The following is a 44,889-nucleotide window of genomic DNA, read 5'->3' as shown; positions in this document are numbered from 1 at the left end:
TAACTTGAGGCGGATGTTCAGCCTGAAACAAGTGAATGAAGAGCAGTGGTTGGAACTGGTCTTGTTGGCGACTTATCTGTGGCACTATTGGGCTGATCTGAGGCCAAGAGTGAGAAAAATCATAAGGACAAGTTGAAAATGTAATGCGCCGGAGAGGGTTTTATAAGTTCTCTCCGGAATAGTCAGAGTCTGAAATTACTTGAACTGCGTTTATGGGTTCAAGTCCGACAGGCTGCTAGAGCCAGTAATACAATGATGGCACCCACCCAGGGAGTGTTCATCACATTCGAGTGGGCTACTATTTGGCCACCACCCCAGGAACCAAAAGCGATCCCAATGTTAAAGGCTGCAATGTTTAGTCCTGAAGCAACATCAACGGAATCGGGAGTGCATTTTTCTGCCAGAGTAACTACATAGACCTGTAATCCAGGAACATTTCCGAATGCGAATGCTCCCCATACGAGAATAGTAATGACGGCTGCCACAGGGTGGTGAGCTGTCAGATTGAAGACGAACAGAATAGCTGCAAGTCCTGTGAAAATAATCTTTAGTGCATTGACTGGACCCATGCGGTCGGCCATTTTCCCTCCCCATATATTGCCAATAGCAACAGATACTCCGTACACCAATAGAATCAGGCTGATCCAGTGAGCGCTGAAGCCTGTGACATTTTCTAAAATAGGAGCCAGATAGGTGAAAGCTGTGAATGTGCCGCCGTATCCCAGGGCTGTAATGGCATAAACCAGAATTAAACGAGGTTGGGTCAGAACCTTGAACTGAGCACTTAAACGGGTTTCTGGTGGTTGTTTCAGGTTACCTGGTACCCAGATGGCGCTGCCTATCAACGCTATCATTCCCAGCAAGGCTACGACCAGAAAGGTTGATTGCCATCCCATTGTCTGGCCAATGTACGTCCCAAGGGGGACTCCGGTTACCAGAGCAACGGTGAGTCCGGTAAACATAATGGCAATGGCGCTAGCCGCCTTCTCTTTAGTTACTAGCCCGGTTGCTATGGTTGATCCTATTGAGAAAAAGACCCCGTGAGCCAGGCCGGTAATGATACGAGCAATGATCAGGCTATTGTAATTGGGGGCTTGCCAGGCCAGAAGATTGCCTGCTACGAACAGTGTCATTACAGCGAGCAGAACCTGCTTTCGTTGCCACTTTCCAGTGAGTGCTGTCAGTAACGGTGCGCCAATGGCGACTCCTGCAGCATAGAGACTTACTAGCAGGCCTGCAGAAGGCAGGGTCACATTCAAGTCACTGGCCATGGTGGGTATCAGGCCAACAATAACGAACTCAGTGGTTCCTATGGCAAAAGCGCTCAGTGTAAGCGCCAGAAGAGCAATAGGCATGTATTTTGTCCTCAATTTTCAAGCATGAATCATGACCGGATCGTTCGAGTCATGATTTGATGGCAAGCATTCTGGAGAACAAATTCGTTGTGAAAAACAGTGTAAATCGCAAATGATTTTTCTATATTCTGCAATAATTCAGTGTTAGTGCAGGGCTTAATATGCGAACTCGGTCAGATGATTTGGAGATACTGTTGGCGGTGGTGGATACCGGAGGTTTTTCTGCAGCAGCAAAAACTTTGGATGTGCAGGTAGCAAAAGTTTCCAGGGCTGTTTCAAGGGTAGAAACTCAACTAGGCGTTTCTTTGCTGAATCGAACTACCAGGCAAGTTTCAATCACACAGGAAGGTCAGGTTTTCATTGATGCAGTACGATCCGGGCTGTACACAGTGGAAAAGGCTGAGGAAGAGATTGTAGAGCAGGGGGCTAGACCAAAAGGAACCTTGCGGGTAGATGCTGTCAGCCCTTTTGTATTGCATCAGCTGATACCTCTGGTTCAGCCTTTTAAGCGGGCATACCCTGATATTAAGTTAGAGATGACTTCCAATGAGGGGTTTGTTGATCTTCTGGAGAAGCGAACAGATGTGGCCATCAGGATTGGCCAGCTAAACGACTCAACCCTTCATGCACGACATCTTGGCAGAAGCTCACTTCATATTGTGGCGTCACCAGAGTATCTGGAGATTAGTGGTAGACCAGAGTCTGTAAATGATCTGAGTCAGCATTGTTTAATCGGCTTTACCGGTGCCAAGGTATTAAATGAATGGCCATTGAAAGGAATGGAGAGCATTTCACCTGATCTCTCTTCCAGTAACGGCGAGGCTGTCCGGCAGCTGGCATTGGCGGGTAATGGAATAGCCTGTCTGTCGGGCTTTATGGTCAATGGTGATATTGAGAGTGGACGACTGGTGTCACTTTTGGAATCTGATTTGCTGGCAAATACCGCTCGTGAACAGGTGAATGCTGTTTATTATAAATCGTCAGCTGTTTCCGGTAGGGTTTCTGCTTTTCTGAATTTCATCCAGCCAAAGCTGAAACTTTGAATTCAGTGGTCAATCATTCCGCCAATGGCGATCCCAGTTTTTATAGACTCTCTCTGGATACCAGGTTTTACCCAGGCTGCCGTTGTAACGAGCTAAAGCTCGGGTCAGGTTGCCTTTTTCTTTTTCCAGGTAGTAGCTGAGGATATGGCTGCCATACTTCAGGTTGGTTTCAATGTCAGTGAGGTTGTCCTGTGGGCGGCCAATGACGTCTTTCCAGAAGGGCATGATCTGCATCAGGCCTTGTGCGCCGGCAGAAGACACTGCAAAGCGGTCAAAGGATGATTCTGTCTGAATCAGAGCAAGTACTAATTCGGGAGAAAGCTTGGCGTCAGTCGCTTTTTTATGGATGTTTTTGAGCAGCTCGAGACGTTGTCGCTGAGTTTGATGCTTCATAAATGGCTTCAGTCGGCTGGACATGTCGACCAGCCAGACTTCCGCTTCGAAACGGTCTGAGAAGCTCTCGGTGGTACTGAGGGCTTCTTCCAGATAGATCCTGAGTCCTTCATCCACTTTCTGCTGACTCCAGCTGGGTGCTGGAGAAAGCAGAAGGGTAAAGGCCAAACCTTTGATCAGGTTGTTTTTGTTATAAAACGACGGCCGTTTGCTATTTACTTCAGGCCAGACGTTCCTTAAGAAAGTCCGAAATTTCACTGAGTGCCACGTCTTCGCGATCTGCTGCCTTGCGGTATTTGTATTCTACCTGACCGTTAGCCAGTCCTCTATCGCTCAGCACGACCCGGTGTGGGATACCGATCAGTTCCATATCGGCAAACTTTACACCCGGGCTGGCTTTGCGATCGTCCAGAAGGACATCGTAACCGGCTTCAGTCAGCTCGTTATAGAGTTTTTCGGCGGCTTCGCGTACAGCTTCAGACTTCTCAATCTTCAGGCCGACAATGGCTACCTGGAAAGGCGCAATGCTTTCTGGCCAGATGATGCCACGGTCGTCGTGATTTTGCTCAATCGCAGCTGCAACAACGCGAGAAACACCCAGTCCATAGCACCCCATAGCCATGGTAACTGACTTGCCGTTCTCATCAAGAACAGAGGCATTCATAGACTCGGCATAGACCGTACCCAGCTGGAAGATATGACCGACTTCAATGCCGCGTTTGATTTCCAGAGTGCCATTGCCGCATGGGCTTGGGTCACCTTCTACGATATTTCTCAGATCTTCTGCTCGTTCGAAGGAGGCGTCACGCTCCCAGTTGATGCCGAAGTGATGCTTGCCATCAATATTAGCGCCAGCACCAAAGTCAGACATGACAGCAACAGTGTGGTCAACGATGCAGGGAATCTTGATGCCTACAGGGCCGAGGGAGCCTGGACCTGCTCCCATAATGGCTTTGATCTCATCTTCTGTGGCAAAGCGCAGAGGAACAGCAACTTCGGGCAGTTTTTCTGCTTTGATTTCGTTCAGCTCGTGATCGCCACGGACCATCAGGGCAACAAAGTCGGCTTCTGATTCTTCGTCAGCGGCAACAATCAGGGTTTTAACAGTTTTCTCAACAGGAAGGTCAAACTGTTCTACCAGTGCAGCAATGGTTTTTGCATCTGGAGTATCTACAACACGCATTTCTTCAGCAGGCGCAGCACGATCATTTGCAGGTGCCAAGGCTTCTGCTTTCTCAATGTTGGCTGCGTATTCACTCTGGTCACTGAAGACGATAGCGTCTTCACCAGAATCCGCCAGAACATGAATTTCATGGGAGGCACTGCCACCAATAGAGCCTGTATCTGCTTCTACGGCTCTGAAATTCAGACCCAGGCGGGTGAAGATGCGGTTATAGGTGTCGTGCATATTCTGGTATTCACGACTCAGGCACTCGTCGCTGGAGTGGAATGAGTAGGCGTCCTTCATGATGAACTCACGACCACGCATCAAGCCAAAGCGAGGGCGGATTTCGTCACGGAACTTGGTCTGGATCTGATACAGGTTCATGGGCAGCTGCTTGTAGCTGTTCACGGTGTCACGAACCATGTCGGTGATGACTTCTTCATGGGTTGGCCCAAGAACAAAGTCGCGCTGGTGACGATCCTTGAATCTGAGCAGCTCCGGACCGAACTTATCCCAGCGGCCGGTCTCCTGCCAGAGTTCCGCAGGTTGCACAGCCGGCAGCAGAACTTCCTGTGCGCCGGAGCGGTTCATCTCTTGACGAACAATGTTCTCTACTTTCTGGAGAACACGCAGACCCATGGGCATCCAGCTGTAGAGACCGGAAGCCAGTTTTCGGATCATGCCTGCTCGCAGCATCAGCTGATGGCTGACGACTACGGCGTCGGAGGGTGTTTCCTTGAGGGTTGAGATCAAGGATTGACTAGTACGCATGTGCTCAGTTATCCGGTTATCAAAACGCAAAAGCGGCATTTTACTACGGTTGTGCAGAGACGTCATGGCTACTGAGCGAATCGCGGTCGAATTTCGTCAGCAGGTTAGATATAGTGCTGGCAATTATTACTGGCAACTCGGCTAAATCGGAGTAAATTATGGGCGAATTTCAGCTGGATGACAGACTGGAGACGGACTGCTTTGTGATGGGGGATCTTCCTCTATGCCGTGTTTTGCTGATGAATGACTCTCAGTATCCCTGGTTTATTCTGGTCCCCAGAGTGGCGGGTGTGCATGAGGTGTTTCACCTGGATGAAGAGCAGCAACTCCAGTTGGCCTGTGAGTCGTCATTGACCGCGGCCATTCTTAATGATGTTTTTGAAGCGGACAAAATGAATGTGGCGGCTCTTGGGAATGTTGTTAAACAGCTGCATATCCATCATATTGTGCGCTATGAAAATGATGTTGCCTGGCCAAATCCGGTTTGGGGGCAGCAGCCAGCCAAGCCTTATGACAAGGCTCAGGTAAGTGAGATCAAGAAAAAGCTGGAAACACTGTTCAGCTGTTTTGAATGATTGGGGTACTTGCGATGAATGAAGAACTGATTGAGCTACAAACCCAGGTCAGCTTTCAGGAAGATACAGTGGCCCAGCTCAATGAGGTGGTGACTCGCCAGCAGCAGGAAATGGATCATCTGAAGCAGGAAATGGCTCAGTTGAAGAAGCAGCTAATGGCTATGGCCAGCTCACAGCTGGAAGAACAGGAAGAGAGTGCGCCACCTCATTACTGAGTGTGAGGAGCTGGCTGTGAAGTAGAACGGGGCTAAGCCCCGTTCATATATGCGGAAGTTAGCGGCCCCTTGGCGCTGCAATGACGTCTTCTGCTTGAAGACCTTTGTCTTTTTCTACCACTATAAACTCTACACGCTGACCTTCAGAAAGGGTGCGGTGACCTTCTCCGCGGATAGCGCGATAGTGAACAAACACATCCTCACCAATATCTCTGGTGATAAAGCCAAACCCTTTTGAAACATTGAACCATTTTACTGTTCCGGTCTCTCTGTCGGAGTCAATGATTTCTACAGGTCCAGTGCTGCCAGGATTCAGTGCTTTCAGGTTAATGGCTACATGAAGCAATACACCCGCTACAAGCAGCAGAGAAGAAAGCTGTCCGGGCTCAAAGCCAATAGCAGGAACCTGATGTGTGAAGAGCACCCAGCCACTTAATACCGTAGCGGCTATCAGCATCACAGAAGCCAGAGTCTGCACATAGGACTTTTTGCAGTGATAGACAGTCAGGTAGCAGCCAAGGCAGAGGTGGATCAATGCCGCTGTCAATAACAGCATGGTGGCTGAGGCAATAGCCAAAGCACCGCCCAGCAGCACATTGAGGATGGACCCTTCCACAATTAATGCTGCCAGTGAAAGGATGCCTAGGATCATGTGGATAAATTTCAGATGTTTCAAGTACTGAGTCCTTTTGGTTGTTATGAGTGTGACTGAAAAATACGTGGGTATCCGGCCTGACGGCTCAAACGAATGCCTTAACCCTGGTAAAACATCAATAAAGCTTTTTATGGTCGGCTCTTAAAGAAAAGACTGCCTCCCGAAATAATGGGAATGCTGTTAAATCTGTACTGCAGTCATTTCAGTGTGGGTAAAACCGGGCCATAAAAAGCCACAGCGTAACACTGCTGTAAGAGTTAATGTAACGCCATTGAGCTTCTATCTCAAACTCTTTCTATACACCGAATATAAAGGGCTGCAGCAATGAAAAAAGGTGAAAAAAAAGACTACCACTGGAAAAAATCACTTGTTATAGTGATTTCAGATGTTTCAAAAGTCTTGTTTTACAGGCTTTGTGAGGTCAGGGAAGTTTAATGTCCGATTTTTTCGGGCTCGCCTCATGAGACATTGAATCAGCCTGGTGAAGTGGCAGATCACAATCCGCAGGTGCGGAAGGTAATTTACAGGGAAAACCATCAGGAGAGTAAAAGTATGGCAGCGAAGAAAGCCGCAGCTATCAAGGATAAGTACAGTAAAACCCAGATTCTTGCTGATATTTCAGAAAATACCGGTTTGAGTCGAAAAGAAGTGGGCGCTGTACTGGAAGAATTGGGAATACTGGTTGAGCGTCATATTAAAAAGCGGGGTTGTGGCGAGTTCACTCTTCCGGGACTGCTCAAGATTGTAACCAGAAAGAAACCGGCTCAAAAAGCCAAAAAAGGTGTGCCTAATCCGTTCAAGCCTGGCGAGTTAATGGATGTGCCTGCCAAGCCTGCCAGTATTCAGGTTAAGGTTCGTCCGTTGAAAAAGCTTAAGGAATATGCCACCACCTGATGAGGTTGGCCGTTTATTTCTAGCGTTTTCGAAGTCCATCAGGGGAGGCATTCAGCCTCCCTTTTTAGTGTTTGGGTGTTTTTTAATGGTTGATAAAGTGCTTTTTTCTAAAGCATAAAAAAAGCCCCTGCATTGGCAGAGGCTTTTACACATCAAGTCGCTGGTTTCAAAATTAGAATACAGCGATGTTGTACTTAAGGATGATGCGGGTGTCAGTTGTTACTGTATCATCGCCGCTGCCTGATGGGTCTACAGTATTTTTAGCGTATCTCAGGCGAGCGGTCAGACCTTCAACCTGCGGGATTGCATAGTTTACGTCGATGTTGTATTCGGTTTCGTCCGCAGTCTTTGTGTCACCTATGACGTAAATACCTTCAACAGTCAGACCGTCAACAAATTCTGCAAAATCGTAACCGGCTGTGAATCCCCAGGCTTTTTGACCACTGGTGTTGAAGTCAGAAATCTGGATGGAGTTATAGCCAAAGTAGCTGTCATCCGCAGCCATGTCCTTAGGGGTTGTTCCGGCTTGCCAACCTGCAATAAAGTTCTCTGTGGCATCAGAGCTTTCAACTTTGGTATAAGCAATACCAAAATTTGCTTGTGCAATGCCCGCTGTCACTTTCAGACCGTATGCGTATTGGCTGGTATCTTGAGCTGGATCAGCTTTAAGGGCATCTTGCAAATACCCCTGAGAGCTGAATTTTGCATATTGACCTGCAACGCCCAAGTCGACACCTTGCAGCTCGGTGGAGTAGCTGATTTCAGTGAGATACTTTTTCGCAAAGTCGGTCTGGGTGCCATAGTCGGCGCTGAGTTGTAAGCCGTTACCGAAATCATAACTGCCGCCTATAATCTTAACGGCTTGCTTGTCACCATCGGCTTCAAAGTCATCAAACCCTGATTCAGCTCTTTTGTTGATTTCTTGAATCCAGGCGGTGTGTGCACTCAGTCCTGCAACAGAAATGTCGGCATAAAACCCTTCACTCAGGCCTGGTAATACCCGGCTTGAGGAGTTGCCATATAAAGGTGTGCTGATAAACATACGTCCGTATTTCGCTTCACCCATATCCGCCAGGTTGAACTTGATTGCGTAAGCTGTTTTACCGTAGCTGTGCGACTCACCATCGCTATCTACTTTCAGCAGTCCAGGGTTGCCGAAGTCAGCGTGAGAAGCGCCCAGTTTCAAAGAATAGTAAGCACTGAAATCCAGGCCTACGATATTTTCGAAATAACCAGAAGAGAAGTCTGCCTTGATACCCTGAGCCCACTGAGAGGTGGAGTATTTCTTACTTGTATCTTCGGTTTTGGTCTGGGAGTAATTAACTAGTTCCAGGTTCAGGCTTGAGTCGTCCAGGAAGGCGTTAGCCTGAGCAGAGGTGGCCATAAAGATGGCAGCGCTCAGTGCACTGATCTGTGCGAGTTTCATTATTTTCAGCTCCTTGCTGTATTTAGATATGTGTTCTTGCCCTGGTTTCATCATCCATGTACTGCTTGGACGGAATGCACTGCGAAACCTCCCCATAGGGCTAAAGGTGATTTTTATACAAACGTGAACAGGATGCAACAGGGTTTACAGAAATATGACATCTTTTGGTGCAAGAAACTGGGGGCGGGGCATCCATGCCCGTAGGAACTTCTGGCAAGAAGCGCTTTAAAAGACGCTGACAGTATAATCAACATAGAGGCGAAGGTCGGTCATACCTTCATATTCATAGCCATCTTTGTCCTGATTCTTGATTTCGCTGAGCTCTTTATCCCCTTTGTGCTGGGCATAAAGCAGGGTAACACTTAAGCCTTTTAACTCTTTTTGCTGGAAGGAGTAACCCAAGGCTACGTTATGCTCGGTTTCCTTATACTTATCACGGAATCTTGCCATGTTAGTGGCCTCAATGTCTGATCCCTGCGTATAGGTGTAACCCATGGTCAACCCGGGTAGGCCAAGTTGGTCAAAGCTGTATTGAACACCAGCCTGCCAGACCCGCTCGCCATTGTAATTGAAATCTGAGAGCTGACGTTTTGTGGAGTAACCCAAATCGTCATAATCATGACCGGATTCATAGGCCAGGTGGTAGTCAAAATAACCCAGGCTATCGTTTTTCTCTGCCTTGATCTGGCTGTAGGAAGCACTCAATGACAACATGTCATAGGTTAGCTTGGCATTCAGGTTGTAAAGGTTGGCGTCCTTATCGAAACCACCGAAAGTGGTGTTGCCAGACGTCCATTTATCTCCGTTTTCCTTGCCATGATAAACCTGGCCTTCGAGAAACAGGGAGGTTTCTTCAGCCAGCAGGAAAGTGTAATTCAGGTTGGCATGGTAGAGCTTCAGGTAAGAATCACTTTCGGCGTAAGCCAGGTCAGCGCCAAAACCAGATTCATGGTCATAGGAGCCACCCACGGTATAGATATAATCGATCTTGGTTCGATTCTTATAGCGCCCGTCTTTACCAGGCTTGTTGCTGGTAAATTCTTCCATTTTGTCATGATTATAAAGGGAAACCTTGTTGGTCCAGGCACCATAAAGATCAAAATCACCCAGCTTGGCATCAGCTTTTGCACCCTGGAAGTTAGTAGGGGTCAGGCGGTGGTAAGTCTTCAATAATGGCTTTTCAATAGATATCCATCCAGCATGTGCATGGATATTGGTATGGTTGTCACCCGCAAAACCTTTGATATTGGCCAGACCCACTTTTCCGTAGCTGCTTTGATCGGCAAGGTATTCACGCTTGGCTGGATCGTATTCAGGTGTATCCTGCTTCAATATTGTGGTGCCGTAGCGATCTTTATCACCCAGGAGTTTCAGGCCACCGTATAAAGAAAAGTCAAACCCAATGCCTGCTTCAGGTGATCCCAGATAAGCAGATTCAAAATTAACTTCCAGGCCTTGTCCCCATGCCTGTTGTTTGTCATGGTTCTTGACCTTTCGCTGAGTACCGTCTGGGAGTGTTTCTATATAGTACGACTGTTTAAAGTCTTTGAGCTGGCGATCCTGGTAATAATTGCGAAGTTTCAGAGACAGACTATTGTCACTGGGGTGCTCTGACTGTTCAAGCTGATCTGCCAGAGTGGCAGTCGAGACGGAAGCAATCAATACAGCGGTACTTGTCGCAGTTAAAACGGCAAGTTTCATTGAGTGGACTCCTGTGCGTCCGGGTGTGTTGTCAGTTTCTTACCAATAGAAGCATGCTTTATTGAGCTCACCAGAAGTGGTTGAAACTTTGTACTAATAAACCCGGTTTATTTAATTGAATGTTTAGGTTGCATGAGTCTTTGAGTAAAACAGTGATCTGTTATTTTGCAAATTACCTTAATGAATAAGTAATCAAGTTATTAATTCACTTTTATTAGGCAGTCGAGACTAATGATTGAATGGCAGAAAAAAAACAGTGTTTATAATTAATTGAGATCAATTGATTATTCAGGGATGAACTATGAGCAGCTTGCAGCCGGATGCTGAAGCAGGAAAAGATCTTTGGCTCGCCTACCTCAATAAAGGTGGGACCATTCGGGAGCTCAGAGGGTTGGATCAGGATCAGATGGAAGCGATCTACCAGCTAGGATTTAGCCATTACAGCATTGGCCATTATTCAGATGCTCTGAAAGTTTTTCGTTATCTGGCACTTCTGGATCATCATAACCCACGCTATTACCTGGGTATTGCTCTGGCGCTTCATCATTTGAATCACGACGCCGCTGCCATTCCAGCTCTTAATTATGCCGAGAAGCTCAATAAAAATGATCCCCGACCTGCAATCTGCATGACCGAGTGCTTTATACGATTAAAGAATCGCAAGCTGGCTGTTAAAGCGCTGGGTAATGCCGCAAAGATCCTTAAATCCAGCAAGGGCTGGGAAGAAGAGAAAAAACAGGCTAGACAGCTCAAACATTATCTGATTGATTCTACAGGGAGGAAGTAACCATGGATTCAGTCGATCCCAATTCCGGTGTATCCCAGACACCTGCCCAGCAAAGTGGTTCTGTCAGCCAGACAGAGTCCCAGGATCAGGTCAGTCAGGGGTTCAGTAGCAGCAATTCTGTCTCCAGTTCTGGCGTCAGTGAAGAAGGGCAGGGAGTTACCGTAAGCCCGGATCAGCCCGGCACGACTAATGCGGATAGTCGAGATTTTCTCCAGAGAGCCTTTGATGCCAAGCTTGACGGCTTCAGAGCTGCAGTGCATGAATTTAACCGCCGTTTTAATGCTCAGGATATTGATATCAATGATACCCAGTCCCTCATTCTGATTGTTAAGGGGATGATCAGTGACACCCAGGCGCTGGTCAGTGCTGCATCTATCGATCAGACCTTCAGTAACCGGGCCTATGAGCAGAGCAGGAGGCAGGATAGTGCTTCTGAAGCCCGAACCCTGAGGGGAGACATTCGAAACAGAACTCAGGATATATCTACGAAAACAACAGAGCGGGATAATCGTGCTGGCGATCTGGCCAATAAGAACCTGTCCAAGACTCTAAAGGAGCATGAACTGGCCAATGCTCGGGACAGCCATTCCACAGATAACGATAACAGCGAAGAGATTACCCGTCTTACCACAGAGATTCAGTTGTTGGAGCATGAAATTGCAGGTATCACCACTGAAATAAGCAATCTGAGCCAGCAGATTCAGGCATTGGAGGCGTCAAATGCCACAGATACTGCATCTTTGCGTAAGGCTAACAGGCAATTAAATTCAGTCACTGAAGAGTTTGTACGGGTTAATGGTCTGCTGGGTAAAATCAGGCAAAGGTATGATGCTGCGGCTCTGGAATCGGGTGAAGAAGGTGTTCAGACGGTAAAAGAGCTTGAGCAAATGGTGCAGAAGGAACAAGTCAGAGAGTCCCGGAAAAGGGTTCAGAACAAAGACGAAATGAAATCCCTGGATAAGGAACATCGATCTGATGAACTTCAGATAGAGGACGAACGTATTGATCGTCTGGAGGGCATTGATCAGTACCTGACCGCAGATGAGCTTGAAACATTACGCCTTGTCTTTTCTCCTTCAGATCCTGCTGAGCTCAGAGGGGCAACACAGCGGCTTGATGCCAGACCTGAAGCTGAAAACTTTCCTGCAGCTGAAGAAGGCTTTGCTATTGCCCTCAACAGTTCTCCTTCAGAAAAGGCTCTGGAAGATGCAGCCAACCCGGCTGCAGAAACTCATCGGGGCGATAACCTCAGTTTTGAAGGTGCCAGCAGTCCCCAGGTGTTTGCCCGTCTCTGGATAGAAGCCAAGCTCAAAGAAGGTGAAGAAACCCAGGGCGTAAAAGAAGATCATCTCGATGAAGTGGCTGAAAATACCGAAACCCAACGAAAAAGTGTGGCTGAGAATCTTCAGGATTTTGAGTCCATTCCCCTGGAGGTTGCTGAATCATTGGAGAAGCAGCAGGAGGCAGCGGTTCAGATCAGCAAGAATAGCAGGGTTTAATACACCAGCAGCCTGTCGGATTTATGCTCAAAAGCATAAGTCCGACAGGCCTCTGGGGAGGGTTATCCTCCCTTCTCCTTCGGTTAGTCTTCCATTGCTATTGCAATTATCCCTCATAATCTTTCCACTTCCTTCATATAGGTCTTGACACTATCTGGTGAAAATCAAGGGTTCAGGTATAATGCCCCAGTTCTGACAATGGCAAACGAAGGATAGACAGATTCAATGCCGATCTACGAATATCAGTGCGGAAGTTGCGGTGATGTGCAGGAAGTGATTCAGAAGTTCAGTGATGCGCCTCTGACCGACTGTGGTGCCTGCGGTGAACCTGAGTTGAAAAAACTGTTAAGTGCCCCTGCCTTCAGATTGAAAGGCGGTGGCTGGTACGAAACAGACTTCAAGAGTGGCAATAAGAAGAATCTGTCCTCCAATGATAATCAGGGCCCTGCCAAGGGCGCGAATAATACCAGCGGCTCTGCAGCCGCCAGTGAATAATTCGGTCATTTGAGCACGGGGGTTTTTAACCTGAAGTGTCTCAAAGCCATGAATTCAGGCATAAAATTTCAGATGATTTTATGCTGAACCTGAATAGCCCCCCCAGTTTCGAGGTATGTTATGCGCAGCCATTATTGCGGCGAACTGAATCTCTCCCATGACGGGCAGGAGGTTACCCTGTGTGGATGGGTACACCGCCGTCGCGACCATGGTGGTGTGATCTTCCTGGATATGCGTGACCGTGAAGGCATTGCCCAGGTAGTTATCGATCCTGACACCGAAGAGGCCTTTGCCCTGGCCGACAAAGCACGCAGTGAATACGTGCTGAAAATTACCGGTTTTGTTCGTCCCCGTCCGGAAGGGACTGTGAACGCCAACATGGGCACCGGTGAAATCGAAGTGCTGGGCAAGCAGGTAGAAATCCTGAACGAAGCCCAGACACCGCCTTTCCAGATTGAAGGTTACACGGATGTAGGCGAAGAAGTTCGCCTGAAAAACCGTGTCATTGACCTGCGTCGTCCGGAAATGCAGGAAAAAATGATTGTGCGCAGCAAGCTGACCAGTGCTGTTCGCAGTTTCATGGACGCTCAGGGCTATCTGGATGTTGAAACGCCCGTTCTGACCCGTGCCACTCCTGAAGGTGCTCGTGACTACCTGGTGCCTAGCCGTACTCACGAAGGCAAGTTCTTTGCTCTGCCTCAGTCTCCACAGCTGTTCAAGCAAATGCTGATGGTGGCGGGCTTTGACCGTTACTACCAGGTTGTTAAGTGTTTCCGTGACGAAGACCTGCGAGCTGATCGTCAGCCAGAATTCACCCAGATCGATATTGAGACCTCCTTTATGGATGAGTCACAGATCATGGGCATGGCGGAAGATCTGGTTAAGACCACTTTCCAGAAAGTGGGTGGTATTGAACTGGGTGAGTTCCCACACATGACCTTTGCCGAAGCCATGAACCGCTTCGGATCGGACAAGCCGGACCTGCGTATCCCGTTGGAACTGGTTGACGTTGCTGATCTGATGGCCGGTGTTGAGTTCAAGGTCTTCAAGGGACCGGCTGAAGATCCAAAAGGTCGTGTAGCAGCTCTGAAAGTGCCTGGTGGTGCTGAGCTGTCTCGTAAGCAGATTGACGACTACACCAAGTTTGTCAGCATCTACGGTGCCAAAGGTCTGGCCTGGATCAAGGTCAACGAAATTGAGAACGGTGCTAACGGCCTGCAGTCGCCCATCATCAAGTTCCTGGGTGATGACGTGACCATGAAGATCATGGAACGTCTGGATGCCAAGAACGGCGATATCGTCTTCTTCGGTGCAGATAAAGAGAAAGTAGTTAACGAAGCTCTGGGTGCATTGCGCTGCAAGATCGGCTCCGACCTGAACCTGTACACCACTGATTGGGCGCCAATGTGGGTAGTAGACTTCCCGATGTTTGAAGAAACAGACGACGGTAAGCTGACTGCACTGCATCACCCATTCACAGCACCTACCTGCTCACCAGAAGAGCTGGAAGCTAATCCAGCTGAAGCACTGTCCCGTGCTTATGACATGGTCATCAACGGTTATGAAGTGGGTGGTGGTTCTGTTCGTATTCACCGTGAAGCGATGCAGCAGACGGTATTCCGTATTCTGGATATCCAGGAAGAAGAGCAGCAGGAGAAGTTTGGCTTCCTGCTGGACGCCCTGAAGTACGGTGCACCTCCTCATGGTGGTCTGGCATTTGGTCTGGATCGTCTGGTGATGCTGTTGTGTGGCACTGATAACATCCGTGACGTTATCGCATTCCCGAAAACCCAGTCTGCAGCCTGTCTGCTGACTCAGGCACCGGGTGAAGTGGATGGAACCCAGCTGCGCGATCTGAATATTCGCATTCGTCGTGATCCAGCGTCTGCAACCAGTCACTAAACGTCAGAGGTTAGTTAACAGCTCATTGTTAACAGCCTCCAGAAACAATTTTTCTTAACTCAGGTGAGGAAAGATTGTTCAAGATAAACTCCAGGAGGTCGGTTTCAGAGCTGGCCTCCTGATGAAGAAAAGATAAAGGGTATTTTCTATGGCAGGTCATAGTAAATGGGCCAATATCAAGCACCGTAAGGCGGCTCAGGATGCCAAGCGGGGCAAGATCTTCACCAAGATCATTCGTGAACTGGTGGTGGCTGCCAAACAGGGTGGTGGTAACGTTGAGGACAACCCCAAGCTTCGTGCCGTAGTGGACAAAGCGTTGGGTGCCAACATGACCCGTGACACTATCAATCGTGCCATTGCACGTGGTGCCGGTGGTGATGATGATTCCAATATGGAAGAAGTCACTTACGAAGGTTACGGTGCTGGCGGTATTGCGGTTCTGGTTGAATGTCTGACCGACAACCGTAATCGTACTGTTGCTGAAGTGCGTCATGCTTTCTCCAAGCACGGCGGTAACCTCGGTACAGACGGTTCTGTAGCTTATCTGTTTGAGCGTAAAGGCCAGATTTTCTTTGAGCCGGGTCTTGATGAAGATACGGTGATGGAAGCCGCTCTGGAAGCCGGTGCGGAAGACGTAGTCACTAACGACGATGGCTCAATCGAAGTGGTGACAGAGTGGACTGAGTTCCTGGCTGTAAAAGAAGCCATTGAAGCGGCAGGTCTGACGCCAGCGGGTGGTGAAGTAGCAATGATTGCTTCTACCCAGACTGAACTGGACAAAGACGGCGCTGAGAAAATCATGAAGCTGGTGGATCGTCTGGAAGATCTGGATGACGTTCAGAATGTCTACTCCAATGCAGATATCCCTGCCGAAGTGATGGAACAGCTGGATTAAGTTGTTCCTTCCTTCAAAGTGGCCCTGATCACGAAAGTGTCGGGGCTTTTTTTATTCTGATTTTTCCTGCTTACTTAAGTATCTAACCGCTCCCTGAAAATTCTATACAGACAAAGCGGAACTCACCGAGAAATAAACATAAAAGTAACTTCAAAATAATCTAGAGCGGCTGAGCGTTAAACCCCATACCGTTCGCACTGAGCCTGTCGAAGTGCACTACCCGCATCCTTCGACAAGCTCAGGATGAACGGAGTATGTATTGGCATTAATGCTTGGCTGCACTAGTGCAAAGATAACAAACTGTCAGCTTTAGATCGTCTAGAATTCAACGTCCCGTCAGAGCTACGAAGGCTATCACGTGACAGTTGTTCATACTGGAGCAGTCATATTTACGTCTCTGTTGTTGAGCTTGTCTGCTATAGCTCAAGGCCCAAAGCAGAGCAGGGATCAAGCGACTCCAGTTCACAGTGAAGTGACGGTTACAGATCAACTGACGAACACATACACCTTTAATATCGAGAGAGTGCCTTCTTTGTGGGGCTGTCCTGTATTGATGGCATCGGGGACTACAACGCTGGAGAGAACAGAGGGCCATACAGTCAATAAAGAGGAACAATACGTTAAAATCACCCTGCAACATGATTTGAACAGTATTGTGTCTGGTTTAATGTCTGTAATGCCTGAAGGCTTTAAGTTACTGGTAAGCAAGGGGAGAGAGGAATACACCACTTATTATCCGTCTTATATCTACTCTAATGGGGTGGTGAAGGTATCAGCCAGCTATCTGGATAAGTCAGAAAGAAAGTATGCTCAAAGCCCTGTGACTCTGAGTAACACTTATCTTCCTTTCTGGCTATGGATTGGTACTCAGTCAGAAGCTTTCATGATGAGCCAGATTCGACAACCTCACTTTCTTTTTGACTTTTATACTCAACATCGCAGCAGGGTAAGGTTAACCAGCTTCAGGCGTTGTTCTTTGCCCGAACAACTTCAAATTTCAGAATCTGATCACTACGCATGCCACACTATCCGACCTGACTATGGATGGTTATATAGAATATTTGGTATGGCGTACTCATTTAACTGGAAGGTGGTTGTCAGACGAGAAGTGACTGGTTCGGGCACCTGGAGAGTCGTTCGGGGGATTGTATTGTATTTCAATGGTTATAGGGTTACCTGGTGGCCGGTAACCAGCGAGTCTGCCATATCCAGCTCCAGTATTCTTGCTGACTGTCAGGTAAATCCCCTGGTGTTGCCGGCTCCTCAGCCTGCTGTCGTGGTGACCGGTCCTGTTGTCCAGGTTCCCTGTCATGGGCTACCAGAGTCTGAAATGTTCGACTCTGATGAGGAGTTTCCCGATACTGAATCATCAGGTAATTCCAGAGAAGTACAAGTAGGCGATGATATTCCTACCCGAAGGGAGCAGGGGTTTGGTTCCGGTTTTCTGGGTCTCCTATGAGTGGTTAAGCTCAGTTCTTATAGGCTGAAATAAGAATCAGCGAATAGTTGAATCCGTAACTCCATCCTTTTAGTTTGAAATACTCGGTCAGACAGTAGCCTGTGACTACCTGGCTGACGCCTTGTTTCTTTAACGCAATCGCCATGCAGTACACCCAGTATTCCTTGATGTTGGGGGCAAACTGTTGAGCTACCTGCAAGAAAATCTTTTGATAAACCAGCTTCTGGAAATCAATCAGTGACATTTGTCCGCTGTTTGCAATCAGTGTGGATTGATTCAGGTTCTGAATGTATTGTGCCACTGAGTCCGGTGTGAATAGTGAAAGTGAAGTTGCAATCGGAACATAGCTTGACCATTGGCTTGCTTGATTTGAAGCACTCATAACAGCTTGTAATACCTGCCAATCGATATAGCCCACCTTCTTCAATGCCTGAGCCAACTTTTCCTGGTCAGTAGTTTGGTTCAGGTTTAGATCGAATTGTTGTTTTGCCTTGGTAATGGCAACAGGCAATGTGATCTGTTGGTTGAACTGTTGTTGAAGGAACTCCTCAAGGCTGGCTTCGGGTTTAATGCCATACAGGTTCTGAATGATTTTGGTGTCTGATGTGTCAGACCAACTGTCGCCTATGGATTGATAAAAGGTTTTCAATGCAGACAGGGCATTTTCGAATTCATAACCTGCAAACTTTACGGCTTCACCCAGTTGGGTCACATTCTCGGCAGATAATGTACTGAGTTTGAAGCGGTTTGCGCATTGAGTTATTTGTTGGCCCTGGCTCACTCCCTGATCAATAAGCTGTTTAATAAACTGGCCAGCCGTTGGAATAACATTGAGATAGAGCTGCTCAGTCACCACTGTTTTCCCCTCTTTACTGCCTTTGAGAGTAATAGTTGTGTTTTCATAAGGTTCTACTTCATGACTGCCAGTCAACGCAATGGATTGATCCTTACTGCTCAATGTTACAAGCTTCAGCCCGGAAACGTATTCGATGTCCAGCTGATCAATGCCCTGACTCTGCCACTGAAGCGTAGCGGTATCCTGATTCTCCAGAGTCATTTTTTCACAAGACAGTGAAAGGCTTTTCTGAAGTTTGCCTGCAGGAATGTCCGGTATTTGCTCAAGACTGAAAACACCTTTTGTAATCAGACCGGCAGAGAGTTCTGGTAAGCGATCTGATGACAGAGTTCCACTGATTATTTGTGAAGCACTGATGCTGGGCATCATCTCTGAACGAAGCCTTGCCTGAACTCTCATCGAGCTATCCAGGGAGACTTTATCCTGAGCCGAACCCAGGGTGACTTTACCCAAGACAATACCAGAACCATTCGCCTGCTGGCTTTGAAGAGAAAGAGTTGGACTGCTGATCAATTGATTGGAAGTGTTCGGTACATCAACTTCGTTGAACTGCAGGAACAGGTAAAAACTGTTGTTTAAATAGTTTTGAGCGCTGAGATCAAGAGTGAACTGTCCTTGGGACGCAGTGATGGTTTTGCCATCCAGTTGCAGGCTGTTCACCAGTAAAATCTGCTGGCCACTGGCGTCCAGGGCAATGCCGGGAGTCAGTGAAATTCCGGCTGTACGGGCTTCAACAGTTATTCCCTGAAGCAATCCCGGTGTGTACATCAAGCGAGTTTGAAGCAGGCGGTGCTGTATATGGAAGGATTGTTCACGGTCAAAGTCCGCCACTTCCAGCAGCTGATTGTTGTAGTACTTCTCTCTGACGATATTGGTTAAATCAGGCATTTTCCTGTCCCTGGATCATGCAGTTAAAGTCTGGTGTTCAAGCCGATGCGACTCAAGCCTACAGTGAATGCATTGCTGTCATCGACAGATGCGTAAACGGGCTGACACTGGATGCCCTTGTTCAGTGTTTCCAGTCTCTGGAGGTTTCCTTCCAGCTCACTGGCAAACTCTTTAGCCAGGCTGTCATCGACTTTTCTGAGGCTCTGGATACTGCTTTCTATGGATGAGCGAGTCTGGTCACTGGCAAATACAAAGCCTTCTAATGTACAAAAAACAGAGGCATTAAGATGGAAGTTGTTGCTATCCGGGATTTGCGACAGTGGCTTTTCATACTGGGTACTCTGAACACCTTTAAGGGTTATGTTGGAGCTGTTTTGCCAGGGTTGACCATGAGTGTCGCCCGGTTGGCCAGAAAGCAGGGTCAGATTGTAATCAATACTGAGGTTATCGCTACTCTGGCCACTTTGTAGAAGGTCGGTGGCCGGATCCCAGTTGGCGGTGAAGTTGTTTTGAGTATTGATGCCCACTTTAAGATACTGAAGCTGAGTATCCTGAATCACTTTTACTTTGCTGAAGAGGATATCGAGCTGGCTTTGAATCTTGGTACGAGCTGCTCGGATTTTTTGTTCGGCTTCTTTCTTTTTGTCGTCGTCTTTACCCGTCAGCCAGTTCCAGAACTTTTTCAACAGCCCAACCACAACACTGATGCCGGTTAGAACCGCTGTAGTCATCACAGCGGCCAGTTCTATAGCTTCTGCCAGTGTAGCTGCGACTACACCACTGAGCCCATCAACAATGGCATCAACCACAGCTCTTTCAAAATTCTTCAGAGCCCGGCAAAGCATTCTGGCAGCCAGGCTGATCAGTCCTCTTTTACCGGCTTCAATGGCGATGGCTTGGTAAGTTCTGGGATTTTTCAACATTTGTTCGGCAACATACGCGGCGTTGCTGAAAATACCCAGAAACAGGGAGGCGGGCAGGTCAGAAAGACTGTGAGGCGTTTTGAACTTCAGGTCAATATCAATGGGTTCTGAAATATCATAGCCCGCCAGTGACATCTGGTAGGTCAGCACCGCTGGAAATACCATATTACTGCCGTCTTCACTGGGAACATCTCTCAGTGAGGGGGATATTTGGGTTTTGCATAAATCTCCCATCATCTCCTTGGCCACTTTTTCGCAACCACTGCCCGACAATTGATTCAGTCTATTGGCCATCTGTTCAATCAGGTTCAGAGTGCCGACGGGCAGGCCATCTATTCGGGTGATTTCGAAATTGGATGTTTCAGACCATTTGAAGTAGACCGTCAGGTTAACTCCTGACTTTTCGGTTTCTTCCGCCAGCTCTCCGGAACCGGGTAAAGTAACGGTGCCAAGGTGTGCTTCCACAAAACCTGTGAAAGTGCCGTCGTTGTAAGTGGTGGACAGTTGAAAGTAATTGCTGTCGTCACTGAAGAAATAAATTCTGGAACCAAAGGTGAAGGTTTTATTCGATCCTGTAGTATCAATGGTCAGATTGGGCTGATCAAAATGAATGAATAAAACATCCAGAGGGGTGGATGCATCCAGGCCTGCTTTTAACAGAATGCCCTTTTTAATGACGGCCAGATCAAAGTTGAACAGATAGCTGAAAATCTTCAGTTGAGCTGAAACATGATAGCCGGGGTGATAGACAATATTTTGCCGGGTTAACGTGTAATTGTCCGGCGCTTTATCCGGTGCTTTCAGGTAATACATTTGACCATTGGACAGGGCAAACTTATCCGTAACCGCATCCATCCAATGCCAGCTTTGTCCAAAGACAGACGTGATCATATCCGTCAGTGAGAGCGGCTTGTCCTGATCCAGTGTGATCACCGCCAGCTGCGGACTGTTGTCGGTGTAGATTAATTCCCCGGTAAAATTAATCTTAAGGATTTCAACATGGCACTGCAGGCTGATATCGGTGCTCGCTGGCTTGTTGTTTTCCGGTTGCTCTTTGTCAGCCACTTCGAAGGTATGCTCAACCTTAAACTCCAGCTGATAAAGCTCTATGCCCAGCATTCCCCCGACCGGGTCTCCTTTCTCATCTTCTGAAGGTTCGCTGAAAGGCTGGCTGATGCTCTGGTTGGGGGAGTCCCCGGCAAGAATCAATTCTCCTGTATAGGCCTGATCCGTGACATCCAGAGCGCCGTCGAAAGCATACTCTTTATCGAAGACGTCCAGAGCAATCTGCCCATCCAGAGCGAAGTGTTTATTTTGACCCAGTTCATACTGAAGCTGGATTCCCTTGCGCCCTTGGGAGCCTTGAAAAGTCAGAAAATTGAGCAGTGTTATCCGGGGCAGTTGAGCAAATAGAATTTTGCTTTGAACTTCTTTGCCCTGACTGTCTCGGGTTAAGCCGACCAACCCATAGAAGACTATTTGTCCACTGTCGTTGTATCCGACTTTGACCAGATTATTGAACAGCGAGAACTGTTGAAAGGCGATGTCAAACCAGAAGCAGCTCCCTTTTACCAGTTGGAAGTCACTGCCTAGCAAGTTCAGCGGCAAGATTTCAGGAAGGTTGACCTGTGTTGGTGTGTACTCCAGGGGAGGGAGTTCTTTTGGCCAGCTGGTTTCAGAATCATCTGTCGCTTGCTTCAGTTGGCTGACAGCTTCAGAGCCCTTGCTGGTGGTGCTGATCTGCAGCATGCCTGCCTTATGAATATCGATCGTTCCCCAGTTCAATTCTGTGGCAAACAGGGCATTAATGATTTTTGCCAGATCCAGCTGACCGGTGAAATTAACAAAGGCAAGGGACGCGCTATTGGTCATTACCCAGGCACCCTGAGTGTCAGGCAGAACGCCCTGCAGGGTGCCTGTGAAGGTGAAAGCTGCCTCGGCTATCAGGCTGAGCTCTTTGTCCTTCTGCTGATCCGGTTGTGCTGGGGTGTATTGAAAAGCTATGTGTCCATAGGTGCAGCGGACAGTATCTTTCAGGTAGGGGAAGGGTGGACAGATGTTAGAAAACAGGGCGTCAAAACGAAAGGCTTGCTCACCTTCAGTTAACATCAACTGACCTTGCAGACTGGCCAGACCCATGTTGCCATTGTCGGGCAGAACCAGATTGAAATCCTGAACTCTCTGGTCGAGCAGGGATTGCAGATCCAGCTCTGCGTTGGAAATAGCCAATACCAGGGTGCTTTCATCATAACGGGTGATGAAATCAACCTGTTGTTTTTCGATCAGCGCCTGACCTTCAAGGCTGACCTGATAATCTTCCAGCACCTTGGTCATAATCAGTTCGGATCTTTTTGTCCGTTGTCGTTGTTACCCTGATTTGCATCATTGTTCGTCGGGTCTGCAGGTTTATCACCGCCGGGGTTAGCTGGGTCAGGGTTGAATGGGTCAGTGGTTTTAAACTGTCCCGAAGCCACTTTTACGGTCAGGGATTTCAGCTGTATTTTTCCTGTTTTGGGAAACAGTGATGCAGGAGGACTGAGCTTAAGCAGCAGGTTTTCTTTTTGAGTCTGGGCATCTGTACCACCCATAGCCAGGGCAACCAGATCCTGCTCTTCTTCCTGGATACGGAACTTGTAGGGATGTTCAGCAGTAATATCGTCGGAGGGCAGATCTGCCTGAACATTGTACTGTGAGTCGCCGACCATCAGTTCGGTTTGAATATCGACTTCAGCCATCGTTTTCATCCTTGAAGATTGAAAGGGTGGAGAACACCATGTATCTCCACTTTGAATGAGACACTGTTAGTACTTAGGAATAGTCCTGAAATAATTTCCTTGTGGAACCCTTCTCAAACCCGTTCGGGCTGAGCCTGTCGAAGCCCAATGCCACGACCCTTCGACAAGCTCAGGGTGAACGGAATCCCTATGTAAACCGAGAAGTTATTTCGAGACAAATCCTTAGCCAATGTTGTCTGTAATCCCGTTAATTAACTTCAGTTTCTCTTCATCGGAAGTGGGGTTAACGACAGGCGTATTGTTACCATCTGGTTCGCCAATAGGGTTGCTTTCAGGTGTGTAATTCCCGTTATAGAAAGAGACATTCAGGTTTTTAATCATGTCCGGGAGAATGGTTGGTGGAGGGCTTACAGTCAGAAAGACATCATCAGGCTGCTCTACATTATTGACGGTTTCACCGCCCTTTATGGCAAGCCCAATCAGGTTTACTTTGTTATCTGCCACCTTAAACAGATAAGGAGCCTTGTTGTCAGAAGGGATATTCACTTCAACATTGTAGGTATCGTCTCCGATTACAATGTCTGTGTTGATATTGCCTGCACTCATTTTGATAATCCTTTATCGTTTGAATGAATCAGCTCAATTCTGATTGTTGTTTGGCTCATAGGTTTGGTTCGCTCCCTGGAAGAGAGCGATCAGGATCTCACTGATTTTTGCTGCTATGCCAGCACCTTTCAGGGTTTTCAGTGTGTTCAGATCGTTAGAACTCAGAGTTGTCTCGGTGGTCTGCATATTGCTGTTGAGCTTTATGACATAGCTGCGCATATTGGCTTTTTGCTCAGAGGTGAGTGGTGAATTCAGCAGGGTGAGAATATCCAGCTGGCTCCCGCCCAGTGCGCCTTGGCGGCTATATGTCACCGGAGCCTTCTGCTTCTTAAAGGTCACTTTCTCGAATAAGCTTTTCTTGTGATTGATCATACCTGCGTTTTGCAGAATATGAGACTGCAATGTCGTTTTTCCACTGATGCTGGCTTCTGCTGCGTAGGACAGACAAGTCAGCTTTTTGATCAGTTGGGCAAACTCAGGCATGTTTAAAACTTGATAGGCTTTTTCATTGATTGGATTGGCTACGAGATTGTTTTTCAGGCAGGTATAAAGATCACTCAGGCAGCGATCAGCGTTGGTTGTGTTTATAGGAGTAGGGCTCACCTGATTGCCAGGTGCATACTTGAATTGATATGCCAGTGCCGCCAGGTAGACACTGTCACGAGTAGTAGCAACACGATTGTCTATTTCAGATTCAAAGAATCCATACAGTACATCTTTAAGAAGCTCCGAGATTTCCATTTTCTCGTAAACCAGTCTAAGCCCGACATCAGTCGTACTGGTCAAGTTAGCACTGACTACAGCATTGATAATGGTTCCGACAAAGCTCTTGATAGTGGCTTCCGTTTTGTATTCGCTGAGTTCGGTCCCGTAGAGTGTTAAAGCCAGAGATGGAACGCCAATAGCTCCTGCAATGGCTGGAATAGCTGCTCCGGCTGTTGCAATAACTGCGGCAGCAGCAACTGCACTTAACAGAGCTTTACCGGCACTGTAATAGAAATCTTTTTCTGAATTGCTCTCGTTGATGGCTGACAGAATGGCTTCAGATGCTTGTCTGTAGCCACGAATCATGGAGATTTCCATAGCGTAGGAAGACTGCCTGGCCAATCTCATCTTTTCCTGAAAGCGCATGACCCGGGTGGTAGGTACCTGAAGTTTCATGGCCTGAACGATGGGGGACAGTTGAATGAAATCTTCAACTGTTTTGATGTTGGTGTTACTGACATTGTTGACCTGATAAACGCACTTGGAATCCTGGCCATTCATGTAGATACCCGTCTCCACATCAATAGAGCCGACCAGTGGAATATTGCTGGCTTGAATGTCCGGATAAGTGTCAGACAATGTTGCCAGTGCGTCGGCGTTACGGGTAACGGCTTTAAACGCTTTGGAAATGGGCTTGAGGTTGCCTGTACCAAAATAGGTCACAGTGTTGCTGAAGGGCAGAAAACCCTCCTGTTCTGCATTTGTAAAGCTGAACATGGTTGTGTCTCTTGAAAATGAGTTGAGTAACACCTTCCCTGTGCAGGGAAGGCTTGTGGTTTCTCTTGGGAAGATGATGCGTTATGGCTTGCTCAAATCACCCAACCACGGATCAAAGGTGAACAGCTGGGTACCGTTGTTGATGGTGAAGTCAAAGCTGTAAGCCTTGCGGAAGTCAGGCTGCGGATGCTGTATCACATAGCTGGAGTATTTGTTGGAGGAGCCGGACTCAGGAACCGGATCACTGATAATGGCTTTGAAGTCGGCATTTGGATTGATAGGACTGGCATGAAAACGTTTCAGCTGAATGGTGTCAGAACCGTTTTTGCTAACTGCAGTCCATTCAATGCTTTCATTAGGAACCAGTTCTTCAGTATCCAGTTCGTTGGTGCCCTGACCACTGGTGGTACTGACATGGTTACTGGTCATTTTGATGTAAGAATCGACAAAGATAGGATTACTGCTTCCGTCCTTGTTGTGCTGGCTCAGAATGCTAGCGGTGTCCACTTCAATCTGGATTTCCAGGAAGTAAATATTGGCTGTAGTGTTGATGTCTTCCGAAGAGAAACGGTTTACTTTTCCAAGTCCTTCTACCAGTTGAGAAAGAGTGATGGTCTTGATCCAGACGGTATGAATGGCTTTGGCCCAGTCATTGATAGTGGCACTATCTACAACATTTTTTACGGTAGGATCGGTGTTATCGACAAGAAATGTCACTGAGTCATTAATGCTGGTACCCAGAGCTTGTTTTGCCTGCAAAAAAGAGACTAGGTTGTCGTAGTTGCTCGTGTCTTGGTCACTCATTGTTGAAAGCTTCCTGATTTAGATAAGAGTTTTTTAATTGATTTTGTCATCGGGCATACATCTGACTGCTTTTGGCAGTAAGGGAAGCTATCGACAGTGGGGTGGCTGGATTAAATTGAATGTTTTACTTTTCTGACAAGCGGTTATTAAAGTCAAATGTCGTGTAATAGCTTGTTAGACTTTGTTTTGAAATCACAAAATTATTCAAACTGGTAAGCAGTGATAATAGGAATGTGGGGTGATACACGAAAAGGAAAATCGGTTCCGGACTTTTCTCCTTCGATGAGTTTAAGAGCCATATCTACAGCTATTCTGCCAAGCAGTTCTGTTTGGTCGGAAGGGGCGGCAAGAATTTCTCCGGCTTGAATGTACGGCTCTAATGCTGGGCTGTAATAGGTGGAGACAACAAAAACGTCCTTTTCCAGTCCCATCACTTTCACCAGCTCTGCCGCTTTTACTGCAGCGACCGCATTGCCGACAAGGTAATCGATTGACTGATTGCCTTCAAAGGCCTTTTCAACCAGCAGTTGTTGCAGGTCGCCATCCACGCTGCCCCAAAATGGGCCTTTTAACTCAAAGGCTCCATTAAAGCTTCGCATGGCATTCACAAATCCGAGCAGACTGTCGGGTGCCCAGCCTGCATTAATCGGTCCGGGAAGAAAGGCAACACTGATTTTTTCCTGACCTGTATGCCTGGCGTGGCGTTTGACAAATTCTCCGGCTTCATAACCCATGTCCAGGAAAGGGACCATGACTTTTCCGTCCACTTCCTGAGCGTAAAGGTCATTGATCATACCAACAATGGGTAAAGGTTTATCCTGTTTACCGTGTTTGGCTGTGTTGATCAGTTTGTCCATAGCCCGGTAATGCATGGAGCCTAAAATCAGAGCGTCCACACCGCTGCTCGCCAGGGTTTCAAATTGGTTACGGTGTTGCTCAAGGCTGTTGTAATTATCACTGGCCAGAAGCTCAATACTTAAATTGGAGCGCTTCGCTTCCTGTTCAATGCCACTTCTGACAGCAGACCAGTAAGGATCATTTTTTTCGGTGTTGGGAAACAGGATGCCTATGCGTGTTTCTGATTTTTCATCGGGTTTTGAGAAAGTCCAGAAGTCTTCTTCCTTTAGAGACAAGGATCGGGAAGGTTGGGCGAAGAGTTTCTGGCTGGCGTCGTACTGACCGTAGTAACCTTTGATCGCCACCTGATCTTGCTCTTTTATGTCACTGTCAGTGCAGGCTGCCAGCAGAACAGATAAACAGAGTACATTCCATGTGCGCAGCATCAGCGATCCTCACTCTGTACCAGTGTCGGATTAATGTAAGCGGGGAAAAGGGTTGAGGCATCGAACTTGGCATTCATTAACTGTTCTTCCCTGAGCCCAATGACTTGTTTCAGGTTGCTGCCAGAGAGATCGACATCCTCAAACCAGGTATGTGTAAAATCGGCGCCTTTCAGATTACTGCCGCTGAAATCGACGTTGTTCAACTGGGCTCCACTGAAATCAGCATTGACCAGTTGACTGTCTTTAAAACTGACATGGCTGATCTTGGCAGACAAAAAAAGTGCCGAGGTCATTTCTGCATCAACAAACTGACTTTTATCCAGCACGGCCTGTGAAAAATCGGCAGCATAAAGCCTGGCTTTGGTCATATCCGTCTCATGGATAGTGGCCAGGACCCATTGGCTGTTGCTGAGGTTGGATTTCCAGAAGTGAGCGTCTGTGACATTTACCAGGTAAAAGATGGCCTCAGGAAGATTGGCTTGCAAAAACGTCGTGCCGTTCAGCACTGCCATAGAAAAATTACTTTTCGAGCCATTCACTCTGTCCAGTCGGGATTCTGTTAAGTCAGTTCTGGAAAAAATACTTTGATCCATTTTGCTGTTACTGAATACAGCATGATTCAACTGGCTCTGGGTAAAGTCTGAACCACTAAGGTCGGTCTGATGAAAGTCCGCCCTTTGAAAATTACTCTGCCTGAGCTTGCTGTCTTTAATATTGGAGTACCTGAGACGAATGGAGCGGGCATCAATATGATTCATCACCATATCTGACAGGTTGGACTCCATAATGGAGGCTGCAGTCAGGTCAGCACCACGAAGAGAACTCTGATGGAAATCCACTTTATTCATTCGTGCGTATCTCAGACTCCGACCATCCAGCATGGCTGAATAACGATTGTTCTTTTCATCATTCACTTCAGGCGGTTGCGTCAGGTTCAGGTTGCTGACATCCATATAAACCGAACTGAAAGGCAGTTTTGGGCCTTCAAGCAGAAACAGAGTGCTACCTACCATGAGCGTGGCACTGAACAGGAAGGTTTTAATGCTGGAGTTAATCAGTTGTCGCTCTGGAAGTTGTCGTCCAATCACCAGCCAGGTATGCCAGGCCAGACAGACCGACATGGCAAATAGAAAAGCATGGAGTGAAGAGCCGGCAATATCCTGGCGAGGCAAATAGCGTATCCAGTAGGTCAGTAAGGTAACAGGAATAGACGAGAGCAGGGCGACAAGAGTCAGTTCCAGCTTGATCAGACCAAAAACAGAATGACGTCGGGAGGCTTTCAAGACAGGGCTGCAGGCTTCAACCACGGTGTCGATGACACTGGGCATGGTTTTGATGGTCACCTGTGAACCATCAGGAAAAATAGCAGGCAGCTTTCTCAGAGTGTGCCAGTAAACGGTCAGCTGGTAATAAAAGGCCCCCATCAACGACATCAAAAGGACTGGTGCCACATAATAAAAGCCCACCGTAGCAATGGACATTTGCAGCATCGGGAAAAAGATCGCTTTGGCATTGCCCAACAGGTCTATGTCGTTGGTAGAGCCAATGGCCAGAAGAGAATAAAGACAGGCCAGCAGAATGGTCAGATAGAGCGCCCAGATTTGCCGGGCACCGTCACGAATATAATCCAGAGAATCGAAGGAAAAGTTGGCTGGTAACACGGCATACGACAGATTACTTCCGCAAAACTGGAATTCATTCAGGTTTTCTGAAGTTGAGAAGTCGCAATGTTGAAGGTCGCAATCGAGGAATCGGGCATTCTTCAGATTAGCCTGGTTAAAGTCGCAATACTGGTTGTTGCTGGAATTGAATCGAGCGCCCTCAAGATTGCTGTTATTAAATCGGCTGTATCGAACATCGACCTCTTCAAACTCAGCACCGATCAACGACTGATTGGAATAGTCCTGATCAACATAGGAACGGTGCTTAAAGACTCTGGGCTGGTCCGATGCGTTGTTTTCTTCAGCAGATTTCTTCTCTACTCGCATACCCACATCCTTACTGGTTTTTCTGAGTCAGTTTGGCCAGTTGCTTGTGCTTCTCTGCACTGCCCTGACTGGACCCAAAAAAGTAGGAGGCCACTTGAGTGGAAACCGTGGTGAGGGCGCCGAGTATGTAGATGATGATGTCTTTCATGACATTGTCTTCGCCCAGTTTGGCGTCACCACGATCTATCACCCACCAGAACATGTAAAAAGTGACGCCAATAATAAACAGTGCCAGCAGAGGCTGAATATTCTTGGACAGCCAGCTGCCGTGCTCTGATTCCTGTACCCGACTCTGGTGTGTTCTTGCGCTTGCCGTATCAGCCAGGTAGGCCTGTTTTTCCTGTAAGCCCAAAGTTGCCAACCTGGCTTCGTGCTTCATACTGGTTCTGGCTAATTCCAGATCCAGTTCCTTGCGTTCTTCATCGGAGGTGAAGTTTTTATCAATCGCATCCCCTACGGCTTCCACCAGGCTGCTGGCACTTTTGCTGAATAAACGGGTAAAGAAGTTAGCCATGATCAGAGTCCCTCCAGAGTTCTGCGCACCCAGCCATAGAAAAACTTCCTGCTTTCCTGACGCTGTTCACAAATATTGACGTAGCGGCTGATTTTGCTCAGTGCAAAGACGGCAAGAAATGTTTTCGGGTCTTCGGCATTCAGTTTTCTCAGGGTGGCATCACCAATCACACCATCGGCGGTTTCACCACAAGTAATTTGAGCTAACTTGCTGCTGGTTCGGGTTCCAGCATTGACGGCAAAGTCAAAAATGGACTCGGCAACTTCTTGATTTTCAATGTCGTCGCCTTGAATACGGTCCCAGAAATGGGTCTGGTAAAAACCGTGAACCAGTTTTTTTAAAGAGTCATCGTCACTCAGGTTGGCAGGGAAGTTCTGGGCATTTTTCAGCAGGTCTATGCGAACCCAGCCTTGCCATTTGGGAAAATGAGTGCGAGTGATTCCCTGAAAGGTTTCGCCACCTGGGTCTGCAGGGTCATTGACATAGCCACCCTCAGATTTGAGGGTAGACGCCAGCGCAGCATCAAAGAGAGCCATGAAAAAATCCTTTTTCCAATGTTCAATGGTTCAGATATCTCTTCAAACACTTAACGTTTTATTCAATATTTTTTGCAAGTGTGAGAGTTGGAACTTACTTGAATCGGCCAGGGCTTCTTTGATTTTATAACGAGCGCTTTAGATATTTAAAGTATTAATTAGTCAGGTAAAAGTCATTTGACGTTTAATGGTATCAGGAAGGTAGCTTGAATGGGTGAGAGCAAACATTAAAAGTAGATACAGCCGGGCTCTCCATAGCTACTTTTCCCGGCGGAGAAGCCAGCCTGGAAGGCACATTGGTAAAAGCCCAGACATTGAAGCCTACCAAAAGCATAAACAGCACAACAATGATGCCAGTGATAATCATTAATGTTCTTACTAGATCAGGCATTGATCGTTTCCAGATCATTTACGAAATAAATCAGTCAGGAGCTATTGAAGCCTTCTCTCTTTGGACAGAGTCCATGAGAAGCTTCCCGGAGAATACTAAGCTGCTTCCACAGTTACTCACAGGCGAGTTTGGTAATTCAGTGTTCTTGAATTGTAAGTTTTGTTTGTTGCGCTGATACCGCCGGGATGCTGCTGGTATGTTGTATGGATGTACAGTATCCTGTTGATATCACCATGATTCTGGATAACACCGTAGCCAGGTGTTCGAGATCGGCTTGTCACTGTTGGTAACAGTCAGTGAAGTCTGCCGGATTTCAGTAAAGCCGTGTCATGGAAAATCGTGATATCTGACTTGAGAATACATGCTGAATGGCCATCCTAATGGGCATAGATCCGGGATCAAGAATTACCGGCTATGGATTAATTGAAGAAGTAGGTAACAAAACACATTATGTGGCTTCCGGATGTATACGCATCCAGGAAGCGTCCCTGCCTGAAAGATTGCAGCAGATTTATGATGGTATCAGTACCCTGATCGAGCGATATGCTCCCCAGTCTGTTGGGATAGAACAAGTCTTTATGTCCAGAAATGCAGACTCGGCTTTGAAACTGGGACAGGCCAGAGCAGCGGCTATTGTTGCTGTGGTTAATCAAAATATTGAAGTTTCGGAATACTCAGCCCGTCAGGTAAAACAGGCTGTTGTTGGCAAGGGTTCGGCAGACAAGTTTCAGGTTCAGCACATGGTGAAGTCGATTCTTGAGCTGAGTGACACACCTCAGGCTGATGCGGCGGATGCTCTGGCTGTAGCGCTTTGTCATTCTCACACCCGTTCCAGTCTTGTCAGAATGGCGGGTGCTACCGGCACCCGTCGTCGGCGTCTGACCGGTCAGCCTTAGTTGGGATAGACACAAAGGTGAAATGAAGCGGTACAGAGCACCAGGTCGAGAATCTGTTGCGGTGTATAAATCTTTTTCAGTGCTCTCCAGTTGGCAGTACCAATCACTTGATCTGTGTATAGCTCTTCAGTTGTTCGGAGTATCAGTCGCTGATGGTTACTCCAGCCCGGTGCGAGATGGCCCCGGGAGGTCATCTGGATATCACTGGCTTTCAGGCCGGTATCCAGGGCGCATTGGGCAATATCCGGAATCAGGTGTCGGGCATTGCAGAGGTGAGCGCTGCGAAGCGCAACCAGAGCCCTGTCTCTCATAGGCAGGCTGCTATAGCCTTGCATGTAACTGGTAAAGCTGCGCTCAGGGCGCTCCAGTTCCGGAGAATGGGCAAGTCGTTCCGGAAAGTCGGGCTCCAGCAGAATTTTCTGAGACTGTATAAACGGGATTGGAATAGCACCACCCTCAATAGCGGGGTGATATTCGCTGGCCAGACCTGCCACAGGCAGAATCTGCCAGAGAGATCCCAGAAATGTGCGAAGTTTTTTCATGGGCAGCTCCTTCAGGCAGCCGGATTTATTGTCTTTCTCAGTGATTAGAGGGGGACAACCCGCAGGAGTTCGTGACTCATGGCGTATTGTTAGGCGTTCTGACTCTCTGGTCAGAAATTAAAAGATCTGGAAAGCAAGATGATTGGAAGAATTCGGGGCATTCTGGTTGATAAGCAGCCCCCCCATTTACTGATTGAGACCCAAGGTATCGGGTATGAGGTGGAAGCCCCGATGTCGGTCTTTTACAAGCTGCCTGAAACCGGTGAAGAGGTGGTGCTCTATACCCACTTTGTAGTGAGAGAAGATGCTCAACTGCTTTATGGTTTCAGTAGCCGCGATGAGCGGGAACTGTTCAGAACCCTGATTAAAGTCAACGGTGTTGGCCCCAAGCTCGGCCTGACCCTGCTATCAGGAATCGAAGCCGATGCTTTTGTGCGCTGTGTTCAGGAGGGGGACAGTGCCACTCTGGTGAAATTGCCGGGCGTGGGTAAGAAGACAGCAGAGCGCCTGATTGTGGAAATGAAGGACAAGCTGGATCGCTGGCAGTCTGCGCCCTTGCTGGATGGTAAGCCGCTGGTGGCTGGTGGCGAGATGGCTGCAGCGGCCAAAGACGTTGAGCAGGAAGCGGTCAGTGCCCTGGTGGCGCTGGGTTACAAGCCTCAGGAAGCCAGCAAGGTTATTGGCAAGCTGTTCAAGGAAGGCATGAGCAGTGAAGAATTGATTCGTCAGGCCCTGAAAAGCATGATCTGACTCAGAACTTCATAGAGGGTGAGACAAGTTTTGTTTCACCCTCTATGAAATCAGGTTGCAGTGGGCTGAGCCAGCTTTTTGGCAGAGTCGGCACAGATGATAGCTGTAGCCAGCCAGATAAAGAGGTAGCTGAACCATTGCTGGGTGGAGAATGAAGCGTCCAGAATGGTGATGGCCACTATAAAAATCAGTGCCGGCTCCAGATAGCTTAACAATCCGAATAAGCTGACAGACAGATGCCGTGAGGCATTCAGGTAGCAAATCAGTGACAGACTGCAAAGCAAGCCCAGTCCGGGTAGCAGATACCAGAGCGAACTGGAGTGTGTCAGGTTCTGCACAAAGCTCTGGTCATTCATCAAAATAAAGACACTGGCTGGCAGAAACAGTAAATGTTCAAACAGCAAAGCGGGTAGAGTATCTACCTTCAAAGGCTTTCGGATAATGAAATACACTGGGTAAAGACCGGCAACGGCAAGACTGACCCAGGGCAAGGAACCTTCCTGCCAGAGCATGATCAGAACGCCAAAGAATGCCAGGGCAATGGCCAGATACTGGGCTTTGTTGAGCTTTTCGTTAAAAAACAGTTTCCCCACCAGAGCCAGCGTTAAAGGCAACAGGAAATAGCCCAGAGACAGGTCCTCGGTTTTATCATTGACAGGGGCCCAGACAAACAGCCACCACTGGAAGCCTACAATCAGTCCACCCAGAGACAACATCAACATGGTTTTCCTGCAGAGGAAAATAGCCTTGAAGCTCTGCAGTCTGTCCATTTTGTAGCAGGCCAGGGCCAGGCACAGCACGCTGAAAATGATCCGGTTCCAGAACAGGGTATTCCCGGTCAATTCGGTGAACTGAACATAGACGGGCAGTAACCCGAACATCATTGAGGCCAGAACTGAATTGGTCAGCCCTCTGACAGAAACAGCTTGAGTATTCATTCTGAGTACTTCCTTTAATCAGAATTAAAAACAGGGTTTAGGGTGTTGAAACAGCTGATTGCTGCTGCAACGGAAAGGTGTCGCATCCATGGGCACCTTTATGCTCACGGCTGCTTGGACGATCAAAGATAGCGTTTTGTTCCCGAGGCAACAAAATTTTTTTCTCGAAAGTTTGCCGCTCTTCAGAATGAAATGATTTTTATGCTCCAAATCCGACAGGCTCCCGGGGGTGGTGTTATTTTTTTAACAGGCTGGAGATGGTACGCTGAGAATACTGGTTAACGAGCTTGAACATGATAGAAGCAGATCGATTAATTTCCTCCTCCGAACGACCCTCTGAAGAGGTCATGGACCGGGCCATTCGCCCGGTAAAGCTGGCTGATTATGTGGGGCAGCCCAAAGTCAGGGAGCAGATGGAGATCTTTATCCAGGCGGCAAGAATGCGAAACGACGCCCTGGATCATACGCTTATTTTCGGCCCCCCCGGGCTGGGTAAAACCACGCTCTCGCACATTCTGGCCAATGAAATGGGGAGCAATATTCGCACGACGTCGGGACCCGTTCTGGAGAAAGCGGGTGATCTGGCTGCTCTGCTGACCAACCTTGAGCCTAACGACATCCTCTTCATAGATGAGATTCACCGGCTAAGCCCGGTTGTGGAAGAAGTACTGTATCCAGCTATGGAGGATTACCAGCTGGATATCATGATTGGTGAAGGGCCGGCCGCTCGTTCTATCAAACTGGATCTGCCTCCTTTTACTCTGGTGGGTGCCACTACCCGGGCTGGGCTTTTGACTTCTCCACTCAGGGATCGCTTTGGTATTGTCCAGCGTCTTGAGTTTTATAACATTGAAGATCTTACGCATATTGTGAAGCGATCTGCAGGTATTCTGGGTGTTGGCATCGACAAGGAAGGGGCTGGTGAGATAGCCCGCCGATCCCGCGGGACGCCCAGAATTGCCAACCGCCTTTTGAGAAGGGTCAGGGATTTTGCTGAAGTGAAAGGCAATGGTGTGATCGAAAAAGAAACGGCCGATGCCGCTCTGAATATGTTAGACGTTGATGCCAGTGGCTTTGATCATATGGACAGACGATTGCTGCTGGCCATGATTGAAAAGTTCGACGGTGGTCCGGTGGGGGTAGACAGTCTGGCTGCTGCCATCAGTGAAGAGCGTGATACCATTGAAGATGTTCTGGAGCCTTATCTGATCCAGCAGGGTTATATGATGAGAACCCCCAGAGGACGAATGGTTACCAAACATGCTTACCTGCACTTTGGACTAGATTACCAGGTCGACGAATAATCGACCTGTCCTATCTGCTGCTTCCTGTCTTCTGTCTGATTCTGTCACGGGTTACTCTAATAAATAGATTGGCCAGTGACTGAATGAGTGTCTATTTTTGTTGGCATTCCAATTAAAAACAGGTCACGCTGGTCGCAGGGAGCCTCTGCATGTTGTGTCAGCTCTGAACATTCAAAGTAGCTGTTCCATGTCTGAAGCGACTTGTCTTCTTTCCAAGTTGTTATGTCCACTTCCATCAGGCAGAAGATTACTTTATTTACACTGCTTCCCGCAGTGATTTTTTATAGCCTGATTTCAGCCATTTATATCTACTTTTCGTTCCATTCGGCCACTTCAGAAATCAGTCGAAGGCATCTGGAGCAAAGCCTGCATTATGCGTCTGTGATCGATGGCAGTCTCCGGGAAATTATGACCGGCAGTAAGGCTCTGTCGGTGGATCTGAAGTATTGGAGCAGTGGTAAGAGTCATCTTTTTGTAGATTCCCTCAACACCCTTTTCGCCAATAACCGGGTTGTCACCGGGGTAGGCATTATCTCAGAAGAGGGAGAGCAGTTTTCAGAGTATTGGGAGCATGCACAAACAGGCTTTGTACGCACCAGTGATACAGAAAATGTGCCTCCGGTTTCTCAATTATTGGTCAGAGAATTGATGTATGGAGGACGAAAGCAGAGTGAATGGTACACATCAGCCAATCCGGAAGACCTGAAAGTATTCGCTTCTACTTATGTGATTCCAGTGGAAACCGGCCTGGGCAAAAAAATGCTGCTCAGGGTGGATATTAATGCCGCAAGGCTCAGAGAGCCCATGCAGTGGTATAACCCTAATACCCGCCTGATCATTCTTAATGAAGAAGGTGTGGTGGTGTATGCCAACGGGATCTCCATGCCCAAGTTTCGACTGCTTGAGTATTTTGTTCATCACGGTCCCTGCGAGGGCAACAGCAAGCTGAATGTTACACACTCAAGCTCGGGGCAACAAATTTCAGAGTTTCTGTTCAGTCCTATTCGTCCCAGCAGTATCACAGAACCTTGTCTTCTTTACCGGGAAGCTCTGGAGCGTGTGACGCTCAGGGGGCAATCCGTTAATTTCCGGGTGCAGGTTCGAGGCGAGAAAAAGTGGGTTACCGCCACCCCCATCCCTTCGACTGGCTGGTATATGAGCATTGGCATCCACGAGAGTGAGTTGCTGGGGCCGGTCATTGAACACGGGGTCATCAGTATTGGTGTGGTGTTACTGATGTTGATACTGACTATTTTCTGCCTCTGGACGGTATCTGGACGAATTACCAGGCCACTTAATAGACTGAAGCTTCAAATGAATGAAGTGGCCGATTCATACGGTTCGCCGGTGGATGATGACAGTCGCGATGAGGCGGCCAGTCTTAACCGGAGCTTTAGCCAGCTTCTGGAACGGTTAAGGGATCGAGAGCTTTCATTGCATCAGGCGCGAGCCAGTAATATCGGTCACCTGGTGCAACAGCTCAGGGGGCGATACTTCTATTTTAACCTTGATCAGAAGGGGGGCATCCTTCATGTCAGTCCTTCCATTACCGCAGTATTGGGTTACAGGGATCAGGAGTTTACAGGCAACTTGCAGGGTTACCTGACCCCTTCATTGCTCAATCAGCCTTTCAACAAAGTCATGAAAAGGCTGGTGGGTGGCGAGTGGCAGGAAGCCTTTGAAGTTGAGATGCGCCATCGGGACGGCAGTATTCGATTGATAGAACTGTTCTGTACCACCAGTGATGAGTTCTCGGATCAGGGGCGAATTATTGAGGGTATGGGTAATGATATTACCGACCGGACCCGTGATACTGAAAAATTCAAGCTGCTGATAGCCTCTGCCCCTGATGCCACGGTCATTACCAATGAAGATGGCATCATCAGCCGCATCAACCGGAAGGTTTCTGAACTGTTTGGTTTCAGTGAGTCAGAGCTGATTAATATGCCTCTGGCACTATTGATCGATTCCGGTTCCCGGGAGGGTCATCCTTTGTTGAGGCATTACAGTCAGGAGCTACATAACAGTTTTTGTCTGGAGAGTTATGAATCTAAAGGCATGGACCGACTGGGGCATGCCTTTCCCATGGAGATTTCCAGTAATGTGCTTGATTCCGCCGATGGCATTCAGATTTCCATTGTCCTCAGAAATGTCACCGAGCGGAAAAAGATTGAGACGGAGCTGGTGTCAGCCAAAGTAAAAGCCGAACATGCCAGTCGAGCCAAATCCATGTTCCTCTCTAATATCAGCCATGAGCTGCGTACGCCTCTGAACGGTGTTCTGGGTTATGCCCAGTTATTGCTCTCGGATAAAAACATTCCACCCCGTTATCTGGATAACCTCAGGTCATTGGAAGATTGTGGTATCCACTTGATGACACTGATCAATGACATTCTGGATATCACCAAAATAGAGAGCAGTGGAGTAGAGCTGGATGCGCATCCTTTCGATTTGAGAGCCACACTGGGTACGGTGATCGCTAATGTAAAAGAGGTCGCCAGAACCAAGAAACTGAATCTTCAGTTGCAGGTTGATGAAGGCATCCCGCTGGAAGTTGTAGGAGATAACGTCAAACTTCGTCAGGTATTGATCAATCTGGTGGGCAATGCCGTGAAGTTCACAGAGACAGGTTTTGTGAAAGTTTTGGTCACTGTCCCAAAGGAAAATAACGCTCGCCTGCAATTTTCAGTGCGAGACAGCGGGGTGGGTATTCGTGAGGATGAAAGAGAGCGCTTATTTAAACCCTTTACTCAATTGAAGTCTGGTCAGAAGCAAGGTGGTACCGGTCTTGGGCTGGCCATAAGCTATCGGCTGGTAAAAGCTATGGGAGGGGAGCTGGTTATGGAGAGTGAGCAGAACAGAGGCAGCTGTTTCAGTTTTACCATTCCCTTTGAAACGGCTAACGACAGGGGGGCGAATGGTGAATCCCATACAGAAACCATCGACTATCAAAGCCACTCCCTGCTTATGCAGGAAGGTAGCAAGCTGCTGGTAGTGGATGATAATGCGGATAACAGAAATATGCTGTCCGAAGCTTTGATTTCCGAAGGGCTGAAAGTGATCAGTGTGGGGGATGGTCAGCAGTCGATAGAGGCTGTTCGAAAAGCAGGGTCAGAACCTTTTGATCTGGTGCTGATGGATCTGAAAATGCCTGTGATGGACGGCATTACGGCGACTCGAAGGATTCACCGATTACCAGGGCGTGAAAGTGTGAATGTGATTGCAGTTTCGGCCAGTGTTTCCGAAACCACCCGGGAAACCATACTGGAAGCAGGCTTCTGTGACTTTATTGCCAAACCGGTGCGGTTTGATGAACTGTTCGCCAAGGTATCTTATTGGCTGTCTCATTCATATCAGCAGACACGTGATGAATCCTCTTCCGAAGGAATATCTCTAGAGAGGCTTGAAGAAATGATTGAGGTGATCGAGCAGAGCATGGAAGTGGGGGATATTGAAGCCCTTAAGTTGAGAGCAGAAAACTGGCAGCACATCACAGGGTATGGAGATTGTCCAGGTCAGTTGGTTAGGCTGTGCAGAAGTCTCGATGTGGCAGGAATCGAATTTGTCTGTGAGAAACTCGTAAGAATGAAAGATGGAACTGACTGACCCTGAAGGGGTCAAAGACGCTGATATTCAGTTGTTCATGTGGGGTTAAGCCCTGGTCGTGAACGATGGAATGATGAGAGGATCTGGCGTACAAACTTTCTAAACAGGACAGGAGCCCGGTATGCGTATGAGAATGACAGGAATCTTTTTATTGTCTGCCCTGGTGGTGACCGTCCTGAGCGGATGTCAGACTGTGACCACGGAAGCAACACCTATGCGACCAGGATTGTACTCTACACCTTTCTCCCTCTCCCCAGCGGGTTGCTCCAAGGTGCTTCATGGCTCCAGCCAGTTACCGATTGATCTCTACCATGCCGGTGTTTGTTATGAGCAGGGGATAGGAACTCCTGCATCGACTGCCCAAGCCGTAGAAAGTTATACCATGGCTGCCCGCTGGGGTATTCCTGAAGCGATGCAGGCATTGAAGCGACTGGATAAGCCGGTTCCCGATGCTGACCTGTTAAAGCGCAGAACCGAACAGGAAAATCAGTTGAACAAACAGCGACTGGATAAAGAAAAATTAGACGTTTATAAAAGTCGAGGTTCTTACCCAGCCCCCCATTACCACTATCATTGTGGTCGTACCTGGTGTTATTAACTTGCAATGGCGTTAACGTCTCTGGCAGTCTTTGCTTTGACTTAACGCTATGTGAACCCGCCCCGTGACTGATTCTTTTTCTATACCTGTCCGCGTTTATTATGAAGATACCGATGCTGGCGGCATCGTGTACCATGTCAACTATATGAAGTTTATGGAACGTGCCAGAACCGAGTTTCTGCGCAGTACCGGTTATGACCATCAGAAATTGCTGCAGGAACACAAACAGCTGGTGGTTGTCGATGCTTCAGTTCAATTCAAACAAATTGCCCAGCTGGATGATGCTCTGACCGTCACAGCCTCCATAGAAAGCATGGGCAGGGCTAAAATGGTGTTTGTCCAACAGGTATGGCGTGGAGAAACATTGCTTTGTACCGGTCATTTTGTGGTCGCTTGTCTCGACAGTAATACGCGAAGACCCACTGCGATTACAGAATCCTTACGGAATAAATTAAGTCCTGTCACCAATTCGTCCTGAGATTGGTGGTATTATCCATAATTAATTTTTTCTTATTCTTTATATCTTTTGAGAGCGAGGTTTTCGGTGGCTGAAAGCATGTCCATATGGTCTCTGGTGGGTAATGCCAGCTGGATTGTACTGTTGGTACTGATACTCCTGATCTTGGCATCGGTGATTTCCTGGGTGATGATCGTCCAGCGAGGAATGCTGATTCGTTCTGCTCACCAGAATATGCTGGCTTTTGAAGACCGCTTCTGGTCTGGAATGGATCTCACACAGCTCTACAAAGAGCTGGAAGGAGAAGACGATCTGGGTGGGCTTGAGCAGATCTTCAGATCCGGTTTTAACGAGTTTTCCAGAATGCGCTCCCAGGGTACAGACGATGCAGACGCTGTTATGGAGGCGACTCAGCGAGCCATGCGCGTTGCCATTTCCCGCGAGCAGGAAAAACTGGAAACGCATCTGCCCTTTCTGGCCAGTGTCGGTTCAACCTGCCCCTACGTCGGCCTGTTTGGCACCGTAGTGGGGATCATGAACTCTTTCCGGGGGCTGGCCAATGTTCAACAGGCAACACTGGCCTCAGTAGCACCAGGTATTGCTGAAGCGCTGATGACCACAGCAGTAGGTCTGGTTGCAGCTATTCCAGCGGTAGTGGCCTACAACCGTTATGCCTCAAGAGTGGAAGCTTTGCTGGCCAACTACGAAACCTTTGCCGATGAATTCTCCAGTATTCTTCATCGCAAGGTTCACAGCCGTCATCGCGCGGGCTGAGGGAGCGAGTAAATCATGGCTCGAACCAGAAGCCGGCGTAAGCCAATGTCAGAAATTAACATGGTGCCGTTTATCGACATCATGATGGTGATGCTGGTGGCCTTTATGGTCAGTGCACCCATGTTGACCCAGGGGGTCAAGGTGGAGTTGCCAAAAACCACCAGTAAGCCTATGCCTCTGCCTGATGATGCCAAGACCCTGATTATTTCTATTCAGGCCGATGGAAAGTATTTCATCGATCTGGGCGGTAATCAGGAAAGTGCAAAGGGTCTGGACGATATAACCGACAAAGTCGGTAAGGTCATCTCGGCCAGCCCCCAAACCCAGGTGTTAATCAAGGGGGATCGCACGGTCAATTATGGCTCAGTGGTTGAGTTAATGGCCAAACTTCAGGGCGCAGGTGTTAGTGATGTAGGACTGATTACAGATCCATCGTCGCTTGATGAAGGGGCGAAGCGCTGATGGCTGGAGTCTATAACCCGGATAACAACGGTCAGACTGACCAGGCTAACACTACGGTTTTATGGAACGCAGGGCGGTAATGAAGAAGATTCCATTGATCGGTGCTTTTTTCAGTCATAAGCTGTTTCAGGGTTACGGGTTTGCTGTGATCATTTCGGTGCTGTTGCATATCCTGATACTGGGGCTGCTGTCACGGAACTGGTCGTCTGATGATGAACTGAGGGTGGTGCCACCCAGAAGTATCAAAGCCAGTGTCGTCGAAGTGTCTCAGCCTAAACCCAAGCCGCCAGCATCCAAGCCGGTTGTTGATAACTCTGCCCAGAAAGCTCGCGAACTCGCGGAGCAAAAGCGTAAGCAAGAGGCTCGTCGTCAGGCAGAAATCAAGAAGCAGAAAGAACTGGCTCTGAAAAAAGAACAGGCTGCCAAAGAGAAAGCCAGGAAGGAAGAAGCTGCCCGTAAAGAGCGTGAACGCAAACAACGTCAGGCGGCGGAACAGAAAAGGAAGAAACAGCAGCAGGAAGAATTGCTCAGACAGCTGGAACAGGAACGGGTAGCCCGTGAGCAGGCTCAGGCGGCAGCTGACGAACAGGCTGAAAAAGATGCAGGTGAAGTGGCTTATTACTCCGAGTTGCTTCAGAACCTCATAGCCCAGAACTGGAACCGGCCGCCCAGTGCCCGTAATAATATGGTGGCACTGGTGCAGCTGAGTTTTTCTCCTTATGGTGATTTACTGGAAGTCAGGCTGTTGGAAGGCAGCGGGAATGATGCCTATGATCGTTCAGTGATTCAGGCCATTCAGCGAGCGGCACCCTTTCCCGAGTTGAAAAAACTGGAGCGGCGTGTGTTCGATAACAATTTCAAACGCGTTAACTTTAGGTTCAGGCCAGAGGATCTGGTGAGATGAAGCGACTTTTTATGAGTGTGATAGGGCAATCGTTTTCTGTCAGTAGGACGAGCAGGTCGAGAGCTGGGCAAGCCGTTTCCGGTCATTTGTTCAGGGAAGGCTTTCTTCGTCGTGTAAATCTGTGGATGCTGATGGCAGCTCTGCTGATGACGATGCAGAATGCCCAGGCCATTCTTACCATTGAGGTGACTCAGGGTAATGATAAGGCGGTCAAGGTAGCCGTCTCTCCTTTTAGTTGGAGCGGCAAAAAAATACTGCCTGAAGATATGGCTTCGGTGGTCGAAAATGACCTGCGTCTGAGTGGACTTTTTGCACCTCTGCCCAGAAAAGATATGCTCAGCTTTCCCTCCGGTGCCAAAGATGTCGTCTATCGTGACTGGAATATCCTCGGGGCATCCTATCTGGTGACCGGTCAGGTCAAACAGGAAGGAGCCACCTTTGAGGTGGACTACCAGCTGTTTGATATTGTCAGGCAGAAAAGTATTCTCAAAGGCAAGGCGCGTGGGGTTGAAAGCCAGCTGCGTGGTTTAGCTCATCACATCAGTGATGCGGTTTATGAAAAGATTACCGGCATCCCTGGCGACTTCTCGACACGTATCATGTATGTCACCGCCGACCGTAAAAGTGTTGAGCGGACTGACTACCGCCTGAACTATGCTGATGCCGACGGTCAGCGTCAGCGCGAGATACTTCGCTCAAGAGAGCCTATACTGTCTCCGAGCTGGTCACCCGACGGTAGTCGTGTTGCCTATGTCTCTTTTGAATCCGGTCGTCCTGCTATTTTTGTACAGGAACTGGCCACTGGAAAGCGTCAAAAGCTGACAGGCTACAAAGGGCTGAACAGTTCTCCGGTATTCTCTCCGGATGGCAAGCAGGTCGCCCTGGTATTGTCCAAGGGAGATAACCCGGATATTTATGTAATGGATCTGGCCACTAATAAACTGAGTCAGATTACATCGCATTTTTCCATTGATACGGAGCCGGACTGGATGCCTGATGGCAAAAGTCTGATTTTCACTTCTAACCGCGGTGGCAGTGCCCAGATTTATCAGGTGGGTGTCAACAGGTTATCGAACGGTACTGTGGTGGCCGAGGGGAAACCCAAGCGGCTGACATTCACAGGCAAGTTCAATGCCCGTGCTAAAGTATTCCCTGATGGTAAATCGATGGCTCTGGTTCATAAAGGTCAGGGGGCCGCAGAATTTAACATCGCGATTCTGGATCTGGATACCGGACGACTGCGTTTGTTGACGTCAGCCCGGTTGGAAGATTCACCCAGTGTTTCCCCGGGGGGCCGTCGTCTTATTTATGCGGTTCAGGGAGGCAGGAATGGAGAACTTGGCATTGTTACAGCCGATGGTCGAGTAAAATATCGCCTGCCATCTGCCGAGGGTGATGTCAGAGAGCCGGTGTGGGGACCGTCTTTAGGTGCACAGCGCTAAAATCGGGTAGGACTGGTTCACCCGGAAGTCGATCGAATTTGTGACTTCAAGCATTAAGTTCTGAAGAGATGATCACTCTTTATGAATTTTAGGGCGAAATAGTCACAAGTTCGGCTGACTCCCTTGGTATTCGGGCTAGTCCGGAGTCTGCAGTTCTGATACTGTACTGCATCAATCAAATCATTGATTTTTGACTTACCAACACTGAACGAACGATTGGAGCTTGTCATGCGTTTTGTCAATTTTGTCAAAGCCGCCGCACTGTCTGCTACTGCACTCTGGCTTGCAGGTTGTGCCTCTACTGGCGGTGAGAGCACTTCTAATGTTGATACTGCACCTGAAACAGTAACAGAAGAAGTTGTTATTGAAACCACTCCTGTTCTGGACCCAGCTGTTCAGGCTGTGATCGACAGCGGTGATGTTCAGGCTTCCCCTGAGCAGATTGAACAGATGCTGGAGCAGAAAACTTTTCACTTCGGCTTTGACAGCTCAAAACTGAAGGAAGACGACTATAAGGCTCTGGACGTGCAAGCTGCTTTCCTGAACTCCCGTGAAGGTCGTGGCAAGAATATCATCATTCAGGGTCACACCGATGAGCGTGGTACCCGTACCTACAACCTGGCTCTGGGTGAGCGTCGTGCCAATGCCGTGAAGAACTACCTGGTTGCCAAGGGTGTTTCTCCAAGCCGCATCGAAGTGATCAGCTTCGGTTTTGAAAAGCCTCTGGATCCAGCACACAATGCTGAAGCATGGGCCAAGAACCGTCGTGCTCACATCGTGATCAACTGATACCACTGACTTTAAAATGCAGCCATGACCCGCTCTATCACTCCTTTTGAGTTTGTGAGTGGGCTGCATTTCAGGCTCATGGCTGCCTGACAGGGAAAGAGACTGAATGCGTCTGAAACGATCTGTTTGCTCTGCTTTTTGTTCGCTGCCGGCAATAGTGATTGCCGGTCTGATGGCTACCTCTGCACAAGCTCAGGTGCCCGTAGTTGATTCTCAACCTTCCGGAAGTAATGCTTCTGTCGAGAATCAGCAGGAACAGCCCAAGGTTGAATCGGCTCCCGTTGAGCAGACTGCAACCGGAGGCACTGCCCACATGTTGAATCTGGTGGATGAACTTCGTCAGGAAATCATGACCCTCAGGGGACAGGTGGAAGAGCAGGCTTACCAGATCAAACAGCTGCAACAAGAAAATCGCGATCGTTATCTCGATCTTGATCAGCGTATTTCCCGTCTGGGTGAATCTTCAGGATCGACTCCTGCAACAGCAGGCCGCTCTGCAGGTTCACCTGTTACATTGCCTGCCATTGGCAGCAAACCTCCAGTGAAATCCTCTGGTGCTCGTGAAGAAGCTGCCTATCAGGCTGCTTTCTCATTGATCAAGGACAAGCGCTTTGATGACGCGGTTGTAGCCTTGCAAAAACTGCTGAAAGATTATCCAAGGGGTCAGTTCTCGGATAATGCCCAGTACTGGCTGGGTGAAGTTCAGATGGCACAGGGTAAATATAAGGAAGCACAGGGTGACTTCCAGACTCTGATTGACAGCTATCCGGACAGTCCTAAAGTCCCGGATGCGGCCTATAAGCTGGGCCGAATTCTTGATCTGCAGGGTGAGAAAACCGCAGCCAAGAAGCGTCTTGAATCAGTGATCAGCCAGTATCCCGGCAGTGCCGCAGCACGTTTGTCGGATACCTATCTCAGGAACATGTCGGGTTCCTGAGTTCTCGTGTTGAATCTCTACGGGTCATATTCCCCGCAGCTTGCTGCGTTTCTGCGGCATTAGCCGCAGCATGAACTTGTGACTACATTTTGTGGATGGCTAAAAGTAGGTTCATCCACAAATCCCACAATGTCACTGTTCTTATGTATCACTTGGTCTGTCCAGCAAAGTATCGAAGAGTGGTCTTTAGCGATGAAGTAGACAAGACGTTGAAGGAGGTATGCTTGGCTATCTCAGAGCGTTATGAAATTTAC

42 protein-coding genes are annotated in these 44,889 nt (G+C 48.2%); 23 read left to right on the top strand and 19 right to left on the bottom strand.

Annotated features, from left to right (window positions below; all coding sequences use genetic code 11):
- Positions 1 to 218: 218 nt before the first annotated feature.
- Positions 219 to 1,355 (bottom strand): MFS transporter, encoded by a 1,137-nt coding sequence (locus WG89_RS11320; RefSeq protein ID WP_062265814.1) that lies wholly within the window; start codon positions 1,353 to 1,355, stop codon positions 219 to 221.
- A gap of 161 nt (positions 1,356 to 1,516) precedes the next feature.
- Between WG89_RS11320 and WG89_RS11315 the strand changes: the two genes are divergently transcribed.
- Entirely contained in the window at positions 1,517 to 2,398 is an 882-nt protein-coding gene (locus WG89_RS11315; RefSeq protein WP_062265812.1) for a LysR family transcriptional regulator, read from the top strand.
- Positions 2,399 to 2,407: 9 nt separating this feature from the next.
- On the opposite strand, the gene WG89_RS11310 is transcribed toward WG89_RS11315, so the two are convergent.
- Both WG89_RS11310 and WG89_RS11305 read right to left on the bottom strand, forming a co-directional pair.
- Positions 2,408 to 2,959 (bottom strand): lytic transglycosylase domain-containing protein, encoded by a 552-nt coding sequence (locus WG89_RS11310; protein WP_245662904.1) that lies wholly within the window; start codon positions 2,957 to 2,959, stop codon positions 2,408 to 2,410.
- A 52-nt stretch (positions 2,960 to 3,011) separates the two neighbouring features.
- Entirely contained in the window at positions 3,012 to 4,727 is a 1,716-nt protein-coding gene (locus tag WG89_RS11305) for a proline--tRNA ligase (protein ID WP_062265809.1), read from the bottom strand.
- 158 nt (positions 4,728 to 4,885) lie between these two features.
- On the opposite strand from WG89_RS11305, the gene WG89_RS11300 reads away from it, so the two are divergent.
- Positions 4,886 to 5,302, top strand: coding sequence for an HIT domain-containing protein (locus WG89_RS11300; RefSeq protein WP_062265805.1), 417 nt, complete (start codon positions 4,886 to 4,888; stop codon positions 5,300 to 5,302).
- Entirely contained in the window at positions 5,299 to 5,517 is a 219-nt protein-coding gene (locus WG89_RS11295; protein WP_062265791.1) for a SlyX family protein, read from the top strand. The genes WG89_RS11300 and WG89_RS11295 overlap by 4 nt, the downstream gene beginning before the upstream one ends.
- 58 nt (positions 5,518 to 5,575) lie before the next feature.
- Here the strand turns inward: WG89_RS11295 and WG89_RS32700 are convergent, their stop codons facing one another.
- Positions 5,576 to 5,974, bottom strand: a complete 399-nt coding sequence (locus tag WG89_RS32700; protein ID WP_153301542.1) for a cold-shock protein — start codon at positions 5,972 to 5,974, stop codon at positions 5,576 to 5,578.
- Between the two features lie 750 nt (positions 5,975 to 6,724).
- Here WG89_RS32700 and WG89_RS11285 point away from each other — a divergent pair.
- Positions 6,725 to 7,066, top strand: coding sequence for an HU family DNA-binding protein (locus WG89_RS11285; RefSeq protein WP_062265816.1), 342 nt, complete (start codon positions 6,725 to 6,727; stop codon positions 7,064 to 7,066).
- A gap of 172 nt (positions 7,067 to 7,238) precedes the next feature.
- On the opposite strand, the gene WG89_RS11280 is transcribed toward WG89_RS11285, so the two are convergent.
- Both WG89_RS11280 and WG89_RS11275 read right to left on the bottom strand, forming a co-directional pair.
- A complete protein-coding gene (locus WG89_RS11280; protein WP_172806790.1) occupies positions 7,239 to 8,492 on the bottom strand; it encodes an OprD family outer membrane porin in 1,254 nt (417 codons plus the stop codon).
- A gap of 225 nt (positions 8,493 to 8,717) precedes the next feature.
- The gene (locus WG89_RS11275; RefSeq protein ID WP_062265780.1) at positions 8,718 to 10,193 is read right to left on the bottom strand and encodes an OprD family outer membrane porin; all 1,476 of its coding nucleotides are present in this window, start codon (positions 10,191 to 10,193) and stop codon (positions 8,718 to 8,720) included.
- Between the two features lie 301 nt (positions 10,194 to 10,494).
- Between WG89_RS11275 and WG89_RS11270 the strand changes: the two genes are divergently transcribed.
- From WG89_RS11270 to WG89_RS11245, 6 genes are all read left to right on the top strand, one after another.
- Complete coding sequence (locus WG89_RS11270; protein ID WP_062265776.1) at positions 10,495 to 10,980, top strand: SycD/LcrH family type III secretion system chaperone; 486 nt, start codon at positions 10,495 to 10,497, stop codon at positions 10,978 to 10,980.
- 2 nt (positions 10,981 to 10,982) lie between these two features.
- Positions 10,983 to 12,479 (top strand): coiled-coil domain-containing protein, encoded by a 1,497-nt coding sequence (locus WG89_RS11265; RefSeq protein WP_062265773.1) that lies wholly within the window; start codon positions 10,983 to 10,985, stop codon positions 12,477 to 12,479.
- Between the two features lie 225 nt (positions 12,480 to 12,704).
- On the top strand, positions 12,705 to 12,974 hold the full coding sequence (locus WG89_RS11260) for an FmdB family zinc ribbon protein (protein ID WP_062265770.1): 270 nt from the start codon (positions 12,705 to 12,707) through the stop codon (positions 12,972 to 12,974).
- A 120-nt stretch (positions 12,975 to 13,094) separates the two neighbouring features.
- Positions 13,095 to 14,876 (top strand): aspartate--tRNA ligase, encoded by a 1,782-nt coding sequence (aspS, locus tag WG89_RS11255; protein WP_062265767.1) that lies wholly within the window; start codon positions 13,095 to 13,097, stop codon positions 14,874 to 14,876.
- A gap of 148 nt (positions 14,877 to 15,024) precedes the next feature.
- Positions 15,025 to 15,771 carry a YebC/PmpR family DNA-binding transcriptional regulator gene (locus WG89_RS11250; protein ID WP_062265764.1) on the top strand — a complete coding sequence of 249 codons (747 nt, stop codon included), beginning with the start codon at positions 15,025 to 15,027 and terminating at the stop codon, positions 15,769 to 15,771.
- Positions 15,772 to 16,129: 358 nt separating this feature from the next.
- A complete protein-coding gene (locus WG89_RS11245) occupies positions 16,130 to 17,230 on the top strand; it encodes a hypothetical protein (protein WP_153301541.1) in 1,101 nt (366 codons plus the stop codon).
- A 10-nt stretch (positions 17,231 to 17,240) separates the two neighbouring features.
- Here the strand turns inward: WG89_RS11245 and WG89_RS11240 are convergent, their stop codons facing one another.
- The 11 genes from WG89_RS11240 to WG89_RS30310 all read right to left on the bottom strand — a co-directional run bounded on the left by WG89_RS11240 (position 17,241) and on the right by WG89_RS30310 (position 30,236).
- Positions 17,241 to 18,974, bottom strand: a complete 1,734-nt coding sequence (locus tag WG89_RS11240) for a hypothetical protein (protein WP_062265757.1) — start codon at positions 18,972 to 18,974, stop codon at positions 17,241 to 17,243.
- Between the two features lie 23 nt (positions 18,975 to 18,997).
- Positions 18,998 to 22,231: a hypothetical protein gene (locus WG89_RS11235; protein ID WP_062265754.1), complete on the bottom strand. Its 3,234-nt coding sequence runs from the start codon at positions 22,229 to 22,231 to the stop codon at positions 18,998 to 19,000.
- A 2-nt stretch (positions 22,232 to 22,233) separates the two neighbouring features.
- Positions 22,234 to 22,632 carry a hypothetical protein gene (locus WG89_RS11230; protein ID WP_062265751.1) on the bottom strand — a complete coding sequence of 133 codons (399 nt, stop codon included), beginning with the start codon at positions 22,630 to 22,632 and terminating at the stop codon, positions 22,234 to 22,236.
- Between the two features lie 222 nt (positions 22,633 to 22,854).
- On the bottom strand, positions 22,855 to 23,238 hold the full coding sequence (locus tag WG89_RS11225; protein ID WP_062265749.1) for a hypothetical protein: 384 nt from the start codon (positions 23,236 to 23,238) through the stop codon (positions 22,855 to 22,857).
- Positions 23,239 to 23,271: 33 nt separating this feature from the next.
- Positions 23,272 to 24,720 carry a hypothetical protein gene (locus WG89_RS11220; RefSeq protein WP_062265746.1) on the bottom strand — a complete coding sequence of 483 codons (1,449 nt, stop codon included), beginning with the start codon at positions 24,718 to 24,720 and terminating at the stop codon, positions 23,272 to 23,274.
- A gap of 81 nt (positions 24,721 to 24,801) precedes the next feature.
- Entirely contained in the window at positions 24,802 to 25,524 is a 723-nt protein-coding gene (locus WG89_RS11215) for a hypothetical protein (protein WP_062265743.1), read from the bottom strand.
- A 200-nt stretch (positions 25,525 to 25,724) separates the two neighbouring features.
- Entirely contained in the window at positions 25,725 to 26,807 is a 1,083-nt protein-coding gene (locus tag WG89_RS11210; RefSeq protein ID WP_062265740.1) for a substrate-binding domain-containing protein, read from the bottom strand.
- Positions 26,807 to 28,795 (bottom strand): pentapeptide repeat-containing protein, encoded by a 1,989-nt coding sequence (locus WG89_RS11205; protein ID WP_062265738.1) that lies wholly within the window; start codon positions 28,793 to 28,795, stop codon positions 26,807 to 26,809. The genes WG89_RS11210 and WG89_RS11205 overlap by 1 nt, the downstream gene beginning before the upstream one ends.
- A 10-nt stretch (positions 28,796 to 28,805) precedes the next feature.
- Positions 28,806 to 29,309 (bottom strand): hypothetical protein, encoded by a 504-nt coding sequence (locus WG89_RS11200; RefSeq protein ID WP_062265735.1) that lies wholly within the window; start codon positions 29,307 to 29,309, stop codon positions 28,806 to 28,808.
- Positions 29,310 to 29,311: 2 nt separating this feature from the next.
- Positions 29,312 to 29,845, bottom strand: a complete 534-nt coding sequence (locus tag WG89_RS11195; protein ID WP_062265733.1) for a glycoside hydrolase family 108 protein — start codon at positions 29,843 to 29,845, stop codon at positions 29,312 to 29,314.
- A 193-nt stretch (positions 29,846 to 30,038) separates the two neighbouring features.
- A complete protein-coding gene (locus WG89_RS30310) occupies positions 30,039 to 30,236 on the bottom strand; it encodes a hypothetical protein (protein WP_153301540.1) in 198 nt (65 codons plus the stop codon).
- Between the two features lie 368 nt (positions 30,237 to 30,604).
- On the opposite strand from WG89_RS30310, the gene ruvC reads away from it, so the two are divergent.
- Positions 30,605 to 31,132: a crossover junction endodeoxyribonuclease RuvC gene (gene ruvC / locus WG89_RS11190; RefSeq protein WP_062265730.1), complete on the top strand. Its 528-nt coding sequence runs from the start codon at positions 30,605 to 30,607 to the stop codon at positions 31,130 to 31,132.
- Here ruvC and WG89_RS11185 read toward each other — a convergent pair.
- Entirely contained in the window at positions 31,129 to 31,674 is a 546-nt protein-coding gene (locus WG89_RS11185; protein ID WP_062265727.1) for a carboxymuconolactone decarboxylase family protein, read from the bottom strand. The genes ruvC and WG89_RS11185 overlap by 4 nt on opposite strands.
- Before the next feature lie 138 nt (positions 31,675 to 31,812).
- On the opposite strand from WG89_RS11185, the gene ruvA reads away from it, so the two are divergent.
- The gene (ruvA, locus tag WG89_RS11180) at positions 31,813 to 32,424 is read left to right on the top strand and encodes a Holliday junction branch migration protein RuvA (RefSeq protein ID WP_062265724.1); all 612 of its coding nucleotides are present in this window, start codon (positions 31,813 to 31,815) and stop codon (positions 32,422 to 32,424) included.
- A 50-nt stretch (positions 32,425 to 32,474) separates the two neighbouring features.
- Here ruvA and rarD read toward each other — a convergent pair whose 3' ends face one another.
- A complete protein-coding gene (gene rarD, locus WG89_RS11175; protein ID WP_062265721.1) occupies positions 32,475 to 33,362 on the bottom strand; it encodes an EamA family transporter RarD in 888 nt (295 codons plus the stop codon).
- 293 nt (positions 33,363 to 33,655) lie between these two features.
- On the opposite strand from rarD, the gene ruvB reads away from it, so the two are divergent.
- The 11 genes from ruvB to WG89_RS29345 all read left to right on the top strand — a co-directional run.
- Positions 33,656 to 34,666 (top strand): Holliday junction branch migration DNA helicase RuvB, encoded by a 1,011-nt coding sequence (gene ruvB / locus WG89_RS11170; protein WP_062265718.1) that lies wholly within the window; start codon positions 33,656 to 33,658, stop codon positions 34,664 to 34,666.
- A 222-nt stretch (positions 34,667 to 34,888) separates the two neighbouring features.
- Positions 34,889 to 38,272 carry an ATP-binding protein gene (locus tag WG89_RS11165; RefSeq protein ID WP_062265714.1) on the top strand — a complete coding sequence of 1,128 codons (3,384 nt, stop codon included), beginning with the start codon at positions 34,889 to 34,891 and terminating at the stop codon, positions 38,270 to 38,272.
- Between the two features lie 121 nt (positions 38,273 to 38,393).
- Positions 38,394 to 38,870, top strand: coding sequence for an SEL1-like repeat protein (locus WG89_RS11160; RefSeq protein WP_062265711.1), 477 nt, complete (start codon positions 38,394 to 38,396; stop codon positions 38,868 to 38,870).
- A gap of 64 nt (positions 38,871 to 38,934) precedes the next feature.
- A complete protein-coding gene (ybgC, locus tag WG89_RS11155; RefSeq protein ID WP_062265708.1) occupies positions 38,935 to 39,348 on the top strand; it encodes a tol-pal system-associated acyl-CoA thioesterase in 414 nt (137 codons plus the stop codon).
- Between the two features lie 78 nt (positions 39,349 to 39,426).
- On the top strand, positions 39,427 to 40,101 hold the full coding sequence (gene tolQ, locus WG89_RS11150; protein ID WP_062265706.1) for a protein TolQ: 675 nt from the start codon (positions 39,427 to 39,429) through the stop codon (positions 40,099 to 40,101).
- 45 nt (positions 40,102 to 40,146) lie between these two features.
- Complete coding sequence (tolR, locus tag WG89_RS11145; protein WP_245662903.1) at positions 40,147 to 40,563, top strand: protein TolR; 417 nt, start codon at positions 40,147 to 40,149, stop codon at positions 40,561 to 40,563.
- A gap of 79 nt (positions 40,564 to 40,642) precedes the next feature.
- Positions 40,643 to 41,467 carry a cell envelope integrity protein TolA gene (tolA, locus tag WG89_RS11140; protein WP_062265700.1) on the top strand — a complete coding sequence of 275 codons (825 nt, stop codon included), beginning with the start codon at positions 40,643 to 40,645 and terminating at the stop codon, positions 41,465 to 41,467.
- A gap of 131 nt (positions 41,468 to 41,598) precedes the next feature.
- Positions 41,599 to 42,909, top strand: a complete 1,311-nt coding sequence (gene tolB, locus WG89_RS11135; RefSeq protein ID WP_245662902.1) for a Tol-Pal system beta propeller repeat protein TolB — start codon at positions 41,599 to 41,601, stop codon at positions 42,907 to 42,909.
- Positions 42,910 to 43,137: 228 nt separating this feature from the next.
- Positions 43,138 to 43,698, top strand: a complete 561-nt coding sequence (locus WG89_RS32080; protein WP_062265686.1) for an OmpA family protein — start codon at positions 43,138 to 43,140, stop codon at positions 43,696 to 43,698.
- A gap of 106 nt (positions 43,699 to 43,804) precedes the next feature.
- Positions 43,805 to 44,635: a tol-pal system protein YbgF gene (gene ybgF, locus WG89_RS11125; protein ID WP_062265683.1), complete on the top strand. Its 831-nt coding sequence runs from the start codon at positions 43,805 to 43,807 to the stop codon at positions 44,633 to 44,635.
- A gap of 95 nt (positions 44,636 to 44,730) precedes the next feature.
- On the top strand, positions 44,731 to 44,889 hold a 159-nt coding region (locus WG89_RS29345; protein ID WP_172806784.1), incomplete at its 3' end, for a transposase.

The sequence above is a fragment of the Endozoicomonas arenosclerae genome, from assembly GCF_001562015.1.
Classification (GTDB): Bacteria; Pseudomonadota; Gammaproteobacteria; order Pseudomonadales; family Endozoicomonadaceae; genus Endozoicomonas_A; species Endozoicomonas_A arenosclerae.
This window is presented reverse-complemented; position numbering and strand designations above follow the sequence as displayed.

Bases quoted from the DNA above. Each gene is read 5' to 3' on its own strand.
- ruvB (WP_062265718.1), top strand. From the start codon at position 33,656: ATGATAGAAGCAGATCGATTAATTTCCTCCTCCGAACGACCCTCTGAA.
- WG89_RS11235 (WP_062265754.1), bottom strand. From the start codon at position 22,231: ATGACCAAGGTGCTGGAAGATTATCAGGTCAGCCTTGAAGGTCAGGCG.
- tolQ (WP_062265706.1), top strand. From the start codon at position 39,427: ATGTCCATATGGTCTCTGGTGGGTAATGCCAGCTGGATTGTACTGTTG.
- WG89_RS11200 (WP_062265735.1), bottom strand. From the start codon at position 29,309: ATGGCTAACTTCTTTACCCGTTTATTCAGCAAAAGTGCCAGCAGCCTG.
- WG89_RS11215 (WP_062265743.1), bottom strand. From the start codon at position 25,524: ATGAGTGACCAAGACACGAGCAACTACGACAACCTAGTCTCTTTTTTG.
- WG89_RS11205 (WP_062265738.1), bottom strand. From the start codon at position 28,795: ATGCGAGTAGAGAAGAAATCTGCTGAAGAAAACAACGCATCGGACCAG.
- ruvA (WP_062265724.1), top strand. From the start codon at position 31,813: ATGATTGGAAGAATTCGGGGCATTCTGGTTGATAAGCAGCCCCCCCAT.
- WG89_RS11320 (WP_062265814.1), bottom strand. From the start codon at position 1,355: ATGCCTATTGCTCTTCTGGCGCTTACACTGAGCGCTTTTGCCATAGGA.
- tolA (WP_062265700.1), top strand. From the start codon at position 40,643: ATGAAGAAGATTCCATTGATCGGTGCTTTTTTCAGTCATAAGCTGTTT.
- WG89_RS11225 (WP_062265749.1), bottom strand. From the start codon at position 23,238: ATGAGTGCAGGCAATATCAACACAGACATTGTAATCGGAGACGATACC.
- ruvC (WP_062265730.1), top strand. From the start codon at position 30,605: ATGGCCATCCTAATGGGCATAGATCCGGGATCAAGAATTACCGGCTAT.
- ybgF (WP_062265683.1), top strand. From the start codon at position 43,805: ATGCGTCTGAAACGATCTGTTTGCTCTGCTTTTTGTTCGCTGCCGGCA.
- WG89_RS11265 (WP_062265773.1), top strand. From the start codon at position 10,983: ATGGATTCAGTCGATCCCAATTCCGGTGTATCCCAGACACCTGCCCAG.
- WG89_RS11165 (WP_062265714.1), top strand. From the start codon at position 34,889: ATGTCCACTTCCATCAGGCAGAAGATTACTTTATTTACACTGCTTCCC.
- WG89_RS11295 (WP_062265791.1), top strand. From the start codon at position 5,299: ATGATTGGGGTACTTGCGATGAATGAAGAACTGATTGAGCTACAAACC.
- tolB (WP_245662902.1), top strand. From the start codon at position 41,599: ATGGCAGCTCTGCTGATGACGATGCAGAATGCCCAGGCCATTCTTACC.
- WG89_RS11305 (WP_062265809.1), bottom strand. From the start codon at position 4,727: ATGCGTACTAGTCAATCCTTGATCTCAACCCTCAAGGAAACACCCTCC.
- WG89_RS32080 (WP_062265686.1), top strand. From the start codon at position 43,138: ATGCGTTTTGTCAATTTTGTCAAAGCCGCCGCACTGTCTGCTACTGCA.
- WG89_RS11195 (WP_062265733.1), bottom strand. From the start codon at position 29,845: ATGGCTCTCTTTGATGCTGCGCTGGCGTCTACCCTCAAATCTGAGGGT.
- WG89_RS11185 (WP_062265727.1), bottom strand. From the start codon at position 31,674: ATGAAAAAACTTCGCACATTTCTGGGATCTCTCTGGCAGATTCTGCCT.
- WG89_RS11220 (WP_062265746.1), bottom strand. From the start codon at position 24,720: ATGTTCAGCTTTACAAATGCAGAACAGGAGGGTTTTCTGCCCTTCAGC.
- WG89_RS11260 (WP_062265770.1), top strand. From the start codon at position 12,705: ATGCCGATCTACGAATATCAGTGCGGAAGTTGCGGTGATGTGCAGGAA.
- tolR (WP_245662903.1), top strand. From the start codon at position 40,147: ATGTCAGAAATTAACATGGTGCCGTTTATCGACATCATGATGGTGATG.
- WG89_RS11300 (WP_062265805.1), top strand. From the start codon at position 4,886: ATGGGCGAATTTCAGCTGGATGACAGACTGGAGACGGACTGCTTTGTG.
- WG89_RS11285 (WP_062265816.1), top strand. From the start codon at position 6,725: ATGGCAGCGAAGAAAGCCGCAGCTATCAAGGATAAGTACAGTAAAACC.
- WG89_RS32700 (WP_153301542.1), bottom strand. From the start codon at position 5,974: ATGCTGATAGCCGCTACGGTATTAAGTGGCTGGGTGCTCTTCACACAT.
- WG89_RS11280 (WP_172806790.1), bottom strand. From the start codon at position 8,492: ATGAAACTCGCACAGATCAGTGCACTGAGCGCTGCCATCTTTATGGCC.
- WG89_RS11275 (WP_062265780.1), bottom strand. From the start codon at position 10,193: ATGAAACTTGCCGTTTTAACTGCGACAAGTACCGCTGTATTGATTGCT.
- WG89_RS30310 (WP_153301540.1), bottom strand. From the start codon at position 30,236: ATGCCTGATCTAGTAAGAACATTAATGATTATCACTGGCATCATTGTT.
- WG89_RS11250 (WP_062265764.1), top strand. From the start codon at position 15,025: ATGGCAGGTCATAGTAAATGGGCCAATATCAAGCACCGTAAGGCGGCT.
- aspS (WP_062265767.1), top strand. From the start codon at position 13,095: ATGCGCAGCCATTATTGCGGCGAACTGAATCTCTCCCATGACGGGCAG.
- WG89_RS11210 (WP_062265740.1), bottom strand. From the start codon at position 26,807: ATGCTGCGCACATGGAATGTACTCTGTTTATCTGTTCTGCTGGCAGCC.
- WG89_RS11315 (WP_062265812.1), top strand. From the start codon at position 1,517: ATGCGAACTCGGTCAGATGATTTGGAGATACTGTTGGCGGTGGTGGAT.
- WG89_RS11230 (WP_062265751.1), bottom strand. From the start codon at position 22,632: ATGGCTGAAGTCGATATTCAAACCGAACTGATGGTCGGCGACTCACAG.
- WG89_RS11270 (WP_062265776.1), top strand. From the start codon at position 10,495: ATGAGCAGCTTGCAGCCGGATGCTGAAGCAGGAAAAGATCTTTGGCTC.
- rarD (WP_062265721.1), bottom strand. From the start codon at position 33,362: ATGAATACTCAAGCTGTTTCTGTCAGAGGGCTGACCAATTCAGTTCTG.
- WG89_RS11160 (WP_062265711.1), top strand. From the start codon at position 38,394: ATGCGTATGAGAATGACAGGAATCTTTTTATTGTCTGCCCTGGTGGTG.
- WG89_RS11240 (WP_062265757.1), bottom strand. From the start codon at position 18,974: ATGCCTGATTTAACCAATATCGTCAGAGAGAAGTACTACAACAATCAG.